Genomic DNA, 41,936 nt, shown 5'->3' on the forward strand with positions numbered 1-41,936 from the left:
TCCTGGAGCAGTTAGCGCGCGCGAGTCAGTTCACCACGGCAGAGCGATGTCCAGCGTTTCCCGGTTGTCGCCGAGGAACAGTGACGGAAGGAACCGCGATAGAAACGTGAACTCGTTATAACAGTGCATGAGCAGCGCTCGGCCGAACTCGTCGGGAAATATCTCGGCAACCTCTGCCGGATTCTTGCCTAGAGCGGGAAGGTCTTGTCCTATGTAGAAGTGACTGCGCAGGGCAAGACCCCACTCCGTGTCACGCCCGATATGAAGCAGGCGTCCGCCGAGAATACGTCCGTCTGCCGTTCGTTCAGGGCTTTCGCCCAGTCCAATGCAGCCACATACCGCCGCAGTCAACCGTCCTTCCTTGCGGGCACTGACATACTCGCGCTCCTCAAAGAATTCAGTTGCCTCTCTGAACTGGATCGCGAGCCGCTGTGCCGGCAGCCCCGTGAAAAATTCCTCGACCAGGTGGACAGAGCCGACATGGGTGTCGGTTGTTCCCTCCGCCCACTCACTGCTGACGTGGTCCACAGGATGCCACCAGCGATAGTGGCGCGTGTCCGGCCGCGAGCGAAACCACCACTCGAACATCTCACCGGTGCAGTTGCGCAAATCCGTGCGGCAGGCGACGTGCAGGACGCCGTCGTCCAGTCGTTCGTAGCCCGTCTCAAGGCGCAGCGGAGCGGGATCCAGCAGTTGTCCAACTTCTCCGAGTCTCATATCTTTCTCCAATAAAATCTCTCGCCTGGTCGATGTGCCTAGCCAGTTGATGATTGCACACTAACGATGCGCAAGATGGGAATAGAACAAAGCACCTGGCGCCCGTACGATTTTCGTCAGTCACATGCGAGGCTTGCAAAAATTCGCGTTTGCGGGTCGCTAACGTCAAAATGTCGTCGTCATGCCCACTCGACCGATTGCCTGAGAATGGCCGCTCGATGCTGCGTTCGATCCGAACAACCCATTGATCCATGCTCCCGTTGCCGGATTGTCGCCTGAGGCGTACTGGTAGACTCCCTCCACATAAACAGCCGTGCGCCTGGAGAACCAGTACATGAGCGAACTCGTTATCTGGTGCGCCTTGTTGTTCTGCAGGGTTGCATTGCCTTTCATGTACTCGTAGTTGGCACCGAGCGTCCATGCGTTCGATATGAACCAGTTCGCGCCAATCTGCCCGACATCGATACGTGCGCCCGTCAGCGTGTTCTCCGTATTGGTATAAAGAAGATTCGCCAGAACGAGACCGCCGAAGTTGTAATGCGCGCCAACGCCGTAGTTTCGGATGCCATCGTGGCCATTATTCATCTGAGGGTACTTGACCTCCGTATACGCCGCGCCGACGGCGAAAGGTCCGTGGGAGTAGTTGGCGCCGAAGCTGACGGTATTCCCGGACGAAAAATCTCCCGCAACCTGGCCAAACCCGTACAATGCGCCGAACGTAAATCCAGAAAAATTTGGCGACCTATATTTGACCGAGTTCGAGACGCGCGAGGACCCGGCAACGCGATCGAAGTCAGACGAGCCGGTTGGATTATTCGGGATCCCTAGTGCGGCAAACGGCCCTTGCCTGAAGTTGTAGAACCCGCCATAGAGTAGTGATCCATCAAACCCCGCGTTTTGGTCATGGAAGCCCCCGAACAGCAGCGACTCCCACATGAAATCGTGCTGGTTGCCCGCAGTCATGTCGCCAAGATTCGGGTCAGAAAGTCCCACCCATGCCTGTCGTGCGAAGATCGATCCCGGGTTGGGTATTGAGGCGCCGTCGGCAAGTTCAAACTGGCTCTCCAGCATGAATATCGCCTTTGTCCCTCCGCCGAGATCCTCAGCTCCTTTCAGACCGAACAGGTTCGGCGCCCAGACACCAGTGTCTAGCCGAGCGTTACCATGACCGCCCTGGTTGCTCACGTAGGTGATGCCCGCGTCGAGAAATCCAAACATGGTGACCGAGCTTTGGGCATGCGCGCTCGCCGCGACAAACGACATTGCGGCCAGTGCTACTGTAGTTCTCCTCATTTTTGCCTCCAATTTTCTAATTATTTAAAGTTCGCTGCTGTGATTCAGTCGACGTTGGCGTTAATCGGCCGTGCCGAGATACAGATGCCGTAGCCGGGAATCGTTGCGTATGGAATCAATCGGCCCAGAGAGGGCGAAACGACCATGCTCCATGACGTGAACGTAGTCGGCCAGATCAAGGGCGCGCTCCACGTCCTGCTCAACAATCAGCATCGTCATTCCTGACGCTTTCAGGTCGCGTAGAGCGAGATACAGGCGGTCCATCATGACGGGGGCCAGGCCCAGACTGATTTCGTCGAACACGATGAGGCGAGGGCGCGCCATCAACGCGCGACCGATGGCGAGCATCTGCTGTTGTCCACCCGACATGGACGTACCCGCTTTTTTCCGCTTCTCGCGCAAATCTGCAAACACGCTGTACACGTGCTCCAGGCGCTCGTGGATTTCCTTTGAAGGCGCGCCCCGGGCAGCCAGCACGAGGTTCTCTTCCACCGTCAATGAACTGAATATCCGTCTGCCTTCCATGCACTGCGCGAAGCCCAGGGCCGCAATGCGATGGGGAGCCGGATCGCGCAAGCGCTTCCCGTCAATCTTCATTTCTCCAGCCGTCGGGCGTACCGTGCCGGCGAGAACGTTCGCAAGCGTCGTTTTGCCGGCGCCGTTCGTACCCAGAACGGCAATGACTTCACCTTTGCCTACAGTGAGGTCGATCCCGTTAAGTACGCGTGCCTGACTATATCCAGCATGGATTCCGCGTAGTTCCAGGAGAGGAGGCGAGGCAGGCTTCTCATGCAAATGCCCGGCTGGCGCCGCCGCGCTAGCGCCGGCGGAAGGCGTCTTTTCCGGTGCAGACTGGTTATCCCGATGTTCATTTCCGTGCGCCGTGCCGAGATAGACCGCTGCCACCTCGTCGCTGGAAAGAACTTCCTTTGTCGGTCCCTCGGCGAATTTCCGGCCGAAGTTCAGAACAATCAGTCGCTGGCAGCACTCCCGCACTACGCGCAGAACGTGTTCAATGATGATGATCCCCGCAACCTCGCCTGCGAGTGAGTGAATCAATTCGATGAGTTCGGTAATTTCGCTGTCGACGAGACCAGCGCCGACTTCATCGAGTAGCAGGATTCTGGGTTCGAGCGCGAGCGCTCTTGCCACCTCCAGGCGCTTCCTGCGCAGCAGCGGCAGGTGCCTGGCCGGTAGATCTGCGCAGTCCAGCAACCCGGTACGCTCGAGGATCCGGTCGCACGCCTCGATCGCGTCGCGTTTCGAGCAAAAGGGATGAAGACTGTATCGGGCGGCGAGCAGGTTTTCGCGCACCGTCATGTTCAGGAATGGACGCGGGATCTGATAGGTGCGACCAATCCCTGAGCGCGCGCGTGCGGCTGCCCCGAGCCCGGTTATGTCCTCGCCCTGGAAGTAGACTTGCCCTCCATCTGCCTTTACGGCTCCGCCGAGTAATCCGATCAGGGTAGATTTTCCGGCACCGTTGGGTCCAACTACTCCGAGTATCTCGCCATTGGCGACAGAGAGCGACACGGAGTCGGTAGCAACGAGCCCGCCATAGCGTTTAACAAGATCGGACGCGAGCAGCAGCGGGGTGGAATGTCCGATTTTCATGATTTCCCCTTTCGGCCAAGCGTGCTTTCAATCAATCCAGCGATGCCCTGTGGCGCGAAACGTATGACGCCCATCAGGATGACGCCAGTCAATGCGAGTTGAAGAGCAGGCCAGTCGGCCAGCGCTTCGCCCAGCACAACCACGAAAATGGTGCCCAACACGGGGCCGGCGCGCAGTCCCTGTCCGCCGATGATCACGATGGATAGTGCGCTGATGGTCCACTGGAGGCCGAACGTCCCATAGGGCTCGACCGTGCCAAGCTTTAGCGCCTGGAGTGCGCCTGCGATACTGGTCAGAGCGCCCGCCAACACGAAGGCGATGAGTTTGACCCGGAAGGTGCGCACACCAAGTTGTGACGCCGAGTCCTCGTCGTCGCGCACCGCACGAAGCAGCACGGAGAACCGTGAACGCGTTGCGACGTTCATGACGACCATGGTGACTGTCACCAGGACGATCGCCATGAGGAATAGCGTGCGTAAGCCCGGTGGGTCCTGAGAAAGCACGATGCCGGATGCTCCACCGAATCCGCCGTAGTTGACCATGAACAGTCGCAGCGCCTCGGCGAGCGCGAGTGTGCCGACCGTAAAATAGAGACCGCGAAGCCTGAAGACACCTTTCGAGACGACCAGGCAAAGCCCCGCGCCAGTGAGGCCGGAAAGCGGGATTGCTATCCATGGCGGTACGCCCAGCAGGTTGACAAGACCTGTCATCGAATACGCGCCAGCACCGAAGAACGCTGCTGTGCCGAGGGAAACCATCCCGCCATAGCCCGCCATGAGGTTCCATGCCTCGGCAACCGTCAATAGCAGCAGGAGTCGGAAGCCGACTTCCAGGGCATAGTCGCCCATTTGCGGGACAACGATACCGACAAGCAGAAGAAGAGCGCCTGTAACGATTAGCGGGATGAAGGCGCTCGACGAAGAACGGGTGACGGCGATCCGGACCTGCTCCCTGGCCACCTGTGATTGGGGATTGTTGATGAGATTAGTCATTAGCGTACTCCGGACACCATGCCCTGCGGACGCAGCGCAAGGGCGAAGAGAAAGATGACGAGGCCCACCAGATCGCGATATCCATCACCGAAAACGAGCGCGCCGATACTCTGGAGAACGCCGAGCGTGATACCCGCCGCGAGTGTCCCAAAGATGTTTCCGATGCCGCCCATGACGACGACCGCAAAGCTCATCAGCAGATATGTCGAGCCGGTGCTCGGTGTGAACGAAAACGCGGTCGCAATGAGCACGCCGCCCATTGCCGCGCAAGCCGCACCAAGCGCAAAGGTGAGTGCATGGACCTTGCTGACGTCGACACCCATGACCGCAGCTGCGGCGGGATCGACTGCCGCAGCGCGCAACTCGCGACCGAACCTGGTTCGCGTAATCAAGCCATGTACTCCCAGCGTCAATGCCACGGAAACGACAAATCCGATAACGTAGATCTCCGCGACTGTGACAGGACCCGCTGTGAGCGGCCGCGCGGCGTAGCTTGTATTGATCGCCCGCGTGTCGGCGCTGAAGCACAACAGGTACAGATTCTGGAGGATGATCGAAACGCCAAACATCGTCATCATCGGAGCTTCGGTGCCTTTGTTTGCCAGCGGCCTGATGAGCATCCCGTAGAAAGGGAGCGCAATAGCGCCCATCACCACCGCAACAAGCGGCAAGCTGAGAAGAGGATCAAGGCCGGCGTATTGGGCCAGGAAGAATCCGATGTACGCGCCGCCCACAAGCAATTCTCCATGCGCCAGATTGACAAGGCGCATCACACCCAGCGCGATAGACAGGCCCAGCGCAGTCAGAGCCAGCATTCCTCCGAGCAGCAGACCGGACGCCAGTCCGCTAAGGACTACAGATAAATCTGGAAGCGAGTTCTCGAGCATGATCTTTTCTCCAGCCGTGCGTCATTGAACCGTCGGCAGCGGAAAGAGCAGCTTTCCGTTGGCCTTGTCTTGTGGCCATACCGTCACTGCCTTCCCGTTCTGCCATTGCATGACCGCAACGGGAATTCGGGATGTGTGATCTGCCTCGAACTTCACGGGTCCGACGACGTAGGTCCTGTTCGTCTTTCCTACTGCCAGGTTGATCTTTTCGCGGTCAAGGCTTCCCGCATGTGCGATCGCATCCAGTAGCACCTGAGCAGCCGCGTACGAATCGGCAATGTGCTGGCTTTGGGTTTGATGAGTCTCGGACTCAAAGCGTTTGCCGAGATCCGCCGCGCCGGGATAGGGAAAGCTGGGATCCCAGTAGCCACCGACCAGAACGCCATCAGCCAACTTTCCTAGCGCTCTGGCGAATTGTTCCGGCTCCGCACCCTTTTCCATGACCAGCAGCTTGGGGTGAAAGTCAGCCGATTCCATTTGTTTGCGCATCGCGATCGCCTGAGGAGGAATCGCATCGACCAGCGCGATGTCCGCGCTGTCCGCCTTGGCCTGATTGATCATCGTCGTGAATTGCTGCGCGTCGACGGGAAACGAGTCCTGACGTACGAGCGTGTAGCCTCCCTTGGCGAGCGCGTTGGGCCAGATCTCGCCGCCGACGACCCGGCCGTCGGGCCCATTGTCAGACAGGATCGATACCTTTTTGTTGGTCTGCAATCGATAGTCCGCGAGCATTCGAAATGGAGCGGTTCCCAGATCGGCTTCATCAAAGAAGAGCACCCAGGCGTATTTCCACTGCCGGATTGCCCTGAATGCGCCGAGCGGATCACAGCCCGATACAAGCGGGACCCGGCGACGCTCCGCCACGAGCGCCCCGGCGTTCACTAGCGCGGGCGTGCACGAGCCGAGCATTCCGACGACGCCATCCCGGGAGATCAGCGTCTCCGTGTTACTCGCCGTGACATTCGGGTCGGTTTTATCATCCCGGATGACCAGCTTCACCTGATATTGGGCGTTGCCGATCTTGATGCCACCGGCTTTGTTGATATCGTTCACAGCGGTCTCGTAGCCCCATTTCTGATAGGCCCCAAAACCCGCAAGCGGGCCGGACAGCGGCAGGGAGGCACCGATCGTTACCTCATCGGCCCTGACTGCCGTTGCGGCGAGACCAAGCGATGCGAGGATGATGGTAGCGCCAATATAATTTGGAATCCTGATCATTTTGTCTCCAGATATATTCGTTTTGTAGTTATGCCCGGTTTGCCTAAAACGCCGTCTGGTCGGATCCTTTAAGATCCAGCATCTGGCGCGCTTCGTCCGGCGTTGCGATCTCGAGCCCCAGCTCATCGAGAATTCGCCGGATTTTGTGGACCTGTTCGGCATTGCTCTGCGCCATCTGGCCGCGACCCAGATAGAGGCTGTCCTCGAGACCGACTCGCACGTTTGCACCGGCGACAGCGGCTTGCGTCAGCAAGGGCATTTGATGCCTGCCTGCGGCCAGCACCGACCACTGATAGCTGTCTCCGAAGAGCCGGTTCGCGGTTTCCCGCATGAAAGTCACGCATTGGGGATCGGGTCCGATGCCGCCGAGAATGCCGAAGATTGTCTGGATAAAGAAGGGGGGCTTTACCAGCCCGGCGTCGACGAAGTGTGCGAGGTTGTACAGGTGGCCAACGTCATAGCACTCGAACTCGAAACGTGTCCCGCAACCCTCGCCAAGGTGTTCAAGGATGTGCCGAATGTCCCGGAACGTGTTTCGAAAGATGATGTCCTCGGTGCCTTCGATATAATTTTTCTCCCACGGGTATTTCCATTCCTTGATCCTGTTCGCAGCAGGGTGAATGGAAAAATTCATCGAACCCATATTCAGTGACGCCATCTCGGGCCGGAAGCGAAGGGGTGGAGCGAGCCTTTCCTCGAGCGTCATCTTCGTCGAGCCGCCAGACGTGATATTGATGATGGCGTCCGTTTTCGCCTTGATTGCGCCGAGGAACTGCTCGAATATCGCCGGATCGGCGCTCGGGCGACCGTCGCTGGGGTCGCGCGCGTGCAGGTGGAGGATCGCGGCGCCAGCCTGCGCAGCCTCGACGGCCTGCGTCGTGATTTCCGCCGGAGTCAGCGGAAGGTAGGGGGACATGGAGGGTGTGTGGATTGCGCCGGTCACCGCACACGTGATGATTACCTTCTTCGGGTTCTTGGCCATTTGATTACTTTTCCTCGCAGCGATCTGCCGCATCCATTGCCTTCAGATGTTGAAATATCGATGATCGGAGTTCCGCCTGCTGTTCTGCAGTCCATCGACGAAAGCCGTGGCCGGTTTTCATTCCCAGCCGGCCGCTCTTCACGAGCGCGTCCAGATACGGCGAAGGGACCGGCTGGCAGTCGATGGCCGGAAGCAGGACCTGGTGGATCGCGAGCGTCAGATCTGTGCCAACGAGGTCGGCATTTTCCAGCGGCCCAAGCACGGGCAGGCGCCGGCCAAAACTCGCCTTGACGACCGTGTCGACGGTCTCGGCGTCGCAGACACCGTTCGCAACCAGTGCGATCGCTTCCCGCCAGAGTGCGTGCTGCAGGCGGTTGCCAATAAAGCCCGGAATGTCCTTCTCGACCATGGCCGGTGTCTTGCCGGCACGCGTCAGCAGATCGAACATCCGTCGAGCGATCGCGTGATCGGTGTCCGGAGTTTTGATGACCTCCACCAGTGGCACGAGGAAGGGCGGGTTCCACCAGTGTGTACCCATTGCCCGGTGCCCCGACTCCAGCCGCTCCACGATGCGGGTGATCGGGATGGCCGAAGTGTTGCTGGCGAGGATCGCATTCGCCGGCGCCAGGCTTTCGAGCTGCGCGAACAGCGTTTGCTTCCAGGAAAGGTCTTCGGGACCGGCTTCAAATACAATGTCCGCGTCGTTGACCGCCTCACCGAGCTCGGCCGCTGGCGTGATATTCGCAGCGCAGGCGCTATCGAGCGCGAGCTCGAGCAGGTTGTGCTCCGTGCGCGTTACGAGAGATGCAAGAGCATCATGGTTCACGTCAAAGACCGTGACCTGATGCCCTGCGAGCGCAAACACCTGCGCGATGCCTTGACCCATGAGGCCCGCGCCAACAATACCTATCTTTTCCATGGAAGGTTATCCCGCGGTATAGCCGCCGTCGGCGTAGAGGGTGTGGCCCGTGTGGAAATCGGAGGCCCGCGAGCAGAGGAAGAGCAGTGGGCCGGCCAGGTCTTCAGGTTCGCCAAGTCGCCCCAAAGGCACACGTGAAAGGAAGTCCGAGCGAACCTTGTTGGCCTTTTCGGTATCCTCGAACATCCACGCGGTGAGTGGCGAGCGAAACACGGTCGGGGCGATCGCATTCACGGTGATACCGTATTTGCCCCATTCGCATCCCAACGCGCGCGTCAAGCCGTCCGTTGCCGCCTTGGAAGCACAGTAAGCGGAATATCCCGCAGGGTGTCCAAGTTTTCCTCTTGCGGACGAGACGAGCACGACCTTGCCGGGCGTTCCCTGCCGGATGACGCGCTGTCCGAAAGCTCTGGACAGGAGCCAGGCGCCCGTGATGTTGCCGTGCATCACCGTGTCGAAGCGATCAGGCGACATCTCGATGATCGGGCAGGGGTCATTCAGCCCCGATCCGACGACAAGGATGTCCAGAGCGCCAAAGGCGGCTAGTCCGGCATCCATGATGGCGTCGCAATCGTCTTCCGTCGCCGGTCGGCGCGCGATGGTTGTTACCTCGGCTCCAAGCTCCCGGCATTCCTGTGCTGCTGCGTTGAGTGCCTTTTCGTTACCTGCGGCGAGGACGAGCTTTGCTCCTGCCGCCGCGAGCACCTGCGCAGCGAGCGTGCCGAACGCTCCAGATGCGCCTGTTACTACTGCAACCTTGCCGCGCACCTCGAACAGCGACCCCGGCGATTTCAGCCATTCGGTATTCATACTGCCGTCTCCGCATAGGGCATCACGACAAGCATCGTGGCCACCTCATTACTGTTGTTCTTGACCTCACGTACCTCATTGGGGGGAATCGCACAGCTATCAAGAGGGCCGAGGACGACCTCTTGCGTGCCGATGCGGAGAGTCACCTCGCCGGCGAGGACAACGTAGACTCTTTCCAGCGGCGCGCTATCCGGGCCGGCGCCTCCCGCCGGTAGAAAGTGCGAAAGGCCAACCCAGAACGAGTCCGGTCCACCCGGCGCGAAGCCCTGGAGCCGCAGCGAACGCATTTCGTGGTGGTTGGGAGCCTCATAACGCTGGGCCTCGCCGAAGCGGGTGACTTTCATGGTCAGCCTTCCCCGTTCTCGATGCGGTAGGAACCGCGTTTGTCGACGATTGCAACGAGTCGGACGATACAACCGTCGCCCTGCGTCCAGCGCCAGGGGAACGCCGCGAAGGTGACGCGTTTGCCGGTGACCTTGTCGATTTCACCGCCGACATTTTCGATACCACAAATACCGGCGCTCAGAATCGCCTGGTGGCACGGTTCCCACTCGGGGAAATCTTCGATGACCTTGCGGCCTGTCTCGCGCTCGTACTCCATGTTGACCTGGGGAAGCAGGCCATTCGGCCAGCCCGGGCCATGCGGCCCGATGGCCGTGCCGAGCGGATGATCGAGCGCTTGTGTGTCCGTGCCGATCATCTTGACCTTCTTTTTGGCGAACCACTCGCCGGCATCCTTGTAGAAGCCGGGCGAATAGGCGTAATACATGCGGCTGTCGCTGTAATGCTTGTGCCAGCCAGTGTTGACAATGACGATGTCACCCTCGCGGATCTGCGGGCTTGCCTTTTCGAGATCCTCCGCGGTGATGACCTCCCACTTGCCTTTCGGGATCGATACCACGACGCCCGTGCCGAAAAAGTAGGGCAGTGGCACCTCGTCCATAAACGGCGTGCCTTCGACGACGTGCGCCGGGGCGTCGATGTGTGTTCCCGAGTGCATCACGGTGGTGATGCGCTGCGTGAGCACACCGGACTTGGCCATGTTGTGGAGGCGCTCGATCTTCACATCTTCGAAATATGGCCAGCAGGGCTGCCCGAGACCCCACGGATGGCTGAGGTCGTAGAACTCCAGCCCCATATCATTATTTAAGTTCTCCTGATAGTTGATGCCTCGGACGGTCACAGTCATTTACGTACTCCGGTCTTGATATGTTGTTTGGGTGCTGTACCGCTATTCAGTACAATTGTACTATATCGCGGTGATGTGAATACTAGCGGGACGGTAAAGCGAAACCATTGGGGTGAACCCGAGCGGACGTGGCTTTGTGCTCAATATATTTAAGTGGCTAGAACAGATGGCCTGTCGCGGGTCTGGCAAACTAACGGCATCTACTCAGCGGGAACGGAATGCAAAATGGTTAGGCCAAGAACAGAGGAAGTTGAGCAACTTGAGGTGGAAGGTTCGCCGGCAGAGAGGCCGGCGGTTCAGGTGATAGCGAGAGCCGCCGCAGTGCTTCGGGCGCTCAAGGAACATCCAGATGGCCTCTCGCTTGGTGAGTTAGCGAAGCTTCTCTCACTGCCCCGGTCTACAGTGCAGCGTATCGTCGATGCGCTTCACGCCGAGAACCTGGTCATTGCTGCGTCACTTGCGAAAGGAGTGCGACTCGGGCCAGCGCTCCTGCCTCTGGCGGCGGCCGCAAAATTTGCGATCGTTGAAATCGCGCGCCCGACGCTCCAGCAGATCTCCCGCGAGTGCGGAGAGACCGTTGATCTCTCGCTACTCGATGCAGATAAAGTGGTCTTTGTGGATCAGGTCCGCGGCACCCATCGGTTGCGGGCTGAATCCGACATAGGCATTTCGTTTCCGCTGCACTCGAGCGCGCCTGGCAAAGCGATGCTGGCTGAACTTGATAGAGATGAACTCGATCGTCTCAAGGCTGCGTTGCGTCTAGGCAGGCTTACGAGCCGCACGATCGTTAGCTGGCCTGCACTCGAGGACGCGCTTGCAGAGATTCGCCGTACAGGCCTGAGCAGTGACCTCGAGGAAAATGCGGATGGTGTTTGCGCAATCGCGGCATCGCTTCGCCTCCCCACTGGCGAGTTGGCAGCGATCTCGATACCGGTACCGACCCAACGCTTCCTGGACATTCGAGAACAACTGGAGACGCTTTTACAGGAACAGTGTGAAAAGTTGCAGCAACGGCTCCGTGGGAGCCGGTTCGGTTAGGACGCGAAACCCGGTCACCGTGACCGATACGAACATCACAGATGGCTCAATGGTCTGCACCCGCTCCCTGTGGGTGCGTACTTCCGCGGCGGGGAGGCGCATTCGGGGGAGGCGCGTCAATCGTCGAGCCCGACAACTTGTACGTGCCCGACACGGACCACGCTGGACGTTGTGAAGCTCGGCGGTTATTCCGGTCAAGCGACCGAATCTTGTTGCGGTGCTTCAATGGAGCCAGCGGCTCGCGTGCATCGAGGCGACAGAAGAGCGCCAGTCCCTGCGGAGGAGGTTATCGTCGCAGGTGTCGGCACTCCCGACGCTGGCCGGAAGCGGCACGCGCTACGATTCGCGTTCGGCAATGATGGGCGACGCGACGCTGGCGCAGCAGGTCGATGCGCTCGCGAACACGACCGACAACTACCCTGTCGATCTGGAAGCGGCGGTGCAGGCAGTCATGTGCAAAACCTTTGTGCCGCCGCCTTTATCTGCTCTTTTACCCACAGGACAGCAAGGTCGTGCTGCCGGTATTTATGCCACTGTATCGTCTCTTTCAATGGCGGTAGATCAATAGGGCAGGGCAGGACGCGCAATCCGCAAGAAGGGCCTAAAGCGTGTGCCAGCCGGGTGTGAAGGGTTGCAATCCGACCTGTACCCACGAGCATACGAGGGAGCAGCCTAAAGCTCGGAGCTACAACCTCGCGTCGTCGGTGCAGTCCTCGCTCCAGCATCACCGTTTCGTCGATCGTGTGAACGCGTTCTATGCCCCATTGACACGCAACGTGGCCCATCTCGAGATATTGCTCTTGTGTAAGTCTCTTCTTTACGGCTTTGTTGCCCTCCCACACCAGGCACGAAAACGTGTCTTCAAATAGTGGCTCGGAAGGGTGGCTAGCTGCGTTGAAGAAGTCCGGGACAATAAGCAGTTCCGCATCGCCATCCTCAAGTCGTTCTCGCGACTTTTCAGTGAGCACGGAAATCTCAAACTGCATTTTAGGTGCGGCTTCCCAGAAGAGTCGAAGCGCGTCCGAGAGCAGGATTTCGATTACATAGTCGGAAGCCTCGATCCGGATTTTTCGACTCGATGTAGCGGGATCGAACGTTGGACGTGCTGTGGTAATTGCCTGTATCCGGAGCAGAACGTCGCGAACCGGGTCGACAAGGCTCTCACCAAGCGGGGTTAGAACCATAGTCCTGCCAACTTGCACAAGGAGTTCATCGGAGAAGAATTGGCGCAGGCGTGCAAGTCCGTTGCTGGCTGCTGGCTGGCTCAGGAAGACACGCTCTGCCGCTCTGACAACACTACGCTCCGAAATAAGCGCATCGAGTAGCACGAGCTGGTTGAGATCTAGCTTGTTGAAACGCACGCTGGCTCCTCCGTTTGCATTCACGCGGTGAATGTACCACATTGGACGAATCAAGTTGAATGTAGGACTGACGCGCGCGATCATTGAACAATGAAAACGGCGGTACGGCACAACCTGCAGCATATGGAGACATCGTTCGTGAGTCCCATTTCTTCTTCCTGACGCGCGCGCTTGCGGGCCTATCAAATTTTGCGAAGCCGATGACGATCGCGTGTAACAACCGCATCGCCGTGGGCGAACTCGTCCCTCTTACAAAAAAAGGGCACTACCATGACTATTCTCGGCATTAAAACGCTGATATATGGCGTCGAAGACGTCCCTGTCTGCACGAAATTCTTTGAAGACTTCGGACTTCCGCTCATTGAGAGCGATGCTGAACAAGCGGTGTTCGTTCTTCCCGAAGGCTCGAGTGTTATCGTGCGTTCCATCGAAGACAAGCGTCTGCCCAAGTGTGCGCTGGAAGGTCCAGGCGTTCGCGAGGTGGTCTGGGGGGTGGACACGCACGAGAGTCTTGGCGAGCTGATTTCAAGTCTCTCCACGGATCGAGCCGTGACGATTGACGACGATGGCGATGCTCACTTCTTGTCCGATTGTGGCTTGCCGATGGCATTGTCGGTTTTCTGCAAACGTCATATTGTAAGCAGTCCGGATAGCCTGAATGCTCCGGGAGCTGTTACGAGGCTGAACACGCATCGAAAATGGCGTCGGCGCGCTCATCCAAAGACGATTCAGCACGTTGTTTTCGCTGTCAAGGATTTCAAGAAGTCCTTCGCTTTCTTCCGCGACCGGCTTAAATTCAGAATGTCTGATTATCAGCGCGGATTCGGAATCTACAGCCGTGCTGCAGGAAGCAACAGCCACCACAACCTCTTCCTTATCGACGCCGCGTTGCCGTTTCCGGGTTTGGACGGCCGGCCCCGGTTCCATCACGCGAACTACGGGGTCGAGGACATTGACGAGATCATGACCGGGGCCAATTTCATGGAGCGCAAGGGCTGGCCCAAATCACATCTTGGGCTCGGGCGGCACCGCATAGACTCCGCGTTGTTCTTCTATCTGCCCTGCCCGACGGGCGGCGAAGCTGAATATGGCGCTGACGGCGATTTCATCGACGATGCGTGGGTGCCGCGCGAATGGACGGTGCCGCTGTTCGGCTATGCACATTTCGTTCACAACCTCCCGGAATGGCTGCGCGAAGCGCCAGCGTGGGAATTCAAGTACATGGATAGCAACGGTCAGCTGCCCGATTGAGCGGCCGACGGGATAAGAGGAGGCGACGACGGGTCGCTACCGAAGAGGAGATAGTTGTGGGAAATATCAAGAAAGTTCTGATCGTCGGTGGCGGTATCGCCGGCCTTACGGCGGCGATCGCGCTGAGGCGACGGGGAATCGAGTCGGTCGTCATCGAGAGAAATCCGGCGTGGTCGGTCTATGGCGTTGGCATCATCCAGCCATCAAACATGCTCCGCGCACTGGCAAGCATCGGTCTTGGTGAACGGTGTCTCGCATCCGGCCGCGGCTTCAATGGCTGGCGCTTCTGTGAGGCGAATGGCGCGGTGTTAGCCGAAGCCGCTGCGTTCAACGTCGCGGGTCCGGCGTACCCGGCGGTGAACGGCATCACCCGTCCGGCCCTGCACAAGATTCTGACGGACTCGGTATTGGGACAAGGAACCGAGGTACGTCTTGGCATCACGATCGAGACGTTGCACGACAGCGGCGACAAAGTTGACGTGATCTTTTCGAACGGTGCACCGGAGTCTTTTGATCTCGTGATTGGCGCGGATGGCGCGTATTCACAACTGCGTGGTCTGCTCTTCAAAGATGCGGTTCGTCCGCAGTACACCGGGCAAAGCGTCTGGCGATACAACTTTCCACGTCCCGAAGGTTTCGACTGGGGTTGCATGTACTTCGGGAAACGCAGTAAAGCGGGCCTCGTCCCGTTGACCGAGTCGATGATGTATCTCTTCCTCGTCACGGCCGAGCAAGGCAATCCGCGCATGCCAGGCGATCAGCTCGGGAGTCTTCTTCGCGAGCGGATGAGTGAATACGGCGGTTTGATCGCTGAGCTTCGCGAGCTCGTCACCGATTCTTCCGCTGTCGTCTATCGACCGATGGAAGTCATGCTGCTTCCGCAGCCCTGGCATCGAGGGCGGGTGTTGCTCATTGGCGATGCGGCGCACTCGAGCACGCCGCACCTCGCCGAAGGCGCGGCAATGGCGATCGAGGACTCCGCCGTGCTCGCCGACATGCTCGGCGCAAACGCCGACATTGAAGCAACGCTTCAAGCATTCTGGGAGCGCCGCGCGCCGCGCGCGCAGCTCGTCTACGAAACAGGCGTCCAGCTCGGCGAATGGGAGCAGGCGGAATGGCGAGGCGAACCCGCCGCTGGCGCCGCCTACAACGAGGCATTCGATAAAGCATACCAGGTGCTTGGCGAACCTGTCTGATAGTACGAGGCACGTATGAACAAGGTCATTATTAGCTGCGCCGTGACGGGCGCCATCCATACTCCGACGATGTCCGAGCATCTGCCGCTTTCCCCGGCCCAAATCGCCGAGCAAGCGATCGAAGCAGCGGAGGCCGGCGCGGCCATTTTGCACCTGCACGCTCGAGATCCGAAGGACGGGCGTCCGACAGCCGATCCCGCGGTGTTTCAACAGTTTGTGCCTGAGATCGCACGTTCGACGAATGCCGTCGTGAATATCACGACAGGCGGAAGTACGAGCATGACGCTTGCCGAACGGCTTGCATACCCGCTGATGGCGAAGCCCGAAATGTGCTCTCTGAACATGGGCTCGATGAACTTCTCGATCCATCCTGCAGCGCGCAAGATCAAAGAGTGGCGGTTCGACTGGGAAAAGCCATACGTCGAGGGAACGGAGGACATCATATTCCGAAACACGTTTCGCGACATTCGGCAGATCGTTGAGCAGCTCAGCGAATCCGGTACTCGGTTCGAGTTCGAATGCTATGACGTTGGCCATCTCTACAACCTGGCGCATTTCGTCGACGAAGGCATCCTCAAACCGCCGTATTTTATTCAGTCGATTTTCGGGATTCTGGGTGGCATGGGCCCCGATCCCGAGAACCTCGCTGTGATGCGGACGACAGCTGACCGTTTGTTTGGCCGGCAAAACTATCGGTTTTCGGTCCTCGGCGCCGGGCGCCACCAGATGTCGCTGCTCACCGCCGGAGCCGTCTTCGGCGGGAATGTCCGCGTTGGCCTGGAGGATAGTTTGTATCTGGAGCGTGGGAAGCTTGCGACGTCGAATGCCGCGCAAGTGCAGAAGATCCGCCGGATTCTGCAGGAACTCTCGCTGGAAGTCGCAACCCCGGACGAAGCACGTGAAATGCTTCAGTTGAAGGGCGCGGCAAACACTTCCTTCTAGCGTCCAATTGTCGTCGCCGGTGCGCTCGAGCGTCGGCGTTTATCACTTTCGATTTGAAGAGGTAGCAATGCTTGAATATTTTCCAACCAACTATGTATGGAACCTCGCGACCAATCTCGCAGTGATGATGGGGGGGAACATCGGCGAGATCGATATCATTTGCCGATGCCTGGTCGAGGCGTCGAAGCGGGGTGACGATGAGGGTACCGAAGCCTTCTTCGATGCCTGGTGCCATCAGGCAGACACGCTGGTGGAACTTGCAAACGAAGATATCGAGCATGGCCGGACCCTGAGCGCGGGCAAGAAATTCGGCCGCGCTGCTACGTACTACCTGACGGCGGAGCGCGCGCAGAATCGCGAGTACGAGCCGCGAAAGCAGGCCTACAGCAAGATGCTCGATTCGTTCGACAAGTTCATCAAGCTAAACGAGGAGAACTGCGAGCGCGTCGAAATCCCGTACGAAGGCAAGACCATTGCCGGGCTGCTTGTGAGGGCGGAGCGCGCAGACGGATCGCCGGCTCCCTGTATCGCGCACTTCAACGGACTCGACAGTACCAAGGAGATGATCTACGGAGCGGGCATCGCACAGGCGTTGGCGCGCCGGGGTATCTCCACGCTCATGGTCGACCAGCCGGGCGTCGGCGAGGCGCTGCGTTTGCACGGCCTGTGCGCGGTCGTTGAAAGCGAAAAGTGGGCAGGGGCGGTCGTCGATTACCTCGAAACCCGCAAGGAAATCGACCGCGACATGATTGGCGTATGTGCGTGGTCTTTGGGTGGCTATTACGCTCCGCGGGCGGCGGCCTTCGAGAAGCGGTTCAAGCTGTGTGTTGCTTGGGGCGCGAACTTCAACTGGGGCGAACTCCAGCGCCGCCGCCTCGCGCGCGAGGGCGATAAGCCAGTCCCGCACTACTGGGAGCACGTGCAATGGGTCTGGGGCAAGAACTCGCTCGAAGAGTTCATGGAGTTTGCGCCGCAGGTCACCCTTGAACACGTAATCGATAAGATCACCGTGCCGTTTCTCGTTACGCACGGCGCAAACGACCGCCAGATTCCCCTCGAATATGCTCATGCGCAATACGAGAGAGCGGTGAACAGCCCGAAACGTGAACTCAAGCTCTTTACGGAAAAGGAAGGCGGTGTCGAACACGTCAGCGCCGACAACATCGAGAACGCGCGCGACTATATCGCGGACTGGATCAGCGAGACATTTTCGGAGCTTGGCGCCATCGGAGTGCGGAAATGACACAGCGCATCGTTGACCTGTCGATCTACCTCGAAAATGATGTCCTCTCCGATCCGCCCGGCTACCGCCCGAAAATCCACTACATCGACCATAAGATGTCGGTGCCGGACCTGACCGGGTTCTTTCCGGGACTGACGGAGCGAGACCTCCCGGACGGAGAGGCATGGGCAATCGAACGCATCGAGCTTGTCACCCACAATGGAACGCACCTTGACGCGCCATATCACTTCGCGACAACGATGGATGGAGGGGAGCGTGCTCTGACGATCGATGAAGTCCCTTTGGAGTGGTGTTTTCAACCGGGAGTCAAGCTCGACTTTCGTCACTTTCCGGACGGTTACGTCGTCCAGGTCGAAGACGTTCAGGCTGAGCTTGAGAGGATCGGACACACCTTGCAGCCACTTGAAATTGTCCTCGTGAATACGGCGGCGGGTTCCCGCTATGGTAGGGACGATTACGTGAGCGCGGGCTGCGGCATGGGCGCGGAAGCGACGTTGTTCCTGCTCGATCAGGGCGTCAAGGTAACCGGCACGGACGGATGGAGCTGGGATGCTCCCTTCGTACACACAAAGGAGAAGTATGAATCGACCGGGGACGCCTCACTGATCTGGGAGGGACATAAGGCAAGCCGCCTCAAGAGCTACTGCCATCTTGAGAAACTTCACAACATCGAATCGTTGCCCGCGACCGGCTTCAAGCTTTCGTGCTTCCCATTCAAGATTCGTCGTGCGTCGGCCGGTTGGACGCGTGCTGTTGCAATTATCGAAACCTGACGCCACAGTCAAGTGTGCACGTGCTTCAAGGAGCGCGCGCTAGTAGTCGATAGCGAAGATAGACGTGGATGGATCTCTTTCAAGGTTTTTTTTGAACCGAGTTTTAAATCGCAAGGAAAATTTCATGCTTAAGCTCGTTATCGTTGTAAAACGAAAACCCGGTTTCTCGCCCCAAGAATTCCGCGACTACCTGAGTACGAAACACGCTGCGATCGTGCGGGAATGCCCGGCGAGCCAAAAATACATCCGAAAATATGTACAGAGCTACGCGCTTCCCATTGCTCTCCGAGAAGGCAGCACAGAGAGTTTAGACCAGCCATTCGATGCGGTATCCGAGTTGTGGTTTGATAGCGTGGAAGACATCAAATCGTTTTTCTCGGATCCCGACTACTTGGCCACCGTTCGGCCAGATGAATCGCGGTTCTCTGATCGGGACAACTGCGTGTTTTTTGTGACTGAAGAGAAGCAAGTCATCTGATTGCAGCCACCCGAGCACGGGCGGCGACACCCGCTCGGGTGACAGTATTCAGGAGCTGGGGGGCAATCAGGAGATTCGCATTTGGACTCACTCCAGCGTGACGGACACGCGGCCACCCGTAGTGAACCGGACCGGATTTTGTGGAGGCTCCAGCTCTTGAAACAATGGAGCCACGAACAAGAAGGCAATCAAGTTTTCCCCGGAGGTTCGCGAGCGTGCAGTACGTCTGGTGCGCGAGCAGCGTAGCGAACATCCGTCGATGTGGGCAGCGGTCGAATCGATTGCACCGATGATCGGCTGCATGCCGCGGGCGCTGCACGATTGGGTCAAGCGCGGCCAGGTTGACCACGGTGAGCGCGATGGCGTGACCACAGACGAGCGCGAGCGCCTCAAGGCACTGGAGCGTGAGGTCAAGGAGTTGCGTCGTGCCAACGAGATTCTCAAGGTCGCGAGTGTGTTTTTCGCCCAGGCGGAGCTCGACCGCCGTTTCAAATCCTGAAGGCCTTCGTCGATCAGTATCGCGACACCTTTGGGTCGAGCCGATCTGCAAGGTCTTGCAGATTGCCCCGTCGGGTTACCGACGCCATTCGGTGCAGCTTCGAGATCCGTCCAGACGTTGTGCGCGCGCGAAACGCGACGAGATTCTGCGCCCCGAGATCAAGCGCATCTGCCAGGCCGACATTCTGGCCTATCGTGTGCCGAAGATCTGAAAGCAGATGAACCGGGAAGGCATTGCGGTGGCACGCTGTACGGTCGCACGGCTGATGAGGCTGCAGGGCTTGCCAGGCGCAGTTCGCGGCAAGCGGCTTCGCACGACGACTTCCGATGCGAGCGCGCCGCGCCCGCTGGACCGGGTCAACCGGCAATTCAAGGCTGACCGGCCGAATCAGCTTCGGGTTGCGTTTTTCACCTATGTCTCGACATGGCAGGGCTGGCTGTACGTGGCGTTCGTGATCGATGTGTTCGCCCGTTGCATCGGTGGCTCGCGCGTCAGTTCGTCGATGACCACGGACTTCGTTCTTGATGCACTTGAACAGGCGTTGTACGTGCGCCAACCGGGCGACGACGGGACCTTGATACATCATCCGATAGGGGGCTCAATACGTCAGCATTCGGTACAGCGAACGTTTGGCCGAGGCGAGTATCGAGCCGTCCGTCTGCAGCCGTGGCGACAAGTACGATAATGCGCTGGCCGAAACGATCAATGGCCTGTACAAGACGGAACTGATTCGGCGACGAGCCCCCTGGAAAACGAGGGAATCCGTCGAACCGGCAACCCTGGAATGGGTGGCTTGGTTCAACCATCATCGATTGATCGAACCGCTCGGCTATATCCAGCCCGCTGAGGCTGAGGCAAACTACTACAGGCAATTCATAAATGCCGCTGACGTCCAGGCATTAACTTAAACCAACCAGCCTCCACGGTTCCCCGTGCGGTTCGTGGGTTGGTCATTTATTGGCTGGCGAAACTCGCGTGGCGAGCCGTATTTCAGGGCGCTGTGCGGATGCGACTCGTTGTAGTGGGCGAACGCGATGGCCGAATTCGGGCCTGTCGGAAATTTCGTGTTTAAGGCATAACGTCCCATCAAGGAGTGTCTATGCGTCGCAAACCGACAGCCAAGCCGGCAGGTAGCGAGATGAATCATCATCTCGGCTATCCGGCCCGCGCCGTCAAGCCGGCCGCCGTCACCAACCAGCGCAACTGCACGGGCGCCAAGACCGTGCCGACCGAGGACGCCCGGATTCGTATCGAGGTGCTACGCGACCGGAACGGCAGCTTCGAACCGCTGCTGATTCCCAGGCACGAACAACATTTCACGGGCTTCGACGACAAGATCGTCACCATGTAGGCCTGGACATGACCGTGCGGGAGATCCAGGGCCTCCCGCAAGAACAGTATGGCAACGAGGTTTCACCCGGCTTCATCAGCTCGATCATCGACAGGGTGATGACCGAAGTCACCGCCTGGCCGGCTCACCCGCTCGAGCCCATGTATCCGGTCGTGTTCTTCGATGCGCTGCTGGTCAAGGCGTCTTCGGACCCATCCACGCCTCCTCGAAACTCGCAGGAATTTCGCGTCAATATGCCTGCCACTTGCAAATCCTACAACACCGTTCTGGCCGTGGCGCCTTACTGCATAAGCGTTTGCTGATTGTTCAGCTGCGGCTACCAAACGGCATGGCCGGTTACGATGGGCCGAGTATCTGTGACTAGAGTCGACAGTCGCAGGGATTACTGCGTCGCAAGCCCTACTTGTTCGATTTCCGCCCGAGCGATGCGGTCGATGTGGCGGAGCGCGCGATAAAGAAAGATCGCACCGGCTGTGGCGACCAGACCTGAGGTACCGAAGACAGCGGCCATTCCGTTGGCAAGTGCATCGGGACCCGTGCCAAAAAAGTGCTGACTCACTAGTGCGATCAGCGTTGGAGCGAGCCCTTGCCCCACCAACCCGTTTAGCACGAGGACAATGGCCATCACCAGTCCAACCGCATGGTTCGATACGGTCCTTGTGACTAGCGTCGACGTTAGAGCAATCGATGTCCCGGTAAACAAGACCATCGAGGCGTCAAGCGTCCAGAAGGTGTTGATCGTCCCGGACATACAGAGAAGAACTGACAACGACATGACCGCGAAGCTCACCAAGACACTCAAGACGCCTAGACGGGCGACCCCGCTCGCTCGCTGGCGCGATTCCATGCACATCCCTGCGACCCCCAGGCCAAGGGGGCCCATCGTGAGGAGGATGGTACCTTGCAGGAAGCCGATTTCTCCGATGCCGAGTTGGAAGTGCCGCGAAATCATGGTCGGCATCCATGCTGCCAATCCATATGTGATCATCGAATTTGCGATAGAGAAGACGAGTAGCGGCACGAATAACGATTTGCGCACAGCGAGGTCACTAACGACAGCTTGAATCGTCATTACAGGTGCGTTTCCACGCTCTTCTCCCCGGCCCGGATCCTTATTCAAAAAAATTAGCAGCGCCATCGGGAAACCAACGATGCCGATGATGAACAGTGTGGCTTGCCACACGGAAACATTGCCGAACGGCAATGCGGACTGGATACCGGAACTTTGCACCCATTCCAGCAACGGCCCGCCAAGCACCAGGGATAGGCCGGTTCCGACCATCAAAGCCATCGTGTAAACAGACAGAGCTCGAGCCCGTCTCTGTTCATCCACGCCATCGCGGATAAGTGAATAGGATGCGGGTGGGATCAGAGCCTCCGCCGCTCCAACGACAACTCTAGCCGCGATGACCGCCAAAAACGTGGTCAATGCCGCATTGACTGCGACCGCGATGGCCCAGATTACGACGCCGCTGGCGAGTAGAAGCCTTCGGTCGAAGCGGTCGGCCAGCCAGCCCGCGGGCAACCCTAACAGGTTGCTGAAGTACCGGCGTCATACGTCATCGCGGAAGGCCCCTGATGCGTTGATACAAGGACGCTCACTTGTCCACTGGAGATCATGCGCGGCGCCGACACGTTCACCGAGAGTCTGTTTTCCCTGCGGAAGCTGGACGACTTCGTCCCGAAATCGCATCCGTTGCGTTCGATCCGCGTGATGGCGAACGAAGCGCTGGCGAAGATGGATCGACTGTTCGCCCAGATGTACGAAGCGGACATAAAAGGTGGACGTCCGAGCATCGCGCCAGAGAAGTTGCTGCGAGCCATGCTGATCCAGGTGCTCTACAGCATCCGCTCGGAGCGCCAACTGATGGAGCAGGTTCAATATAACCTGCTTTTTCGCTGGTTCATCGGCCTGGCCATGGATGACGAGGTCTGGGTGCCGACGGTCTTCACGAAGAACCGCGAGCGTCTGATCAAACACGATGCGGTGATCGAGTTTTTTAACGAGGTGGTGGCGATCGCCGAGAAGAAGTGCCTGCTCTCGGGCGAGCACTTCAGCGTGGACGGCACGCTGATCCAGGCGTGGGCGGGGCACAAGAGCTTTGTACGCAAGAACGGTGATGATCAGGACAACGACGGTGGCGGCGCGGGCGACTTCAAGGGCGAGAAACGCAGCAACGAGACACATCAGTCGAGGACCGACCCAGATGCGCAACTCTATCGCAAAGGCAAAACGGCCAGCGAATTGCGGTACATGGGTCATACGCTGACCGATAACCGGCACGGCCTGGTGGTCAATGCGCGCGTGACGCGCGCCGACGGGCATGCCGAGCGTGAAGCGGCCAAGATCATGATCCGCGACGCACGGCAAGCGGCAGAGGATCCGAACGTAGAAATTACGTTGGGTGCAGACAAGGGTTACGATGCCCAGGAATTCATCGAGGCGTGCCAGCAGATGAAGGTCACACCGCACGTTGCGCAAAACACCTCGGGGCGGCGTTCGGCAGTGCCCGATACGATTGCCTCGAGCGTGGGCTACGCCATTTCGCAGCAAAAGCGCAAGTTGATCGAACAAGGTTTCGGTTGGGCCAAGACCGTGGGGCGCATGCGTCAGGTGATGGTGCGCGGCTTGAAGAAGGTGGACCAGATGTTTGTGTTGAACATGGCGGCCTTCAACCTCGTGCGCATGCGATCGCTGGCACAAATCCGCCCATAGTGGCGGGAAAAGGCAGAAATGAGGCCAGAAGTCGACCTCTCACCGCTTTAAAAAGGTTGATTCGCGTTGAAATTGCACAATGCGAAAGATTTACCGACGGCGGGCACGTAAGTCGAGGAAGGCCGCTTCCGTCGGGGTGTATTTCCGCAACCTGCTAGAGGAGACACCGCCATGGCCCATCAAATAACACTGCGTTTTGAGGACGGAGTGACCCGCTTCATCGAGTGCGAGGAGGGTGAGCGCATCACCGATGCCGCGATTCGCGCCAGGATCAATATTCCACTTGATTGCCGTGATGGTGTATGTGGCACCTGCAAGGCGGTCTGCGAGTCCGGCGAGTACGTTCTGGGCGAGTGCGTGGAAGATGCGCTTAGCCCGGAGGAAGCGAGCGCCCGCAAGGTTCTCACTTGCCAGATGAGCCCACGTTCCGACTGCGTGATCCAGATCGCCACGAACGCCGATGTCTCCGGCACCGGCCCGTCCTCATACAGTGGACGGATCATCGCCTGCCAACGAGCGTCGGACAGCACGATCGCCTTCTCGGTCGAGCTGGAAAACCGCGCAGATCTCAGCTTCCTTGCTGGGCAGTATGTCAACATCCGGGTGCCCGGAACCGATCAGACGCGGTCCTACTCCTTCAGCTCGGGGCCGTCCGAGCCGCACTTGTCCTTCCTGGTCCGCAATGTGCGTCAAGGGGCGATGTCGACCTGGCTCTGCGAAACCGCCAAAGCCGGGGACCCAATCGAATTTCGCGGCCCGATGGGGAGCTTCTACCTGCGCCCCATCGAGCGGCCGGTGCTGTTTCTGGCGGGTGGCACGGGCCTCGCGCCGTTCCTCTCGATGCTCGACAAGATCGTCGAGGACGGGGCCAGCCCGTATCCGATCCACATGATCCTGGGTGTGAACAACGATGAGGATCTGGTGGGCATCGACCGGCTCGAGACCTATGCGCAGCGCCTGCCGAACTTTACCTTTGCCTGCACCGTCTCCAGCCCCGACAGTGCTCATATCAACAAGGGCTATGTCACCCATCACATCGTCCGCTCCCAGCTCAACGACGGCGATGCGGATGTCTACCTCTGCGGCCCGCCGCCGATGGTGGATGCGGTGCGCGATTTTCTGTCGTCCGAAGGACTGACGCCGCGCAACTTCTATTATGAGAAGTTCGCCGGCACCGGCCTGGTGGTTCAGACCGGCGAGGAGCACATCGCGCCTGTTGATGTCGATGAAGCCTTCGATTTGCGTATGGCGCTCGAACTGGGGGCGGCTCAGCTGACCATGGGCCGGCTATCGAGCGAGCAATTGATCCGCTTCCGCCAGCTCGCCGAGGCGACGGCGCCGTTCGTGTCCGGGCAGCGCTTTACCGACGTTGCGCGCTACATCGAGGCAAACCACGCCTTTCACCTGTTCACGATCGAAGCTTCCGGGAACGCCCAGCTGATCGCGCTCTACCGGCAACTGGCCGTGCAGGACTACATCGCTCGCGCGCTGACCGACCAGATCGAGATCGTCGGCGACATCGTCCAGCAGCACCGGGACATTGTCGGCGCCTTCGAACTGGGCGACCTGAACAAGGCGCGCGACGTGATTGCGCTGCATGCGCTTCATTCCAAGGCCACGATGAGCCGGGCGCTGGAGCGTATGGCGCTGGGCAAGACGGCCCCCAAGGTCGCAGCGCCCACCTTGCCCCCGCCTGCTGTGCCGCAGAGCGCGCCACAGGTTTGCCCATTCACGGCCAAGACCCTTCCGGCTTATTCACATGAACTGGACTGGCCCGAGGGGCTGGAGCCCTTCAAAGTGGTCGATGACGGCTCGCAAGGCGACCCCTACGAGCACTACCGCTGGATGCGGGAGCATGCGCCGGTGCTGCGTTGCCAGTCGACGACTTCGGACGTGTGGTTCCTCTCGCGCTATGACGACGTCTACCAGGCGATCCGCGACCCGAAGCTGTTTTCCTCAGAGGTCGTCAGCCCCCCGCCGCTGACGTTCCTGACGCTGTTCGATGCGCCCGCCCATTCGCGCTTGCGCAAGGTCGTTCAGCCGTCCTTCCTGCCGCTGTCGCTCGATCCCTTTATCGGGCAGATCGAGCAAAGGGCGGAGGACCTGCTCGACGCGATGATTGCCAAAGGCGGCGGTGATGTCGTCAACGATTTCGCCATCCCGCTCAGTATCTCGACCATCTCCACGATGATCGACGTGCCGAACGAGGATGAGGAGAAGATGAAGTTCTGGTCGGACGAGACCTTTAGCTACTTCGGGCGCCTCGCCCGCAATGCGCCGGGGACCGGCACTGACGAGCAGAGCGCGCAGGCTTTCTTCGCATACCTGAAGGAAGCGATGGAGCGGCTCGCGCTCACCGACAATCAGTCGATCGGCGGGCATATCGCGCGCATGTGGAAGGACGGGCTGCTTTCGGAAAAGGAAGCGAAAGAGCTGTGCGCCTTCGTCTTCATCGCCGGGCACGACACGACGACGATCCTTGTCGCCAACGCTTTTCGCATGCTCGCCGAACAGCCGGATCTGCTGGGACGTATCCGCGAAAACCCCGCCGACACTGACCGGTTCGTCGAGGAGGTGGCGCGCTATCGCGGTACCGTCCAGCGCGTGAGCCGCATCACCACCGAGGCAACCACTGTCGCGGGCGTTGATCTGCCCAAGGGCGCGGTGGTGCGATTGCTGCTGTCGGCAGCGAACCGCGACAGCCGCAAGTTTGCCGAGGGCGAGACGTTCGACATCGACCGCGATTCCAGCGGCCACCTCGGTTTCGGCAACGGCATGCACAAATGCCTTGGCGCGCCGCTCGCCAAGCTGGAGACGCTGATCGCGACGAAGGCTCTGGCCCGCAAGATTGGCGCTATTGCGCTCGATCCGGCAAGGCCGATCCAGTACGTGCGGGGCAACAATCTGACCAACTCCGGGCCGGAGCACCTGTTCGTCAAGCTGGGCGAGTTAGCGGCCTGAACCGGATACGGGGGCGGTCGCGTCAGTCCGCGCCCCCTTTTTCAGGCGGCAAGGATCGATCGTGGGCCGCAGAGCGGTATTCGGTTGGCCGCAGTCCCGTCTGCTTGCGGAAGAACCGGCCGAAATAGGCCTCGTCCTGAAAGCCCAGTTCACTGGCGATCTGCTTCACGCTGAGCGTCGAATAGCCGAGCAGCCGCTTGGCCTCATGGATCGAGCGTGCGTCGATTGCCGCGATTGCCGAGACCCAGAAGGTGGCGCGGCAGATGCGGGAGAGCTGGCCGGTGCTCACGCCCATCTCGTCGGCGTAGCGGGCGACTGGCCGCCGCTCTCGGCAATGGCGGTCGAGCAGGGCGCGGAACCGTTCGATCCGCGCCGCCATGGTCCGCTGCTCGGAACTGGCTGAAAGCCGGGCGCTCTCGCTGAGGCGTCCGATCTTGACGAACAGGGCGATTGCCAGTGCCGCGCCCGCGGTGAACTGCCAGCGCTCGTGGCTCTCCGCCTCCTGCCCGATCGACTGAAAAAGCGTGTCCAACGGTGTGCCGCGCTCGACTTCGGGATCGACCGACAGCACCGTCGGCGTGCGCATGAATTCCAGCAGGTCGGGCGCGGCAGTCATCGCCAGCGATTCCAGCGCAGGCTGCGCGGCGGTGATGACGTGACCGTCGATGTCGCTGCGGAAGTGAAAGCCGTGGACCGAGCGCGCTGGCACGACGATCAGGCAGGGCGCAACGACCGCCCATGTCCTGCCGTCGATGAAGGTTTCGCCGCCCCCGCTGGTGACGTAGAGCACCTGGATCAGCGCATCGTGGACGTGCGGCTTGATGTCGAAATCGAAACGGCCGGCACGCAGGGGAATGCGTTCGTAATGCACCATGTCGACCCAGGATTGGCCGGCTTCCGCGCCATAGAGCGCGAAATGCAGAACGGTCCGGCTGCGCTGTGGGTCAGGGGCATGATGCACGTTATGTCCTGCGATTTGTGGGCTCTGTCCATTGTTCCATAGGCGCTTGAGGCGTTCAATGGCGATACAAATTTCAGGAAGCGTAATGGCATGGAAAATTTTAGGGAAGCTAACGACATGGGACAGGAACTTGAAAATCGCGCAGCTGCCTCGAGCGCATACGGGCTGAACCTGGGCGGCAAGGTCTGCGTGGTCACGGGCGCGGGGAGTGGCATTGGCGCCGGCATCGCGCGCGCCTTTGCCGGTGTTGGAGCCCATGTGGCGCTCGTGGATCGGAATCTTGCCGGCGCTGAAGCCGTCGCCGCCGAACTTCGGAAGGCCGGTGCGGTGGCGCAGGCAATCGGCTGCGACGTGTCGGACGAAGCTTCGGTTGCCGCAGCTGCCGGCGAGGTTCGCGCAGCGCTCGGTCCGGCCTGCGTGCTCGTCAACAATGCAGGACTGCTGCGCGCCGGTCCCCTCGAGACGGTCTCGATCGAAGACTGGAACCAGGCCATCGCCGTGAATCTCACCGGCTATCTTCTGTGTGCTCGAGCGTTCGGGCGCGACATGCTGGCGGCGGGCAATGGCAGTATCGTCCACGTGGCCTCGATCGCGGCCCTCAATCCGCAGACCCATAGCGGTTCCTATAGCCCGAGCAAGGCCGGTGTGCTGCTGCTCTCGCGGCAGTTGGCGGCGGAGTGGGGCCCACGCGGCGTGCGCAGCAACTGCGTGCTGCCCGGCATGATCCGCACGGCGCTGTCCGCGAAGTTCTACGAGGAGCCCGGCTTCGAGGCTCGCCGCGCCGCCGCCACTGCGAGCCGCCGCATCGGCGAGCCGGAGGACCTCGCCGGCCCGGCCCTGTTCCTCGCCTCTGACCTGGCTGCCTACGTCAATGGCGCGGAGGTGCTCGTCGACGGCGGGCTCGATTGCATGCTGATGGACATGGTCCCGCGCCCCGGCTTTAACGCTACCCCGGCCGCGTGAGCGCCATCACACCATCACGAAAAGGAGAGTGGATATGGCCAAGGAGATCACTTGCGATCTGGTCGTGGTCGGATCGGGTGCTGCGGGCCTCGCCACCGCAATCACTGCACGCAAGCGCGGCCTCGATGTCATCGTGCTCGAAAAGGAGCCCGTGTTCGGCGGTACCACCGCGCTGTCGGGCGGGGTCTTGTGGATTCCGCTGAGCCAATATGGCCGGCAGCAGAACCCGGCGGACACCGTCGAGCGCGTGCGCGAATACATGATGAGCGAGACGGGCAGCCACTACGATGCCGCTGCGGTCCAATGCTTTATCGAGAACGGGCCGAAAATGGTCGAGTTCTTCGAGCGAGAGACCGAGATGAAATTCGTGCCCACGCTCTATCCGGACTATCACCCGGATGCGCCCGGCGGCGTCGACATCGGCCGCTCGATCCTCGCCGCGCCTTATGATATTCGCGGGCTGGGCAAGGACATGCAACGCCTCAAGCCGCCGCTCGAGACCATCACGTTCATGGGAATGATGTTCAATTCCTCGAACGCGGACCTCAAGCACTTCTTCCGCGCGACCAAGTCGATTGTTTCGTTCTGCTATGTGGCCCGGCGTCTGGCAACGCACATCAAGGAGCTGGCGCTTTACCGGCGGGGGATCAACGTAACGAGCGGCAACGCGCTCGCTGCGAGGCTCGCGAAGTCGGCGCTCGCGATCGACATTCCGATCCTCACTTCGACGCCCGTGAAGGAACTGCTGAGCGAGAACGGCAAGGTGGTCGGCGCGCTCGCGAGCGCAGCGGACGGTGAGCTTCGCGTCACCGCCCGGCACGGTGTCGTGCTGGCTTGCGGCGGCTTCCCGCACGATCTCAAGCGCATCGCGCAGGTCTATCCGCATGTGAAGCGTGGGGGTGAGCATCTCTCGCCCACGCCTGTCGGCAACACGGGCGATGGGCTGACCATGGCGGAGAAGGTGGGGGGTGCAGTGCAGCTTGGCTTTCCCGATGCGTCGGCCTGGATGCCTGTCTCAAAGGTGCCCATCGGCCGTGGCCGCACGGGCGTGTTCCCGCATCTGCTTGACCGCTACAAGCCCGGCGTGATCGGCGTGCTGCGCAGCGGTCAGCGCTTCACCAATGAATCGAACTCCTACCACGATGTTGGCTCGGCGCTGATCCGTGCCTGCGAGGGTGAGCGGGAGACGGCGATGTGGCTGATCTGCGACAAGGTGGCGCTGGGCAAGTATGGCCTGGGCTACGCCAAGCCCGCGCCGATGCCGGTGGGGCCGTTGCTGCGCAAAGGCTACCTCATGAAGGGAGAGACGATCGGCGAGCTGGCGCGCAATTGCGGAATTGCTCCTGATGCGCTTGAGAAGACGGTCCGTGCCTACAATCTCGATGCCGGGCGCGGAGAAGACCCGGCGTTCCATCGCGGCCGCACAACGTTCAACCGTTATCTCGCCGATCCTGACAACAAGCCCAATCCGTGCGTTGCGCCGATCTCGACTGGCCCCTTCTATGCGGTGAAGGTGGTGATGGGCGATCTGGGCACCTTCGACGGCCTCATGACCAGCGTCACCGGCGAGGTGCTGCGCGCCGACGACAGCGAGATTGACGGCCTTTACGCGGTCGGCAATGACCGGCGCAGCGTGATGGGCGGCAACTATCCGGGAGCCGGCATCACCCATGGGCCCAATATGACTTTCGGCTATGTCACCGGTAGCGCTATCGCTACCAAAGCGGCGACCTGCAAAGAGAAGGTACACACATGAGCCCTCAACCCATGTATCTGGCAAAGCCTCTCGTGGATTTCCGGGTCTACACGATCGCGCTGCGCAAGATGCCCGAGTTCATCGAGGTGTTTGACCGGCTCGCCATGCCGATCTTGCTCGAGACGCTGGGACACCCGCTCGGCTTTTGGACAAGTCTGGTGGGGCAGCAGAACCAGTTCACCCACCTGTGGGGGTATGACGATCTGGCGGACTACGAACGACGGTGCCTCGCACGCGATACGCATCCGGATTTCCCGGCCTATCTCAAGGCATCGGGCCATCTGATCACGGCACAGGAGACACGGCTCATTCGTGCCGCCGCGCTGGGTAGTGTCGCGGAGTAAGCCCATGTCACGTTGAAGCATTCGCGACGCACCAGCGCGGAGGACACGCATTCGCTCAGAATGCGCTACGACGTACCCAATGCCAGATCGCGATGCGCAGAGCTCTGGAATTCGCCGGGCGTCGCACCTGTCTGCTTGCGGAAGTAGCGGCTGAAATAGGCGCTGTCCTCGAATCCCAGACTGTGCGCGATCTGCTTGACGGTCATCCCCGAGTAGACCAGGTCGCGCTGCGCTTCGCGAATCAGATGGTCGTTGATCAGCGCAGTGGGAGACGAACCGAGTTCTTCGCGGCAGATGCGCCCGAGTTGTGGCGTGGTGACATCAAGCGCGTCTGCATAGAACTCGACCGGGCGATGCTCCCGGAAATGCTGGGCAATCAGCTCGCGGAAGCGTCTGATTTGCAGGCTGCGTCGCGCGGCGAGCGCGGCCACCGGCACGTTGGCATGGTCGATAAGCCGCGCCGCCTGTACAAAAAGTGCCATTAACAGTGACATGCCCGCTGCCGTATAGCCGGCCGCGCCACGGCGAAATTCAGTCTCGAGCAGATGAAAGAGCGGCATCAGCGTCTCGTCGCTGGCTGCTGGCCCGCGCACCGGAATCACGGCGGGGCGCTGGAGAACCGCGACGAGCGACGTTGAAACGGACTTTGCGATGGACTCCAGCGCGCGCTGTGCCGCCGTGACGACAAGGCCGTCGATCTCCGGCGAAAACACGAAACCGTGCACCACCTGCGCGGGAAGGATCACGAGGCACGGCGGGTCAAACGGTGTTTTTTCGCTCTCGATGACGACGTGACCATGGCCGCTGCGGATGTAGAGAAACTGCAGTAGCGCGTCGTGACGGTGCGCCGGAATGTTCCAGTCGTTCGGCCGGCTGCGCTCGGGAATCCACTCGAAATTGAATGCATCATGCCACGGCGGGCGCGCGGCCGACGCTTCTCCGTACAGCTCGTAACTAGGGATTTTCCTCATGTCGACTTCCCTCACATGTGCAGATTGTCCTGTTTTTCCACAGTTTTGTCCATGATCGGCCGACGCCGTCTGCCTATACTTCAGGCAGACGGAATCGATGGAAATTTTTCGTTGGAGACGCAGGACACGCTTTGGCGCAGGCCTTTCACGGTAGAGATTCGGATGACTAACTAAGCAGCAGCGCGAAGCGCAACCCGCTGAATCAAGCGGGCAAGGTAGGCCGTTACAGACCCTGACCATCCCGCACCGGCGGGTATGCCGCCGCAATAAAACGACATCAATCTTTGGAGACATCGCAATGCAAACGCTCGATCGCACCGGCCCCGCCGGCGCGCTGCCCCTGCTCGGCTGTCACGTTGCTGGAGGGCTGCAATGAAGACCTTCGAACGCATCGTCGATACTCAGGCCTTCATTGACGGCCAACGGTTTTCCCCATTTCAGCGGATCATTCTCGTACTGTGCTTTCTCGTTGTCGCCGCCGACGGCTACGACACGGCAGCCATCGGCTTCATTGCGCCGTCGCTCGTGCAGCAGTGGGGCATTACGCGCGTCGCGCTCGGTCCGGTAATGAGCGCGGCGCTGGTCGGGCTTGGCATCGGTGCGGTGCTGGCCGGCCCGCTCGCCGACCGGCTCGGACGCAAGACCGTGCTGGTGCTTTCCGTGGCGTTCTTTGGACTGTGGAGTCTTGCAGCGGCATTCGCCAGCACGATCGAGTCACTGACCGTGCTGCGCTTCTGCACGGGTCTCGGTCTTGGCGCTGCCATGCCCAACGCCGTCACGCTGATGTCCGAATATGCACCGACGCGCGTACGCGCGGTCGTCGTCAATACGATGTTCTGTGGCTTTTCCACTGGCCTCGCGCTCGGCGGATTCGCGTCAGCATGGTTGATTCCGCATTTTGGCTGGCAAAGCGTGCTGGTCGCGGGCGGTGTCGGGCCGATCGTGCTTACGGTTCTGCTGATCCTGCTCTTGCCGGAGTCCGTTCAGTTCATGGCGGTACGTCAACGTGCCGACGAGAAAATCGCACGCATTCTCGGCCGTATTGCACGCGGCACGACATTCGAAGGTTGCCGCTTCGTCGCCCCGGAGGGCGGCGTGAGCACGAAGCGCGAATCGGCGATTCGCGTCGTCCTGTCGCGGCAGTACCGCTTCGGGACGCTGATGTTGTGGCTCGCGTACTTCATGGGCCTGCTGATTTATTACCTGCTCACCAACTGGCTGCCCACGCTGTTTCGCGACACGGGCTTCTCCGGCGCGCGTGCCGCCCTGATGACGTCGCTTTTCCCGCTTGGCGGCGTGCTCGGTAACGTGTGCGTGGGCTGGTTCATGGACCGCCTCAACGCCAATCGCGTGATCGCGGCCACGTATGTGTTCGCCGCGCTAATGGTTCTGCTGGTGGGGCGCGGTGTCGGCCATCAGTTGTGGCTCGGCACGCTTATCTTCTTGACCGGGACATTGGTCACGAGCGCAGTCACGTCGATGTCTGCACTAGCCGCCGCGTTTTATCCGACGCACGGGCGGGCGACGGGCGTTGCCTGGATGCTCGGCGTGGGGCGCATAGGGGGAGTGGCAGGTGCACTGGTCGGCGCGGCACTGATGGGCTTTGGCTGGCAGATCGGCTCCGTGTTCAGCCTGCTTGCCGTGCCGGCGCTGGTGTCCGCGTGCGCGCTGTTCCTGATGATCGGGCGCGGTGTACTCGTTACGCAGACGCGCGCACAGCAAAGCGCGCCAATGCATTAGGCAACGTCATGATTCGTTTTGTCGTGAATTCGTGGCCAAATAATTAGGCATACAAATTAATAATTCAGTTTTGGAGAACCGCAGATGAAAAAGAAGCTTCTCGCATTGGCACCGCTGTGCCTGTACGGTGTGTCGGCCTGGGCGCAAAGCAGTCTGACGCTGTACGGTGTGCTGGACGAAGGCATCATGTTCAACAGCAACGTCGCTACCGGGCCGTCGAAAGGCGCGCAGAAGTGGTACCTCGACTCGCTCAACGGCATGTACGGCAGCCGTTGGGGCATGAAGGGGGCCGAAGACCTGGGGGGCGGCACGCGTGCGATCTTAACTCTCGAATCCGGCGTGAACCTGAATACTGGCGCCGCAGGGCAAGGGGGACTCCAATTCGGACGCCAGGCGGCCGTTGGTTTGAGCAACCGGCGCTTCGGTGACCTCACGCTGGGGAGGCAGTACGATTCGGTCGTCAACTATGCGCAAGCGGTCACGGTTCAAGGCTATCTGGCGAGCGAAGTTTTCCAGCATCCAGGCGACTTCGACAACACTGCGAACTCGCTGCGAACCAACAACGCGATTCGTTACGCGAGCCCCAACATCAATGGACTCACGTTTGGTGCCACGTGGAGTGTGGGCGGCCAACCCGGCAATATCAGCGGCAACGGTGGCTATTCGGCCGGTGCGGCGTACTCCAACGGCGTGGTGACCCTGGGGGCCGCTTACCTCTACTTCAAGAATCCTACCGCCGCCACCGCGGGCCAGGGCTTCTTCACGAGCAACGGCAGCGGGACGCAGCTGACCGGCATCCTGAACAAGGCTTATGCAAGTGCGAATTCGTATCAGGTGGCTGTAGCGGGCGGGCTGTACGCAATCGGACCGGTGCAGATCGGCGCGTCGTGGTCGAACGTCGAGTACGGCAATATCGTGGCACTGGGCGGTGCGAGCGCGAGGTTCAATAACGTTGATGCGGGTGTCAAGTGGGCGGTCACGCCAGCGTTCAGTCTCGGCGCGGCCTACGATTATGCGAAGGGCAACAACGTTCGCACGTCGGATGGCGCAAACGTCGGCAATCAGCATTTCAACCAGTTCAGTGTAATGGCCGATTACTTTCTTTCGAAGCGAACCGATTTCTACGCCGAGGGCGCGTACCAGATCGCGGCGGGAACGTCGTCCACAGGTGCGCCTGCAGTGGCCAACATCGGTAATGCTGGCGACTCGTCGAATAGCCGCCAGGCGCTCGTGCGCGTCGCGCTTCGCCACCGGTTCTGACGCATCGCTGCACGCATAATCCGACTCCTGCTCAGGCCACTGGCCACGCGCTCAAGCGATATCGCCTGGGCGCGTGGCCTTGCGCTGGGATACGCGCTCGTCTTGATCGCGCCGCAGGGCCGTCCGGTCGTGGACTGCTTCCGGTTGGAGATTAATTCCAGGCACTGTTAGCTTGTTGATTAATTCCCTGCCGTGCAGCAGCCGGATGCTGGCAACGTTGAGATCATTTTCGCCTGCGAAAGGCGTTTGGCGTAACGCCAGTGAATCGCTTGAAGAATCGAGTGAAATACCCGGGCTCCGTAAAGCCCAAAAAATCGGATACCTGATTGATATTGAGTGCGGTGTAGGTGAGACTGCGCTTAGCCTCGAGTAGCAATCGCTGATGGACGAGGGCGAGGGCGCTTTTGCCCGCTATTCGCTGACAAACCAAATTCAAATACACCGGCGTCACGCCCAAGCGTTCGGCGTAGCGGCTGATTGGAAAATGTTCGCGGTAATGTTTTTCGATCAGGCCGGAGAATGCCCTCAGGTGGGCATGGCCGCGATCCTGAGGTTCGCCCCTTTCCTCGCCTTGTTGATCCTGACGACTGACCCATACGACGAGCGCGCTCACGAGCGACCGGAGCATCAGGTCCCTTGAAGGCGCAGGAAGACCATATTCCTGATTCAACCGGACGCACAGCGTGTTCAGATAAGGCCGGTCGTTGCCAACTGAATAACAGCCTGGATACTCCAGCACGCGGCGGGGCGCATCGATTTGCTGTTGAAGCCAGTTCATCAGCGGCGCGGCAATAGTAATCACATATCCGTCGACTTCCGGAGAGAACTGGAAGCCATGCACGCACATCGGCGGGACGACCTGGACCGATGGCGTGTTTATCCGTGTCTTCTCGCCCTCAATTTCGAGTTGTGCCACGCCTTTCTGAACGTACAGGATTTGCGCGAGGTCCGCGTGCCGGTGCCGCCGGATTTCCCAGTCATGCAAGCTGCTTCGCTCGGGTATCGACTCGCAGTGCAGCAAATCGAGCGTGCTCCAGTCAGGCCCTTCGCCGTATAACTTGAAGACGGGGATGTCGTGCTGCGCCGGACGCTTCATGAGTTCATCACCGAGTTATCGGCCCCCATTGGACTTTTCAAAAGTCCAATTTTAATCGAAAAAATTGCCTTATCAGCGCTGCATATATCTAGAAAAATGCAATTCAACCGTGGCGCGAATTATTGGGGCTCGAAGAGTAAGGTAGCAAGATCACGGTATAGAGGAATACAGGAGACATCGGTCATGAAGACCAAGGTAGCGATCATTGGCGCCGGGCCGTCCGGCCTGCTTTTGGGACAGTTGCTGCACATGGCGGGCATCGACAACGTCATTATTGAACGTCAAAGCGGCGAATACGTGCTCGGCCGAATCCGTGCGGGCGTGCTCGAACAGGGCATGGTCGACCTCATGCGCGAAGCTGGCGTGAGCGAGCGCATGGATGTGGAAGGGTTGGTTCACGACGGCATCGAACTGGTGTTCGGTGGGCGGCGTGACCGGATCGACCTGAAAGCGCTCACGGGTGGCTCGTCGGTGCTGGTGTATGGGCAGACGGAGGTAACGCGCGATTTGATGGCGGCGCGCGAAGCAAGCGGCGCGACCACGATCTACGAAGCGTCCAACGTTCAGTTGCACGACGTGAAAGGCGAAGCGCCCTACGTCACATTCGAAAAGAACGGCGAGACATATCGTCTGGATTGCGATTACGTCGCGGGCTGCGATGGCTTCCATGGCGTTTCGCGCAAGACGATCCCTGCGGAAGTGCTCACGCATTACGAGCGCGTCTATCCGTTTGGCTGGCTCGGCATGCTGTCCGATACCCCGCCTGTCAATCACGAACTGATTTACGCGCATCACGAGCGCGGTTTTGTGCTCTGCAGTCAACGCTCGATGACTCGCAGCCGCTACTACCTGCAAGTGGCATTGTCCGAGAAGGTCGAAGACTGGTCCGACGAACGCTTCTGGCAAGAGTTGAAAACGCGCCTGCCGCAGGACGTGGCTGCGAGGGTGGTCACCGGTCCCTCGCTCGAGAAGAGCATTGCGCCGCTGCGCAGCTATGTGGTTGAGCCGATGCAGTACGGCAAGCTGTTTCTCGTTGGCGACGCCGCGCATATCGTGCCACCGACCGGCGCGAAGGGCCTGAATCTCGCCGCGAGTGACGTGAGCACGCTGTATCGGATTTTGAATCGTGTCTACCGCGACGGCCGCACCGATCTACTGGAAAATTACTCGCAGATCGCGCTGCGCCGCGTGTGGAAGGCAGAGCGTTTCTCGTGGCTCATGACGAACCTCCTGCACGAGTATTCGGAGCGCGACGCCTTTGACAAGCGCATGCAGCGTACCGACTACGACTACTATATGACTTCCAACGCCGTGCTCAAGACGATCGCGGAAAACTACGTTGGTTTGCCATATGAACCCATTGAATGAAGCAGTAGTGATGTTCGCTTGATTCGCACTCGCCGGCCATAAGGATGTATCTCGGGGTGCGCCGCCTGATACTCCAGGATCCCGCATCCATCTCTGCAGGAGACGTGGCGTCGGGCCGTCGGTGCTGACGCTCGATCCCGCATCGGTACGGGCCGGCATGACGTACAAAGGCACGGGTAATCATGTGGCTAGCCTCCCTCGGTTCAATGCGAACGGTTCTCAACTCGTCCCACTGCACTCGGCGCGATAGCGGATCGGCTGGGCGGTATGACGAGGGTGACGAACGCCACGCTGATTTGAATGCCGTTCACGCTAATCCGTGACGAACCCGGATTCATCCTGGCGTCCGCTGCCATATGGCAGGATAACTAATCAAGATTGCAGAGGCACCCGTGGACGAACAACTGAAGCGCAGCGCGCTCGCGTATCACCAGAATCCGAAGCCCGGCAAGATATCGGTCACGCCCACCAAGCCGCTCTCCAACCAGCTCGATCTGTCGCTCGCGTACTCGCCGGGCGTGGCCGCGGCCTGTGAGGCGATCCACGCCGACCGCTCGATGCGCAGAAGTACACCTCGCGCGGCAATCTGGTCGGCGTCGTGACCAACGGCACCGGCCGTGCTCGGCCTCGGCAACATCGGCCCGCTCGCGGCCAAGCCCGTGATGGAAGGCAAGGGCTGCCTGTTCAAGAAGTTCGCCGGCATCGACGTGTTCGATATCGAGCTCGACGAGCACGATCCGGACAAGCTCGTCGAAGCGATCGCCATGCTCGAGCCCACGCTCGGCGGCATCAACCTCGAGGACATCAAGGCGCCCGAGTGCTTCTACATCGAGCAGAAGCTGCGCGAGCGCATGAAGATTCCCCGTCTTCCACGACGACCAGCACGGCACGGCCATCATCGCCTCGGCGGCCATCCTCAACGGCCTGAAGGTCGTGGGCAAGGAACTCGGCAGCGTGAAGCTCGTGTGCTCGGGCGCGGGCGCGGCGGCCATCGCGTGCCTGGACCTGCTCGTGAAGCTGGGCCTGAAGAAAGAGAACATCCTCGTCTCCGACTCGAAGGGCGTGATCTACGAAGGCCGCGGCAATCTCGATCCGTCGAAGCAGCGCTACGCCGCCAACACCGACGCGCGCACGCTCGGCGACGCCATCACGGCCGCCGACGTGTTCCTCGGCTGCTCGAGCGCGGGTGTGCTCAAGCCCGAGATGGTCAAGGAAATGGGCGACAAGCCGCTGATCCTCGCACTCGCGAACCCGGAGCCGGAAATCCGCCCGGAAGAGGCGAAGAAGGTGCGCCCGGACGCGATCATCGCCACGGGCCGTTCGGACTATCCGAACCAGGTCAACAACGTGCTGTGCTTCCCGTTCATCTTCCGCGGCGCGCTCGACGTGGGCGCGACCACCATCACGGAAGAGATGAAGCTCGCGTGCGTGCGCGCGATCGCGGAGCTCGCCGAAGAAACCGACCAGGGCGACGAAGTGGCGAAGGCCTATGAAGGCCACACGCTCGAATTCGGCCCCGATTACCTGATTCCGAAGCCCTTCGATCCGCGCCTGATCATCAAGATCGCGCCGGCCGTTGCCCAGGCCGCGATGGATTCGGGCGTCGCCACGCGTCCGATCCAGGACATGGACGCTTACCGCGAGCAGCTTGGCGCGACCGTCTACCGTACCGGCATGGTGATGCGCCCGGTGTTCGCGGCGGCGAAGGCCAACAACGCGCGCATCGTGTTCGCCGAGGGCGAGGACGAGCGCGTGCTGCGCGCCGCGCAGTTCGTGCTGAACGAGAAGATCGCGAAGCCGATCATCGTGGGTCGCCCGTCGGTCGTGGAAATGCGCCTGAAGAAGATGGGCTCGAAGCCGCGTCCGGGCACCGACTTCGAGATCGTCGATCCGGAAGACGATCCGCGCTTCCAGAAGAGCTGGCAGGCGTACCACGAACTCGGCGCGCGCCAGGGCATCACGCCCGAGGTCGCCAAGGCTTCGATGCGCAAGTTCAACACGCTGATCGGCGCGATCCTCGTGCATCTGGGCGACGCGGACGGCATGATCTGCGGTCTCGTGAACAGCTTCGACTATCACCTCAAGTACATCGAGCAGGTGCTGGGCAAGGCCGCCGACGCCGACAACTACGCGGCGATGAACCTGCTGATGCTGCCGGGCCGCAATCTGTTCATCAGCGATACCTACGTGAACGAAGTGCCGAGCGCCGAGCAGCTCGCCGACATGACGATCCTCGCCGCGCGCGAAATCGAAAAGTTCGGCATCGCGCCGAAGGTCGCGCTGCTCTCGAGCTCGAACTTCGGCAGCGTGCGCTCGTCGACCTCGCAGCGCATGCAGGCCGCGCGCCAGCTGATCGCGCAACGCGCGCCGCAGCTCGAAGTGGACGGCGAAATGCACGGCGACGCGGCGCTCTCGGAGCTGATCCGCAAGCAGTCGTTCCCGGGCACGACGCTCACGGGCGAAGCGAACCTGCCGATCATGCCGAACGTGGAAGCGGCGAACATCGCATACAACCTGTTGAAGGTGGTGGGTGGCGAAGGCGTGACGGTGGGCCCGTTCCTGCTGGGCGCGTCGAAGCACGTGCACATCCTCACGCCGGCGGCGACGGTGCGACGCATCATCAACATGACGGCAGTGGCATCGGCGAATGCGGGGGTTGCGAAGGCGTCCGCGCGCTAAACCAGCAACGGCAGTGCGCCGCATGCAGGCGCACTGCCGTTGCTCTCGTGTTCACAACTTGCCGACGGTCTGAATATCTCCACGACTGAGGGGCCTTCGTCCTGGCAGTTTTGAATTTACATAATACCAATGTTCAATTTTTTTGATAGGCATACTAATCATCTGTTGACACAATGGGGGCCTCCGCCGGTTCAATAGCATTGCCGCGCGATGCGCGTCCCGGCCCGAGTCCGTGCTCCATCTCCACAGGGCGCTCAAGCGATTCAAGTGCGTCGCTTCTGCAGGAGTGAGAGTTTTCGTCCGGCACGGCATCCGAAATCGATACGAAGCCGGCGCAACCGGCAACATGCAACAGGCACTTCGATGAAAAGGCGCCCGCCCGAACGCCAGCGATGACCTTTTTCGCCGTTGGTGAGCCATCGACAGAAAGGACGGCGCTTCCGACAGATGGATACTGCGATCCCGCCCGTCTAACCGGAGGTGTTGCTAGCTTGAAACGACCGGGCGTGCGAGGGTCAACGCCGTGCGCGCGGCGAGAATGGCCCGGATGGTCGCCAGGCATTGCTCTGCCACCGGACTCGTGCTCTCCCGCCGCGACAATTGAAATTCGGGAGTTTTGACGCCCAGTTGTCTGCAGACAGCGGAAAGGTACGGTTTGGCTGACCCCGCACATCGTTCGATGGCGGCGGCAAGCGCTGCGTCGCCAACGTGCCGGCGCAGCCATTCGAGCGTTTGCCGGTCTTTTTCGTTGTAGACCCTGACCAGATGCTCCATTGCCGCCTCCCGATCATACTGTATAAAAAACACTGTAAATTTATACAGCTTTTGAGCTGATTGCAACCACCACGGATCACGTGATGACGGACGAAGTACATGTCTCACTTGCGCAGGCTGAGCTTAGCGCCGGGCGGTAACGAAAATATGAAATGCTCCGGCTGCGGCGCCTTGAGAACGAATCGCGGGATTCGAGCCATCGAAGCCCTCTGGCCGGTCTCCTGAATGCCCGTGGGCCATGCGGCCGGGCACCAGCGCGCACGCTGCGCGGGTTGCTCAGGTGAGGCGTCTCGTTTGGCGCCGCGGTACCCTGGGCACGAAGGGCTCGCTACCGCCGCTTTGCGATGTGCGGCAGCAGGGGCTGTCCTGATCCGGACGTTCGACGCTCCGGGCGCCGGGCAGCGCTGCCCGGCGAGCGCTGCGCGTAAAATGCGGCCTGCGTTGCCAACCTGACTCCTTCGGCCGATGTCTGTCTTCTACGATCGCAAGCAAATCACGGCATGGCTGGATCCGTACACCGTGTCCAAGGCGCGGGACTACGCGAATGCCGTCTCGGAACTGCGCTGGATTGCCGACGATACCCTCGGGGGTCTGGTGCAGGGCACACGCAGCCGGCCGTATGACGTGCGTGTCTATTTCCACGATGTCGGCGAAGACATGTGGGTTGAAGGGGAATGCACCTGTCCGGTCGAAGTTGGCTGCAAGCATGTGGCGGCGCTGCTGATCGCCGGTCTTGCGCATCTGCCGAAGCAGGCCGCCACCGGCGTGAGCCCCGAGCTGCTGAGCTGGCTCGAAGGCTTCCGGGCCAGCCACTGCGCGACGCCCGCCAGTGGCAAAAAGCCCGCGGACACCCGATCCACGCATGCGCTGGCCTATGTGATTGCCGGATCGTATCGCGGAAGCCCGGAGAACTGCCACCCAAGACCACGATCCTGCGCACCGTCGAACTCGGCGGCGCGCAGCGCGACCTCTATGAAACCGTGCGCGCCGCGATGCAGGAAAAGGTCCGCGCGGCCGTCACCGCAAAGGGCCTCGCCCGGAGCCATATCATCGTGCTGGAGGCACTCCTGAAGCTGCGCCAGGTCTGCTGCGACCCGCGGCTCGTCAAGCTCAGCCAGGCAGGCCAGATCCGCGAATCGGCCAAACTGGAACTGCTGCTCGGGATGTTGCCCGAGCTGATCGAGGAAGGCCGGCGCATCCTGCTGTTTTCGCAGTTCACCGGCATGCTGGATCTGATCACCACCGCGCTCAACGAGGCCGGAATTCCCTACGTGATGCTGACGGGCGACACCACAGATCGCGTCACCCCGGTCACGCGCTTCCAGCAAGGCGAAGTCCGGCTTTTCCTGATCAGCCTCAAGGCGGGCGGCGTTGGCCTGAACCTGACCGCGGCCGACACCGTGATTCACTACGATCCGTGGTGGAATCCGGCCGTCGAGAACCAGGCCACCGACCGCGCACACCGTCGTGGACAGGACAAGCCCGTGTTCGTCTACAAGCTGATCACGGCCGGCAGCGTGGAAGAAAAAATCGTCGCCATGCAGGAACGGAAGGCCGCGCTCGCCGACGCGATCCTGTCCGGGGATGCCGGGGG

32 protein-coding genes, 4 pseudogenes and 1 other annotated feature are annotated in these 41,936 nt (G+C 60.3%); of the genes and pseudogenes, 19 read left to right on the plus strand and 17 right to left on the minus strand.

The annotated features are described in order from the left end of the window. Positions 1-30: 30 nt before the first annotated feature. The 11 genes from BO1_RS36945 to BO1_RS36995 all read right to left on the minus strand — a co-directional run bounded on the left by BO1_RS36945 (position 31) and on the right by BO1_RS36995 (position 10,621). Positions 31-717 (minus strand): DAPG hydrolase family protein, encoded by a 687-nt coding sequence (locus BO1_RS36945; protein WP_028221876.1) that lies wholly within the window; start codon positions 715-717, stop codon positions 31-33. Positions 718-882: 165 nt separating this feature from the next. Next, positions 883-2,010 carry a porin gene (locus BO1_RS36950; protein WP_028221877.1) on the minus strand — a complete coding sequence of 376 codons (1,128 nt, stop codon included), beginning with the start codon at positions 2,008-2,010 and terminating at the stop codon, positions 883-885. A gap of 60 nt (positions 2,011-2,070) precedes the next feature. After that, positions 2,071-3,624, minus strand: a complete 1,554-nt coding sequence (locus BO1_RS36955; RefSeq protein ID WP_028221878.1) for an ATP-binding cassette domain-containing protein — start codon at positions 3,622-3,624, stop codon at positions 2,071-2,073. Further along, positions 3,621-4,616: a branched-chain amino acid ABC transporter permease gene (locus tag BO1_RS36960; RefSeq protein ID WP_028221879.1), complete on the minus strand. Its 996-nt coding sequence runs from the start codon at positions 4,614-4,616 to the stop codon at positions 3,621-3,623. The genes BO1_RS36955 and BO1_RS36960 overlap by 4 nt, the downstream gene beginning before the upstream one ends. Beyond that, entirely contained in the window at positions 4,616-5,503 is an 888-nt protein-coding gene (locus BO1_RS36965; protein WP_043288130.1) for a branched-chain amino acid ABC transporter permease, read from the minus strand. The genes BO1_RS36960 and BO1_RS36965 overlap by 1 nt, the downstream gene beginning before the upstream one ends. Before the next feature lie 21 nt (positions 5,504-5,524). Continuing rightward, on the minus strand, positions 5,525-6,721 hold the full coding sequence (locus tag BO1_RS36970) for an amino acid ABC transporter substrate-binding protein (RefSeq protein ID WP_043288134.1): 1,197 nt from the start codon (positions 6,719-6,721) through the stop codon (positions 5,525-5,527). Positions 6,722-6,764: 43 nt separating this feature from the next. Then, a complete protein-coding gene (locus BO1_RS36975; protein WP_028221882.1) occupies positions 6,765-7,703 on the minus strand; it encodes a BKACE family enzyme in 939 nt (312 codons plus the stop codon). Between the two features lie 4 nt (positions 7,704-7,707). Then, complete coding sequence (locus BO1_RS36980; protein WP_084688500.1) at positions 7,708-8,622, minus strand: 3-hydroxyacyl-CoA dehydrogenase family protein; 915 nt, start codon at positions 8,620-8,622, stop codon at positions 7,708-7,710. Between the two features lie 6 nt (positions 8,623-8,628). Continuing rightward, entirely contained in the window at positions 8,629-9,432 is an 804-nt protein-coding gene (locus BO1_RS36985) for an SDR family NAD(P)-dependent oxidoreductase (protein WP_028221884.1), read from the minus strand. Next, positions 9,429-9,776: a cupin domain-containing protein gene (locus tag BO1_RS36990; protein WP_028221885.1), complete on the minus strand. Its 348-nt coding sequence runs from the start codon at positions 9,774-9,776 to the stop codon at positions 9,429-9,431. Before BO1_RS36990 ends, BO1_RS36985 begins: the two co-directional genes overlap by 4 nt. 2 nt (positions 9,777-9,778) lie before the next feature. Beyond that, positions 9,779-10,621 carry a cyclase family protein gene (locus BO1_RS36995; RefSeq protein ID WP_043288137.1) on the minus strand — a complete coding sequence of 281 codons (843 nt, stop codon included), beginning with the start codon at positions 10,619-10,621 and terminating at the stop codon, positions 9,779-9,781. 225 nt (positions 10,622-10,846) lie between these two features. Here BO1_RS36995 and BO1_RS37000 point away from each other — a divergent pair, with 225 nt between their 5' ends. Continuing rightward, the gene (locus tag BO1_RS37000) at positions 10,847-11,659 is read left to right on the plus strand and encodes an IclR family transcriptional regulator (protein ID WP_052409729.1); all 813 of its coding nucleotides are present in this window, start codon (positions 10,847-10,849) and stop codon (positions 11,657-11,659) included. 449 nt (positions 11,660-12,108) lie between these two features. Here BO1_RS37000 and BO1_RS54270 read toward each other — a convergent pair whose 3' ends face one another. After that, complete coding sequence (locus tag BO1_RS54270) at positions 12,109-13,143, minus strand: LysR family transcriptional regulator (RefSeq protein ID WP_084688502.1); 1,035 nt, start codon at positions 13,141-13,143, stop codon at positions 12,109-12,111. 147 nt (positions 13,144-13,290) lie between these two features. On the opposite strand from BO1_RS54270, the gene BO1_RS54275 reads away from it, so the two are divergent. The 8 genes and pseudogenes from BO1_RS54275 to BO1_RS54290 form a co-directional block, all read left to right on the plus strand. Next, positions 13,291-14,271: a VOC family protein gene (locus BO1_RS54275; protein WP_043288139.1), complete on the plus strand. Its 981-nt coding sequence runs from the start codon at positions 13,291-13,293 to the stop codon at positions 14,269-14,271. A gap of 56 nt (positions 14,272-14,327) precedes the next feature. After that, the gene (locus BO1_RS54280; RefSeq protein ID WP_043288142.1) at positions 14,328-15,467 is read left to right on the plus strand and encodes an FAD-dependent oxidoreductase; all 1,140 of its coding nucleotides are present in this window, start codon (positions 14,328-14,330) and stop codon (positions 15,465-15,467) included. 15 nt (positions 15,468-15,482) lie between these two features. Next, positions 15,483-16,409: a BKACE family enzyme gene (locus BO1_RS37020; RefSeq protein ID WP_028221888.1), complete on the plus strand. Its 927-nt coding sequence runs from the start codon at positions 15,483-15,485 to the stop codon at positions 16,407-16,409. Between the two features lie 67 nt (positions 16,410-16,476). After that, the gene (locus BO1_RS37025) at positions 16,477-17,652 is read left to right on the plus strand and encodes an alpha/beta hydrolase family protein (protein WP_028221889.1); all 1,176 of its coding nucleotides are present in this window, start codon (positions 16,477-16,479) and stop codon (positions 17,650-17,652) included. Beyond that, positions 17,649-18,425, plus strand: coding sequence for a cyclase family protein (locus tag BO1_RS37030; RefSeq protein WP_028221890.1), 777 nt, complete (start codon positions 17,649-17,651; stop codon positions 18,423-18,425). Before BO1_RS37025 ends, BO1_RS37030 begins: the two co-directional genes overlap by 4 nt. A 124-nt stretch (positions 18,426-18,549) precedes the next feature. Then, positions 18,550-18,903 carry an EthD domain-containing protein gene (locus BO1_RS37035; RefSeq protein ID WP_028221891.1) on the plus strand — a complete coding sequence of 118 codons (354 nt, stop codon included), beginning with the start codon at positions 18,550-18,552 and terminating at the stop codon, positions 18,901-18,903. 187 nt (positions 18,904-19,090) lie between these two features. Beyond that, positions 19,091-20,310, plus strand: a pseudogene (locus BO1_RS54285) (IS3 family transposase). Next, positions 19,357-19,472: a sequence feature (AL1L pseudoknot), on the plus strand. Its footprint overlaps the pseudogene before it by 116 nt. A 224-nt stretch (positions 20,311-20,534) precedes the next feature. After that, positions 20,535-20,944 (plus strand): annotated as a pseudogene (locus BO1_RS54290) (transposase); the annotation flags it as partial. Positions 20,945-21,135: 191 nt separating this feature from the next. Here BO1_RS54290 and BO1_RS54295 read toward each other — a convergent pair. Continuing rightward, the gene (locus tag BO1_RS54295; protein WP_052409731.1) at positions 21,136-22,278 is read right to left on the minus strand and encodes an MFS transporter; all 1,143 of its coding nucleotides are present in this window, start codon (positions 22,276-22,278) and stop codon (positions 21,136-21,138) included. A 93-nt stretch (positions 22,279-22,371) separates the two neighbouring features. Here BO1_RS54295 and BO1_RS37065 point away from each other — a divergent pair, with 93 nt between their 5' ends. Together BO1_RS37065 and benC are read left to right on the plus strand one after the other, a co-directional pair. Beyond that, positions 22,372-23,469: an IS5 family transposase gene (locus tag BO1_RS37065; protein ID WP_028221895.1), complete on the plus strand. Its 1,098-nt coding sequence runs from the start codon at positions 22,372-22,374 to the stop codon at positions 23,467-23,469. Between the two features lie 171 nt (positions 23,470-23,640). Continuing rightward, positions 23,641-26,430, plus strand: coding sequence for a benzoate 1,2-dioxygenase electron transfer component BenC (benC, locus tag BO1_RS37070; RefSeq protein WP_028221896.1), 2,790 nt, complete (start codon positions 23,641-23,643; stop codon positions 26,428-26,430). A gap of 22 nt (positions 26,431-26,452) precedes the next feature. On the opposite strand, the gene BO1_RS37075 is transcribed toward benC, so the two are convergent. Then, positions 26,453-27,391, minus strand: a complete 939-nt coding sequence (locus BO1_RS37075; RefSeq protein WP_043288144.1) for a helix-turn-helix domain-containing protein — start codon at positions 27,389-27,391, stop codon at positions 26,453-26,455. Between the two features lie 117 nt (positions 27,392-27,508). On the opposite strand from BO1_RS37075, the gene BO1_RS37080 reads away from it, so the two are divergent. The 3 genes from BO1_RS37080 to BO1_RS37090 are packed head-to-tail and all read left to right on the plus strand — an operon-like array spanning position 27,509 to position 30,454. After that, positions 27,509-28,354 carry an SDR family NAD(P)-dependent oxidoreductase gene (locus tag BO1_RS37080; protein WP_028221898.1) on the plus strand — a complete coding sequence of 282 codons (846 nt, stop codon included), beginning with the start codon at positions 27,509-27,511 and terminating at the stop codon, positions 28,352-28,354. Positions 28,355-28,367: 13 nt separating this feature from the next. Beyond that, on the plus strand, positions 28,368-30,110 hold the full coding sequence (locus tag BO1_RS37085) for an FAD-dependent oxidoreductase (protein ID WP_281179229.1): 1,743 nt from the start codon (positions 28,368-28,370) through the stop codon (positions 30,108-30,110). Next, on the plus strand, positions 30,107-30,454 hold the full coding sequence (locus BO1_RS37090; protein ID WP_028221900.1) for an NIPSNAP family protein: 348 nt from the start codon (positions 30,107-30,109) through the stop codon (positions 30,452-30,454). Before BO1_RS37085 ends, BO1_RS37090 begins: the two co-directional genes overlap by 4 nt. 65 nt (positions 30,455-30,519) lie before the next feature. Here BO1_RS37090 and BO1_RS37095 read toward each other — a convergent pair whose 3' ends face one another. Further along, positions 30,520-31,425, minus strand: a complete 906-nt coding sequence (locus BO1_RS37095; protein WP_028221901.1) for a helix-turn-helix domain-containing protein — start codon at positions 31,423-31,425, stop codon at positions 30,520-30,522. 372 nt (positions 31,426-31,797) lie between these two features. On the opposite strand from BO1_RS37095, the gene BO1_RS54300 reads away from it, so the two are divergent. Together BO1_RS54300 and BO1_RS37105 are read left to right on the plus strand one after the other, a co-directional pair. After that, positions 31,798-33,165 carry an MFS transporter gene (locus BO1_RS54300; protein ID WP_043288146.1) on the plus strand — a complete coding sequence of 456 codons (1,368 nt, stop codon included), beginning with the start codon at positions 31,798-31,800 and terminating at the stop codon, positions 33,163-33,165. A gap of 84 nt (positions 33,166-33,249) precedes the next feature. Next, on the plus strand, positions 33,250-34,425 hold the full coding sequence (locus BO1_RS37105; protein WP_028221902.1) for a porin: 1,176 nt from the start codon (positions 33,250-33,252) through the stop codon (positions 34,423-34,425). A 223-nt stretch (positions 34,426-34,648) separates the two neighbouring features. On the opposite strand, the gene BO1_RS37110 is transcribed toward BO1_RS37105, so the two are convergent. Continuing rightward, positions 34,649-35,521, minus strand: coding sequence for a helix-turn-helix domain-containing protein (locus tag BO1_RS37110; protein WP_028221903.1), 873 nt, complete (start codon positions 35,519-35,521; stop codon positions 34,649-34,651). A gap of 183 nt (positions 35,522-35,704) precedes the next feature. Between BO1_RS37110 and pobA the strand changes: the two genes are divergently transcribed. Next, positions 35,705-36,889 (plus strand): 4-hydroxybenzoate 3-monooxygenase, encoded by a 1,185-nt coding sequence (pobA, locus tag BO1_RS37115; protein ID WP_028221904.1) that lies wholly within the window; start codon positions 35,705-35,707, stop codon positions 36,887-36,889. A 392-nt stretch (positions 36,890-37,281) separates the two neighbouring features. Continuing rightward, a pseudogene (locus BO1_RS54305) lies at positions 37,282-39,568 on the plus strand (NADP-dependent malic enzyme). A 486-nt stretch (positions 39,569-40,054) separates the two neighbouring features. Here BO1_RS54305 and BO1_RS37125 read toward each other — a convergent pair. Beyond that, positions 40,055-40,342 (minus strand): hypothetical protein, encoded by a 288-nt coding sequence (locus BO1_RS37125; RefSeq protein ID WP_028221905.1) that lies wholly within the window; start codon positions 40,340-40,342, stop codon positions 40,055-40,057. Between the two features lie 908 nt (positions 40,343-41,250). Between BO1_RS37125 and BO1_RS37130 the strand changes: the two are divergent. Next, positions 41,251-41,936: pseudogene (locus BO1_RS37130) on the plus strand (DEAD/DEAH box helicase); the annotation flags it as partial.

This window comes from Paraburkholderia oxyphila NBRC 105797 (assembly GCF_000685075.1).
GTDB classification, from domain to species: Bacteria; Pseudomonadota; Gammaproteobacteria; order Burkholderiales; family Burkholderiaceae; genus Paraburkholderia; species Paraburkholderia oxyphila.

What these genes read in the sequence shown, in the direction of transcription:
- BO1_RS37080 (WP_028221898.1), top strand. Translation starts at nt 27,509, where the DNA reads ATGGGACAGGAACTTGAAAATCGCGCAGCTGCCTCGAGCGCATACGGG.
- BO1_RS37025 (WP_028221889.1), top strand. Translation starts at nt 16,477, where the DNA reads ATGCTTGAATATTTTCCAACCAACTATGTATGGAACCTCGCGACCAAT.
- BO1_RS36965 (WP_043288130.1), bottom strand. Translation starts at nt 5,503, where the DNA reads ATGCTCGAGAACTCGCTTCCAGATTTATCTGTAGTCCTTAGCGGACTG.
- BO1_RS37000 (WP_052409729.1), top strand. Translation starts at nt 10,847, where the DNA reads ATGGTTAGGCCAAGAACAGAGGAAGTTGAGCAACTTGAGGTGGAAGGT.
- BO1_RS36985 (WP_028221884.1), bottom strand. Translation starts at nt 9,432, where the DNA reads ATGAATACCGAATGGCTGAAATCGCCGGGGTCGCTGTTCGAGGTGCGC.
- BO1_RS36960 (WP_028221879.1), bottom strand. Translation starts at nt 4,616, where the DNA reads ATGACTAATCTCATCAACAATCCCCAATCACAGGTGGCCAGGGAGCAG.
- BO1_RS37125 (WP_028221905.1), bottom strand. Translation starts at nt 40,342, where the DNA reads ATGGAGCATCTGGTCAGGGTCTACAACGAAAAAGACCGGCAAACGCTC.
- BO1_RS36980 (WP_084688500.1), bottom strand. Translation starts at nt 8,622, where the DNA reads ATGGAAAAGATAGGTATTGTTGGCGCGGGCCTCATGGGTCAAGGCATC.
- BO1_RS54275 (WP_043288139.1), top strand. Translation starts at nt 13,291, where the DNA reads ATGACTATTCTCGGCATTAAAACGCTGATATATGGCGTCGAAGACGTC.
- BO1_RS36950 (WP_028221877.1), bottom strand. Translation starts at nt 2,010, where the DNA reads ATGAGGAGAACTACAGTAGCACTGGCCGCAATGTCGTTTGTCGCGGCG.
- BO1_RS54270 (WP_084688502.1), bottom strand. Translation starts at nt 13,143, where the DNA reads ATGCTGCAGGTTGTGCCGTACCGCCGTTTTCATTGTTCAATGATCGCG.
- BO1_RS36945 (WP_028221876.1), bottom strand. Translation starts at nt 717, where the DNA reads ATGAGACTCGGAGAAGTTGGACAACTGCTGGATCCCGCTCCGCTGCGC.
- BO1_RS37035 (WP_028221891.1), top strand. Translation starts at nt 18,550, where the DNA reads ATGCTTAAGCTCGTTATCGTTGTAAAACGAAAACCCGGTTTCTCGCCC.
- BO1_RS36970 (WP_043288134.1), bottom strand. Translation starts at nt 6,721, where the DNA reads ATGATCAGGATTCCAAATTATATTGGCGCTACCATCATCCTCGCATCG.
- pobA (WP_028221904.1), top strand. Translation starts at nt 35,705, where the DNA reads ATGAAGACCAAGGTAGCGATCATTGGCGCCGGGCCGTCCGGCCTGCTT.
- BO1_RS36990 (WP_028221885.1), bottom strand. Translation starts at nt 9,776, where the DNA reads ATGAAAGTCACCCGCTTCGGCGAGGCCCAGCGTTATGAGGCTCCCAAC.
- BO1_RS37020 (WP_028221888.1), top strand. Translation starts at nt 15,483, where the DNA reads ATGAACAAGGTCATTATTAGCTGCGCCGTGACGGGCGCCATCCATACT.
- BO1_RS37030 (WP_028221890.1), top strand. Translation starts at nt 17,649, where the DNA reads ATGACACAGCGCATCGTTGACCTGTCGATCTACCTCGAAAATGATGTC.
- BO1_RS37110 (WP_028221903.1), bottom strand. Translation starts at nt 35,521, where the DNA reads ATGAAGCGTCCGGCGCAGCACGACATCCCCGTCTTCAAGTTATACGGC.
- BO1_RS37095 (WP_028221901.1), bottom strand. Translation starts at nt 31,425, where the DNA reads ATGAGGAAAATCCCTAGTTACGAGCTGTACGGAGAAGCGTCGGCCGCG.
- BO1_RS37105 (WP_028221902.1), top strand. Translation starts at nt 33,250, where the DNA reads ATGAAAAAGAAGCTTCTCGCATTGGCACCGCTGTGCCTGTACGGTGTG.
- BO1_RS36955 (WP_028221878.1), bottom strand. Translation starts at nt 3,624, where the DNA reads ATGAAAATCGGACATTCCACCCCGCTGCTGCTCGCGTCCGATCTTGTT.
- BO1_RS54300 (WP_043288146.1), top strand. Translation starts at nt 31,798, where the DNA reads ATGAAGACCTTCGAACGCATCGTCGATACTCAGGCCTTCATTGACGGC.
- benC (WP_028221896.1), top strand. Translation starts at nt 23,641, where the DNA reads ATGGCCCATCAAATAACACTGCGTTTTGAGGACGGAGTGACCCGCTTC.
- BO1_RS36995 (WP_043288137.1), bottom strand. Translation starts at nt 10,621, where the DNA reads ATGACTGTGACCGTCCGAGGCATCAACTATCAGGAGAACTTAAATAAT.
- BO1_RS37090 (WP_028221900.1), top strand. Translation starts at nt 30,107, where the DNA reads ATGAGCCCTCAACCCATGTATCTGGCAAAGCCTCTCGTGGATTTCCGG.
- BO1_RS37065 (WP_028221895.1), top strand. Translation starts at nt 22,372, where the DNA reads ATGCGCGGCGCCGACACGTTCACCGAGAGTCTGTTTTCCCTGCGGAAG.
- BO1_RS36975 (WP_028221882.1), bottom strand. Translation starts at nt 7,703, where the DNA reads ATGGCCAAGAACCCGAAGAAGGTAATCATCACGTGTGCGGTGACCGGC.